Below are 56,613 nucleotides of genomic sequence, written 5' to 3'. Positions count from 1 at the left end.
AGGTCTCCGCGTTAATGACCGCGAGTCCCGCCGCGAACGCGTCCTGCATCGATACAAGCTCGACGGCCTGGGTCGCGAGACCGGCTCGCGCGAGCGCAGCGGCGATCGCGCTGGCGATCTCGTCGTCGGCCGTCACGCTCACCACGCCGAGCCGTAGCGACGACGCATCACGGCATGCCTCGCTCGCCTGAAACGAAGGATCGATGGCGGCCATCACGTCGACGATCGTGCGCATGTCGCGCGCGAACGGTCCGACGCAGTCGAGCGTCGTGAACGCCGGCGCCACGCCCTGTCGCGAGACGCGCGCGAACGTCGGCTTCAGGCCGATCACGCCGCAACAGGCGGCAGGGCCGCGAATCGAGCCGCCGGTGTCAGTGCCGAGCGCGGCGTCCACCCGCTTCTGTCCGACCGCCGACGCGGACCCGCTCGACGAGCCGCCCGGAATGCGCACCGCGTCCTGCGGATTGAGCGGCGTGCCGCTGAAGTCGTTGATGCCCGTCATGCCGAACGCCAGTTCGTGCATGTTGGTCTTGCCGGTGATGCGCCAACCGGCATCGAGCAGACGTTGCACCACGTCGGCGTGACGCGTCGCGGGCGGAGCGTCGGCGAGCGCGCGACTCGCGGCCGTGGTCGCGTAGCCCGCGATGTCGATGCTGTCCTTGATCGCGATCGTCGGCGCGTGGGCGTTCTCGGTTGCGCCGAGATCGAAGCTTTGCAGAAATGCGCTCATGCGGACGCTCCTTGAGCCGGGTTGACTTGCCACGGTGCATCGAAGAGACGCTCGGTGCGGAAATGCCGGATCAGCCACGTCGCGCCACCGTCGTGCGCGGCGGGCACGAAGTCCACTTCGAGGCGCGCGGCGATCAGCTCGGCTTTTCCATCGACATAGCCCGATGCCTGCAACATGATCCAGCGGCCTTTCGCATTCGCGCCGTTCACGTCGATGTGCTCCGAGCTCAGAAAGTGCGTATTGGTCGCGAAATGCGGCGTGGGCGGCAGATAACGCTGCAGCATGGCGACAATCTGCGCGGGCCCTTCGAGACGCCCGAACTTGTGCGCGTATTGCCGGCCGAGGCCTTCCCAGATCGCGTCGGCGGAAAACAGCGCGGCGAGCGCTTCGCCTTCGAGCACGCGCACCGGCACATCGCACAGCGCCATATAGCGGGCGATCGTGTTGCGCACCGCGTTCTGCGCTTCGAGCGCCTGGATGCGCGCGAGCAAGGCGTCGAGGGGCGCGGCGTTTTGTGCTGCCGCTTTCGTGTCGGCTCGCGCATCGGTCATTGCCGCGGTTATCGCATCGGTCATCGCGTCACCCCTGGTTTGCGACCGCGGGCGGCACCGTCAACGCCCGGCCGACGCGCGCTTCGATCTTGCCGTAGCGCCACAGGTTGTAGTCGCCGACCGGCGTCGTGCGATACAGGTTGCAGACGGCCACAGCGGTGTCGAAGTCGGCGACGTCGGCCATGATGTAGAAGGTCCACGGCGCGCCGTCGGCATTGCCGACCACCAGCCGGTCGTCGTCCATCACGCCGAGCACGCGCACGTTGTCCATCGCTTCGATCGCGTTGAGCATCTTGCCGTACGCTTGCCACACTTCGCCGATCTGTTCGCGCGGCAGGTCGAAGAAATTCTGCGAGACGCCGCAGCAGAACAGCACACGCAACGGCAGGTTTCGGGTATCGCTCATCGGGACGTTCCTTGGTTCGGTTCGTGATTCGGTTGATTGAAGAAAGCTCACAGGTAGCCGGGAATCGGCTGCACGCCGACGAATACCGCGCCGGCGCCGTCGTAATTGCCCTCGCCGAGAAAGGCGTGCTGCGTGACGACCATCGCGTCGCGCGCGAGACGTTGCAGCGGATGGTTGCGATAGATCGCGGTCGTGCCGCCGAGTCGATACGCGCGATTCACGACGTCGGCGCCTTCGCGCGCGATCTGCGTGGCCGACAGGCGCAGCAGACTGACCTGATCGGGCGTCACGTCGTTGCCCGCGAGAATCGACTGCCACACGCTGTCGGTCGACTCGTAGAAGAACGCGCGCGCGGAGCGCAGCTGCGCTTCGGCCTTCGCGAGTTCGATGCGGTAATACGCGCGGTCCGCGAGTTGCGGCGCGCCGGTGGTGGTCTTGCGGCCGCCCGCCATATTGTTGGCGACGTCGAGCGCCGCGCGCGCCAGACCGAGGTTGACGACCGCGAGCACCTGCGCCGCGTACGCGATGGTCGGGTAGCGATACAGCGGTTCGTCGACGCTCGGCGCGCCGCCGCGCACGAAGGTCCAGTCTTCGGCGACGAACTGGTTCGACACGCGCAGATCGTGACTGCCGGTGCCCTGCATGCCGACCACGTTCCAGTTCTCGACGATCTCGACCTGCTCAGGCCGGAACACCGCCGTGCGCGGTTTGCCCGGCGCTTCGCCGGCCTTGCCGGTACCAATGCCGACACCGAGCCAGTCCGCGCCCTTGCAACCGCTCGCGAACTTCCACGTGCCGTTGACGCGAAAACCGCCGGGCTCGGGCGTCGCGTTCTGCACCGGAAACAGGCCGCCCGCGAACACCTGGTCGGGACCGTCGGCGTAAATCTGCGCCTGCGTTGCGAGCGGCAACGCGGCGAGATACAGATTGGCCGAGCCGAAACTCGCGACCCACGCCGCCGAGCCGTCGGCGGTCGCGATGCGCTCGATCATCTGCAGAAATTCGCCGGGCGCGCGCGCATCGCCGCCGAAGCACTTCGGCGTCGCCGCCCGATAGATGCGCGCGCGCTTGAGCATCTCGATCACATCGCGCGGCACATGCGACAAACGTTCGAACTCTTCGCGTCGCCGTGCAATTTCGGCGATCACGTCATCGAGTGCGAGTTCTTCGGATTGGGCTACATCGTCCTGTTGCTTGACAGCGGCGGCGAGTGACATGGGCGTCTCCGTATCTTTTGTGACGTTGAATGGTGGGGATAGTGTGTTGCCTGCACACGATGAAGCCAGTCTAGAAACGCCAATAAGCGCGGACAATTGGGAAGAGATGACGCGGCTTAGGGCAATCTCCCGATGCGGGTAAGGAATTCTTTAGCGATGCGCGGCAACGGCGGTGGTATGGTTGACGCTCGACCGGCGCGCGCGTTTTCATCGGCGCTTTCACCAGCTTTTGCACCAGCGTTTGCAGCGGTCTTTGCGCATTGAACGGCTCTCCATGACCACCCTGTCCGAACCCGATTTCCGCGTACTGCTCGATGCGCTCAATCAGTGCGTGCTGCTGCACGACGCCGGGACCAAGGCGATCGTGTGGGCGAACCGCGCGGCGTGCGTCGCGCTCGGCTTCACGCTCGACGAACTGCTGCCGCTGAAGGCGCATCACATGACGCGCAACGACGCGAAATACCGCCGCGAAATCGCCGTCGATGCAATGGATCGTTCTGTTACGCAGGGCCCGCAGGCCTACGAGTGGTGCTATCGATCGCGCACCGGCGTGGACATGCTGTCGGAAGCGATCGCGACGTATGTGCCGTTGCGCGAACGGGCGGTCGTGATGGTGCAGTTTCGCGACATCAGCGAAGAAGAGGCGATGCGTCAGAAGTTGCGCAGCTACGAAACGCGTTTGCGCGAGTACATGCAGGACCTCGGCGAAGGCGTCGCGCTGATCACGCCGCGCGGCAAGATCGCGTATCTGAGCGAGTCCGGACGGCGCGTGCTCGGCGTCGCCGCGCAGGCGCCGCTCGGCGTGCCGCTCGACTACTGCACGCGCGAAGACCGCGACCGTCTCGCCGCGCAACTGCGCGACGCGTCCCGCGAACATGCGGGCGCATCGACCGGCGCGCAACGCTACCGCATCACGCGGCGCGACGGCGCGCAACGCTGGCTGCGCATCACGTGCCGACGCGTTGATATCGACGCCGAACTCAATGGCGTGCTCGCGCACTTTCGCGACATCAGCGAAGAAGTGGCGCTGGAAGAAACGCGCCGCATCGAAGCGCGCATGCTCGAATACGCGGGACGCTACAACGCGATGGGCGAAATGGCGACGGCCATCGCACACGAACTGAGCCAGCCGCTCGCGGCGGTGCGCAATTTCATCGAAGGCGCGATCCAGCGTCTGCAGCAGCCGGATGCGATCGACAGCGCGGTGTGGGGTTTGCGCGCGGCGGACCGGCAGGCGGAGCACGCGGCGCTGATCATCAAAAGCGTGCGCGAATTCGTCGGCAAGCGCGAGCCCGTCGCGGCCGAAGCGGACCTGCGTGACGTGCTCGCGGAAGTCGCGTATTTCATCGAACTGCGGGCGCGCGACGCAGGCGTGACCGTCAGGCTCGAACAGGCGCCGCAACCATTGCCGATCCATTGCGAACGCGTGCTGATCGGTCAGGTGATGCTCAATCTGGCGTTCAATGCAGTGGACGCGCTGAGCGGCGCGACCCAGCCCGAGCGTATCGTCACGCTCGCCACGTCGGCACACAACGGCGCGGCCGAGCTTCACGTGATCGACAACGGCCCCGGCGTCGCCGACGGCGAACTCGACCGCCTGTTCGACGGCTTTTCTTCGTCGAAGGCGGGCGGCAACGGCATCGGGCTGTCGCTGTGCAAGAACATCGTCGCGCGACACGACGGGCGCATCTGGGCGCAGCGCGCGGCAAGCGGCGGCCTCGACTGCCGCTTTGCGTTGCCGTTGCTGCCGCAACGGCCGCAATGATCGAAACGGTCGCGAGGCTGAGCGCATCGCGACGCTAGCGGCCCAGCGCCCGCGCGGTCTTGCCGCCGATGCCGAAGTCCGTGTTCGGGATGTCCTTGATCATCACGCGCGTGGACGGCAACGGCACGTCGAGAACCGTGGCAATCGTTTCGGATAGCTGAGCGATCAACGCTTCCTTCTGCGCATCGGTGCGCCCCGCGATCAGAATCGCGACGATCACCGGCAACGCGGCGGGCGTGAGCTTGCCGCCGAGACCGGCATGCGCCGCGCCCAGCTCCGAGAGCAGAATCCGCACGGACTCGGCGGGCGCGCCGATCGCCCGAACGGTCGCCTCCGTCAAACCCTGAATCAGTTGCGCCTTGCGTTCGTCCGCGTAGCCTTGCGGCAGATAGACTTCGAGTGTCGGCATGATGACCCGTCAGAGCAGAAAGCCGATCGCGCTCAGCGCATCGGTGGAATCGATCAGGCGGATCACCTTCTCGACGAGGCGCGGCTCGCCACTCGCCATGCTGATCTTGTGCGTGAGATTGGCCGCGAAGATCGTCGACATGCCGCGCTTGTACGCGATGATGATCTGCGACGACTGCACCTCGACCATGTCGGCGCTGTCGCTCGCGAGCGTGAAGCGCGACACCGTGCGCACCGTGCGCGCGGCGTCCGACGCGGACGCCGAATAACCCGACATCATGCGCTGCACGCGCAGCTCGCGCATGTGCTGATCGTCGTACGCGTAGTTCAGCGTCGCCGCGAAATCGGTCGTATTGGGGTCGATCGGCACCACGTAGTGGCCGGCCGGGTCCCACAGTTCGAGCCACTCGCGATAGTCGCGCCGGTCGAGCAATTCGGCTTCGCGCCAGATGAATTCGATTGCGCGCGCGAAGGTCTGGTGGGAAAAGAGTGCGTTGCGGTCGTCCATCATGCCTGCTCCATCATTACGCGCCATTGCCGGTAGGCTTCGCGCATGCCGGTTTCATCGGTTGCGTGTGCGGTCTTCTCGCCGTTCGCGGCGGTGGTTTCGCGATTCAAGCCGCGATTGACGAGGATCGGTACGTCCGCTCCCGCATGCGAGCCGCGCTGCACGCGCTCCCACGCTTCGGCGTCGTCGGGACTGCCGAAACCGAACGGGCCCTGGAAGTGCTCATGAATGCGCAGGCGCACGCGGTTCGCTTCGTCGGGGCCGCCGTCCATCGCGAGCGCGACGTGGCGAATTTCCGTTTCTTCGGCGGAAATCGGCCGCAGCACGCGGAAGAACGCCATCGACAATGCCAGATTCGGAAACAGGTTCAGGTTGAAGCCGACGCCCATCAGCGAACGTACGATGCGGCGCACTTCTTCCGGCGTGTGTTTTTGCGCGAGTTGCGCGGTGAGTTCGCTGAAGCGCTCGGGCAGCGGCGCGCCGTCGTCCTTGTCCAGATCGACGATCTCGGGCATCAGCACCGCGAGGCTATGGCCGTTGCCGAGCGAGCGGCAGAATGCGTCGTCGCTGGTCATGAAGCTGGTGATCGCGGCGGCGGTTTCGTCGTCGATCGACTTCATCCACGACTTGTGCACGACCGGGAAGTGATACAGGTCCGTCGTATTCTCGAGCTGGATCTTCCAGTTGCCCTTGAACTTGAACTTGTGCTCGCCGTTGGCCTTGATCGGATAGCCGGCACCCTGCTTCATGAACAGGTCGATCCACGGCTTCGCGCCACCGAGAAAATCTTCGAGCGGTTCGATCGTTTCGTTGAAGCTCGCGAAGATCAAGCCTTGATAGACGCCCACGCGCAGCTTCTTCAGCGGCAGATCGCCTTTCTCGCACACGCCTTCGTAACCGTCGCCGTACGGCAGCGCGCGCAGCGTGCCGTCGAGCGCATAGGACCAGCTGTGATACGGGCACGTGAAGCCCTTCGCGTTGCCCTTGTGCTCCTCGCACACGGTCGCGCCACGATGACGGCAGCGGTTCTGCAGCACGTTGACCGCGCCGCTCCTGTCGCGCACGACGATGACCGGCTGGCGGCCGATCGTCGTCGTGATGAAATCGCCCGGCTTCGGCAGTTCGCTGTCGTGCGCGACCCAGATCCAGGTCTTGTAGAAAATGCGTTCGAGTTCGGCTTCGAACAACTCGGGATCGTAGTAGAGGGATGGCGCGATGCGATCGGCCTCGGCGCGCTTCGCTAAAGCGCTGGTGTCGATGGTTTGATAGTTCGGCGTACTCATCTTGTGGGGTAGGGAAAAGTCGCGTTGTCGAAACGAAGACGCACTCCGACGCATCCAGCCGCGTGTAACACATCAGCGCATCCTCTCGTTGACATCAGTCTCGCTTTGCGATGATCATGCGTCAAATCGATTAAAAACAGGTCGCCGGATAAATCCGGCTGATATCCCGAGAGTGTTCCCATGACTTCCATCGACCACGTCGATCTCAATCTGCTGAGGGTGTTCCAGGCGATCGTCGAAGAGCGCAGCCTGACCCGCGCGGGCGAACGCCTCGCGCTGTCGCAACCGGCGGTCAGCTATTCGCTCGGCCGGCTGCGCACGATGTTCGACGACCCGCTTTTCATCCGCACGCGCGCAGGCATGCAGCCGACGCCGGTCGCGCTCGAACTCGCGGAGATCGTCGGCCATGCGCTCGATACCGTGCGCCAGGCGCTGCGTTACGCGGAGCGCTTCGATCCGTCGACGAGCACGCGCACGTTTCGTCTGTCGCTATCGGATGCCGGCGAAATGGCGTATCTACCGGCGCTGTGCGCGGCGCTGCAGAAGGCCGCACCGCGCGTGAAGCTGGGGGTCGAGCCGTTGCCGGTGGAGGAGATCGAGGAGGCGTTGCGTTCGAGCCGGCTCGACTTCGCGATCGGCAATCTGCCGTCGCTGCTGCCGCGCACGCGGCATAGCCTGCTGTTCGAAGAGTCGTATGTGTGCATGACGCGCAAGCGGCGCGATCTGCCCGCCGGCAACACGCTGAAGCTCGACCGGTTTCTCGCTGCGTCGCACATTCAGGTGCGCTCGCTCGAACACAGCCACCATGCGCTCGACGACGCGCTGCGCGCGCAGGGTGTCGGCCGCAACATCGCGTTCGCGTTGCCGCACTTCGTCGCGGTGCCTGGCGTGCTCGCCGCGACGGACCTGTTCGCGACGCTGCCGGAACGGCTCGCGCACATCCTCAATCGCGGCGACGCGTTCCGTATCTACGGGTTGCCCGTGCCGTTGCCGAAGGCCGCCGTGACGATGCACTGGCACGAACACTTCCACGAAGACGAAGGCATCGCGTGGATGCGCGGGCTCATCACCGAGATTCTCGCGGGCTTCGAGAAGATGTGATCGCGCTGCGGTAGCTCAGCGGCTCGATCATTCCGCGGCTCGGCCTTACAGGTCGAGCACGAGTACCGGCGAGCGCGAGCGCGACACGCAGCAGCAGATCACGCCGTTGCTCGCGCGCTCGGCCTTGCTCAGGCAGTGATCGCGATGCTCCGGCTCGCCGCTCACCACGTCGACCATGCAGGTGCCGCACACGCCCTCGCCGCACGACGTGTCCACTTCGATGCCGATCGACGCGAGCGCCTCGACGATCGACGTGTTCGCGTCGACCCGCACCATCTGACCGCTGCTCGCGAGCTGCACGTCGAAGCTGTCGAGCGACGCGTCGGCGGCAGGCGCCGGCTCGGCCTTGAAGCGTTCGAGATGAATCGCGTCGGCGGGCAAGCGCGTCTGCGCGGTCTCGACCACGAGGTCCATGAACGGCGCCGGTCCGCACGTGTACACGTGCGCATCGTTGCCCGCGTCGCGCAGACACGCATCGAGCGCGGCCGGCAACTGCTCACGCTCGACGCCGAAATGCAGCTTCACGTGCTGCGCGAACGGCTCGCGCGTGAGCAGCGTCATGAACGCCGCGTGCGCTTCGCTGCGGGCGAAATAGTGCAGCGTGAAGCGCGCGTGGCACGCGGCGAGCCGGTACGCCATCGACAGCAACGGCGTGATGCCGATGCCCGCGCCGATCAGGATGTGCTCGCCGGCGCGCTCTTCGAGGCGAAACAGATTGCGCGGCGCGCCGATCGACAGCTCGGTGCCGACGCTCACTTCCTCATGCAGCGAACGCGAGCCGCCGCGCGACTGCTCCTCTTTCTTCACCGCGAAAATCTGCGAGTCCACGCATTCGGGGTCGCCGCACAACGAATACTGACGCGTGATGCCCGCGGGACTCGTCACGTCGATATGCGCGCCCGGTTCGTAGCGCTCGAACGGCAGCCCATCGAGTCGCGAGATGCTGAACGAGCGCACGCCATGCGCCTCCTCGCGCAATGCGTCGACGCGGACTTTCAGGGTGGGAGCTTGCATGATGGCCTTCCGATGGATTGCAGGGGACGATGTGCCGAGATTAGCGCCGCAACCCGAATAAACAAAATAGATTAAAAAGCCTTTCTCACATCAGCTGGATTGATGTTATTGGTCGGCGCGGCGGATGCCGTTTCCAGCACGGCGGATGCGTCGGCGCCCATTCCCGCATGCTGTGCCTCGCGTTCGAGGCTCGTGCGGAAATGCTTGCAACCGACGAACAGCAGCCCCACCGTCAGCGCGGTCGCGATCGCGTTGATGACGGTCATCGAATGACCGACGGCGAGCGGCGAGCCGAACACCTTGTCCGTGACGAGCGCGACCAGCGTCGTGCCGAGGCCCAGGCCGATCAGGTTCGACACGAGCAGGAACAGCGCCGAGATTTGCGCGCGCATCTGGTTCGGCGCGAGCGCCTGCATCGCGGCGGCCGAGGTGGCGAGCGGGAACGACGCGAAGAACATCGCGACGACGAGCCACGCGAGCGACACGCCAAGACTCGCGCTCTGCGCAAACGCGACGGCCGGCACGAACATACAGGCCGCGCCGATGCAGGCCGCGCGCAGCGGCGCATCCGCGTGACCACGACGCAGCAGCAGATCGCTGAGCCAGCCGCCGCAGAAAACGCCCGCGGTGTTGGCGACCAGCAGCACCGTGCCAAGCGTGTAGCCCGCTTCGACCGGCGACAGCCCGAAGTGACGCATGTAGAACGCCGGGCTCCAGCTCATCAGGCAATACAGCGTCATCGCGTAGAACGAGAAGCCGAGGTAGTGGCAGAAGAACGTCTTCCGGTGCGTGCCGACAAAGCGCAGCGAATCCGCCATCGATACGCGCTTCACCTGACCCGCGCCGTCCTGTGCAAGACCCTTTCGCGCGGGGTCGCGCACCGTCAGCCGAAACAGCAGCGCGATCAGCAGCCCCGGCAGGCCGACGATCAGGAACGTGATCTGCCACGCGCGCACATCGCCGATGAGCGGCAGCGTGAACACGCTCGCGTGCTTGAGCAGCGCGATCACATAGCCGCCCACCAGAAACGCGACGCCGCCGCCGATGAACGAGCCGAGCGAATAGACGCCCACCGCGCGCCCCAGACGGGACTTTGGAAACAGGTCCGCGAGCATCGAGTAAGTGCCGGGCGACAGCGCCGCTTCGCCGACACCGACGCTCATGCGCGACAGGAACATCTGCACGAAATTCTGGCTCACGCCGCAGGCGGCCGTCGCGACGCTCCACAGCGCGATGCCGCCGGCGATGATGCGCGGCCGCGAGAAACGATCCGCGAGATACGCGAGCGGCATGCCCATCACCGCATAGAACAGCGAGAACGCGAAGCCGTGCAGCAGGCTGAACTGCGTGTCGCTCAATTGCAGATCGCGCTTGATCGGCTCGATCATCAGCGCGAGCACCTGTCGATCGACGAACGAAAAAATATAGGCGAGCATGCAGATAACGACGACATACCATTCATAGGTATAGCGCCTGTTCGATGTGCGCGTTGCACTCGGCAGGTTCATCGTGTGTCTCCGGTCGATATAGGTGTGAGAAAGCATTCGCGCCGGCTCGCGCCGCGCGAATGCTTCGAGGAAAGTGGAATTGAAGCGGGGTGAAACGGAGTGGCCATGCCGTGGAAGTGGCGTGAGCACGCCAAACCGCGCGCTACTGCCGACGCGTTTCGTGCGTGAACTTCAGCGTCACGACGGTGACGAGACCCAGCAGGATCAGGAACACGGCGACCGGCCAATACGCCTGGTAGTGCGCGAGCAGCGCGGTTGCGATCAGCGGCGACAGACCGCCGGCGAAGATCGACGCGACTTCATGGCCGAGCGCGACGCCCGAATAGCGCACTTCGGTGCTGAACAGTTCGCCGACCAGCGCGGGCAGTGTGCCGATCATCGCGCCATGGCAGACCGCCGTGCCGAGTATCAGCGCGAGCCAGATCAGCGGCGTCGAATGCGTGTTGAGCAGCCAGAAGAACGGAAACGCCATCACCACCAGCGAGACCGCGCCGATCATATACACCGGCTTGCGCCCGAGGCGGTCCGACAGCTTGCCCCACGCGAGCATCGCGCCCATTTCGACAACCATCGCGAGCATCACGCCGGTCAGCATCACCGAATTCGAAATGCCGACGAACTTGCCGTACACGAGCGAGAACGCAAGAAAAATATAGGCGCCGCCGTTTTCCGCGACCCGCAGCCCCATCGCCATCAGGATCTCTTTCGGATGACGCCGGATCGCTTCGAGCACCGGCATGTGCGTGGTCTTGCCCGCCTTGTCGACGTTCTCGAAGTCGCGGCTCTCGGGCAGGTTGTGGCGGATGTACACGCCGAGCGCGAAGATCACGATGCTCGCGAGAAACGGCAGACGCCAACCCCACGAGATGAACTGATCGTGCGGCAACGCCTGCACCGCGAGAAACGCGCCCGCCGACAGCACGAAGCCGCCGCCCACGCCGAGCTGGCTCCACGCCGCGAAATAGCCGCGCTTTTCGGGCGGAGCGTTCTCGCTGATCATCAGCACGCCGCCGCCCCATTCGCCGCCGGACGCAATGCCTTGCAGCAGGCGCAATCCGGCGAGCGCGGCCGGCGCGGCCAGACCGATATGCTCGTAGGTCGGCAACAGGCCGATGCCGAAGGTCGCAAAGCCCATGATCAGCAGCGTCCACACGAGCGACGCACGGCGTCCGTAACGATCGCCGATATGCCCGAACACGACGCCGCCGAGCGGCCGCGCGACGAAGCCGATCGCGAACGCGGCAAACGCACCGATCGTGCCGATCAACGGGTTCGCGTTCGCGGGAAAAAACAGTTGCCCGAGCACGAGCGCGGCGGCGGTGCCATAGACGAAAAAGTCGTACCACTCCATCGCGTTGCCGGCGACCGACGCGATGATGATTTTCCTGAGTGCGCGATCCGACTCTGCCGTGGCGCACGTGGTCGCGATCGGGGATTGAACGGAAGCCATATCTGCTCGCATTGGATAGGTGGGGAATGCGGCCTTTCATGAAGGCTTCGCACGATACGCAGTGTCGAGGCGACAGATAGCCGCGTCAAATTGGCCGAAAAGCAGGGCGGGTATCAGTGGAGTAAATATGCCGACGCGTGGGCGGGTTGGCGTAGCGGCCTGGCCTGGGCGCGGCCGGATGAGCGGCGCGGTGCATTGCGCTGTGTGGCGTGTGGGCCGTGTGGGCCGCTGGCTGGGAAATATCGTATGAATGGTTTCGCGCAGCCCCCGCGCTGCGGCGCGTGTGAATGGTGAGGAATTCCAGGAGATCGCGCTATGGTGAGGATTTACGGGAGGTGGGCGCGGCATGTGGCGAGACGCTGCTGTGACGTGGTCGCTCGGTGTTAGAAGAGGCGTACCTCGACGCGCATCTCCACGTGCGTAGGCGCGGCTTCATCGGTGTGCGTTGCGAGGCGCGGCCATGCTGCGAGGCGGCCTTTTGGTCTAACACGCCGCTCGCCCTTGGTGCGGAAAATACGCTGGTATACGGGGCTAAAGTGCGGCTGTTCGTCAGTTCAAGGTGAGCGCTTCCAGGATGGTGAGGATTTCCAGGAGTTGCCGAAACCGCCGATGCAACTGCGAAAGGTGAGGAGTTCCAGGAGATCACCACGGCGCGCCATGTATCGCGCGCCGTCGCAATCGCTTGCCATCGCTTCTTCGCTTCGAACTACGCCCTAAAGCTCCCGAAAACACTCACCTTTGGTGCAACGACCCAGTCAGTGAAGTTCGTTAGAACTTGAACTTCACCTGAAACCCGATCGTAAACGGCAGGTCATCGGAAGGAATCGGCGGAATCACGATGAAGTTCGCACCGACGCGCTTGTAGTCGACCATCACGATCGGCGCGACCACCGGTCCGATCGTGTGATTGCGCCCGAGCCCCCAGTTGCCGTAGTTGTAGCCCGAGATGATGCCGGCGATCGCCGCGATGCGGATGAAGCCCCAGTGCGCGAACTCCGGCGCCCAGACGCCGCCACCGTAGTACGAAGGCCGGCGCAACGAGTTGCGAAAGCCGCCGGCCGTCAGCGCCCACTGGTTGTTCAACCAGCATTCGACGCCGAGCCCCGGATTGAACTGTTCGAAATGGGTGTCGGGATCGGGGTTGATGTGGTACGAGCCGAGCATCGCGTCGACCCAGATGCCGCCCTCACACCAGTTGCCCGCATGCGCGGCGGAGGCCATCGCCAGGCTTGCGAAAATTACCATCGCGGTACGCCGGATCTTCTTGTTCATCTGCCGAAAATGCATGTCTTCTCCGCCACCGGTCGAGCGCCGGTGTCATTGTCGTTTGTCGTTGTGCGTGCTGCCCGTCGCGCACTGTACCTGAAGCCGCGCGGTCGATGTCGAGGACGCGCTCGGACGGCCGGGCACGCGACATGCCCGGCAGCCGCCAACGCAACGATAACGGAGAACCGATGGCGAAGTGATGAACAATCGGCAAACGCCCGGCGCGCGTCGCTATACGCGGCCGGCGTCGCAGGTCCAAGCCTGTCTTACAGACCGAGTTCGGACAAGCCCGGATGATCGTCGGGACGGCGGCCGAGCGGCCAGCGATACAGCCGGTCGGCTTCGCGGATCGGCAGATCGTTGATGCTCGCGTGACGGCGCGCCATCAGACCGTGCTCGTTGAACTCCCAGTTCTCGTTGCCATACGAGCGGAACCAGTTGTTCGAATCGTCGCGCCACTCGTACGCAAAGCGCACCGCGATGCGATTCTCCGTGAACGCCCACAGCTCCTTGATCAGCCGATAGTCGAGCTCCCGCGCCCACTTGCGGCGCAGAAAGTCGACGATCTCCGCGCGACCATGGACGAATTCGGCGCGGTTGCGCCACAGGCTATCGGTCGTGTACGCGAGCGACACGCGCTCGGCTTCGCGCGTATTCCACGCGTCTTCGGCGGCACGCACTTTCTGGATCGCGGTGTCGCGCGTGAACGGCGGCAGCGGCGGACGGGTTTCGATCGTATCGGCCATCAGGGTTCCCCTGGTCAGGTCGCGGTGCGCCGGGATGGCGGCCGCTTCGGTGTGGGCTGACTCGCGGATTTCGCCGCGGCTTTCGCTACGGATTGGGTCGGCGGCTTTTTCGCGGACGCCATCTGCGCATCGAGCAGGGTCGTCGCGACCGTCTGCGCATCGCGCGCCGCATCGGCCTCGCCGCTGACGAGCGCAACCGCGATCGCTCCGTCGAGCAGCACCAGCCATTGCCGCGCGAGCGGCGCCGCGCGGCGCCTGTCGCTTTCCGCCGCCACCGCGAACGCGTCACACTGCGTACGCACGAAATCGAGCAGACGGGTCTTGTGTTTGCGCGCGACGATCCGGATCGGATCATCGGCGCAGGCGATTTCGCCGGCCGCGTTCAGAAACGCGCAGCCATGGAAGTCCGCCGACGCAAACCATTCGCGCAGCACGTCGAACATGCCGAGCAGGCGTTGGCGCGCGGTCTTGCCGCGCCGCTCGGTGCCGGCGATAAACCAGTTCATCCAGCGTTCGTCGCGCCGTTCGAGCGCGGCCGCGACCAGCGCGTCCTTCGATCCGAAATGCGTGTAGAAGCTTTTGCGCGCGGTGCCGGACTGCCGCACGATCGCATCGACGCCGGTCGCGTGGATGCCGCCGGCGTAGATCAGCGCTTCGGTGGCGTCGAGCAGACGCTCGCGCGCATCGCGCGTCAGCGCGGAATCGGTCGAGGGGGGTTGCGTTTGCCTGGTCATGGACGAAAGGTAGAACGATCATTCTCCTTCGTCAAGTTTTTCTCTGGGTCTGCGCGCTCCGGTTACGCTTACTGCGATCTGCTGCTATCGTCACGAAGATCGTTCGGGCCTCATTCGCACCTTGCTCAACCGGAAGTGTTTCGATGAATTCAAACTCCCTTCGTACCGTGTGGGTACGCGCGCTGCTCGGCGCCACGCTGCTGAGCGCGATGGCCTGCACGCCCGTGCAGGTGCTCACGCATTCGGTCAGTCAGAACGAAGCGCGCGTGCCGGTCGGCCGCTACAACATCGATCCGGATCATACGAGCATCACCTTCGATATCGATCACTTCAAGTATTCGCGCTTCACGATGCGCTTCGATCGCAAACACGGTCAGCTCGACTGGCAAGAGGGAGGGCTGGACCGCAGCACGACCTCGGTCACGATCGACGCCGCGAGCATCGACACCAACGTGCCGTTGCTCGACAAGATGGTGAAGAGCGACAGTCTGCTCGACGTCGAACGTTATCCGGAGATCCGTTTCGCGAGCACGCGCTTCGAGCGCACCGGCGAAGCGCGCGGCACGCTCAGCGGCGAGCTGACGATTCGCGGCATCACGCAGCCGGTCACGCTCGACGTCACGTTCAACGGCTTCGCGCCCGATCCGCTGACGAAAAAAGACACGCTCGGCTTTTCCGCCGACGGTCATTTCAGCCGCGCGAAGTTCGGTCTGGCGACGTGGTATCCGGCCGTCGGCGACGACATTCACGTGCGCATTCAGGCCGAATTCGTGAAAACGCCCGCAGGCGCGTGAGCGCTGCGGGCGTCGAAAGGTGCTGCAGTCATCGTGCGTTAGTTCACGCGGCGGTCCAGTCGAGAATCACCTTGCCGCTCTCGCCCGAGAGCATCGTCGCGAACGCCTGCTGATAATCGTCGACCTTGAAATGATGCGTGAGGATCGGCGACAGATCGAGGCCGCTTTGCAGCATCGCGACCATCTTGTACCAGGTCTCGAACATCTCGCGCCCATAAATGCCCTTGATTTCGAGGCCCTTGAAGATCACCTGGGTCCAGTCGATCGCGGTTTGCGCGGGCGGAATGCCGAGCAACGCGATCTTGCCGCCGTGATTCATCGCCTCCAGCATGCTCGTGAACGCGCTCGGCACGCCGGACATTTCGAGGCCGACGTCGAAGCCCTCGGCCATGTGCAGATCGTGCATCACGTCCTGCAGCGATTCGCGCGAGACGTTCACCGCACGCGTCGCGCCCATCTTGCGCGCGAGCTCGAGGCGGTAGTCGTTGACATCGGTAATCACGACGTTGCGCGCGCCGACGTGCTTCGCGATTGCGACCGCCATGATGCCGATCGGCCCCGCGCCGGTAATCAGCACGTCCTCGCCGACGAGGTTGAACGACAGCGCGGTGTGCGTGGCGTTGCCGAACGGATCGAAGATCGCGGCGAGATCGTCGGAGATTTCGGGCGGAATCTTAAACGCGTTGAAGGCCGGAATCACCAGATATTCGGCGAACGCGCCTTCGCGATTCACGCCGACGCCGACCGTGTTGCGGCACAGATGTCGACGGCCCGCGCGACAGTTGCGGCAGAAGCCGCAGGTGATATGCCCTTCGCCCGACACGCGATCGCCGATCGCAAAGCCGCGCACTTCCTGCCCCATCTCGACGATTTCACCGACGTATTCGTGGCCGACGTGCATCGGCACCGGAATCGTCTTTTGCGCCCAGTCGTCCCACTTCCAGATATGAATGTCGGTGCCGCAAATCGCGGTGCGCGTGATGCGGATCATCACGTCGTTATGGCCGACTTCCGGCTTCTTCACGTCGGTGAGCGTGAGGCCCGGACCGCGTTCGAGTTTTGCCAATGCTTTCATCTGCTTCTCCGTTCGAATCACGCGGCGATCAGGCCTGCGACTGTGACGGGATCACGCCGAGTTCGCGGCCGACGCGCGCGAAGGCGTCGACCGCGCGATCGATCTGCTCAGGCGTGTGCGCGGCGCTCATCTGCGTGCGGATGCGTGCGCGACCGCGCGGCACCACCGGGAACGAAAAGCCGATCACGTAGACGCCTTCCTTCAGCAACGCGTCGGCCATCTTGCCCGCGAGTTGCGCGTCGCCGAGCATCACCGGAATGATCGGATGTTCGCCCGGCACGAGTTCGAAGCCGAGCGCGCTCATCGCGCGGCGGAAATGCGCGCCGTTTTCGCGCACGCGCGCACGCAGTTGCGCGCCTTCGTCGCTGGCGAGCAATTCGAGTACCTTCAGCGACGCGGCCGCAATGCTCGGCGTCAGCGTGTTCGAAAACAGATACGGGCGCGAGCGCTGCCGCAGCAGTTCGATGACTTCCTTGCGCGCCGCGACGTAGCCGCCCGAGGCGCCGCCGAGCGCCTTGCCGAGCGTGCCCGTGATGATGTCGACGCGCGCCAGCACGCCACAATGCTCGGGCGTGCCGCGACCGTGTTCGCCGATGAAGCCGACCGCGTGCGAGTCGTCGACCATCACCAGCGCGCCGTATCGGTCGGCCAGATCGCAGATGCCGGCAAGGTTCGCGATGATGCCGTCCATCGAGAACACGCCGTCGGTCGCGATCAGCTTGAAGCGCGCGCCCGCCGCATCGGCTTCTTTCAGACGCGCTTCGAGATCGGCGAGGTCGTTGTTCTTGTAGCGAAGGCGCTTCGCCTTCGAGAGCCGCACGCCATCGATGATGCTCGCGTGATTCAGCTCGTCGCTGATGATCGCGTCGTTTTCATCGAGCAGCGTTTCGAACAGGCCGCCGTTCGCATCGAAGCAGCTCGAATAGAGAATGCAGTCGTCGGTTTGCAGGAATTCGGCGAGCGCGGCTTCGAGCTGCTTGTGCACGGTTTGCGTGCCGCAGATGAAGCGCACCGATGCCATGCCGAAACCGTCGGTGTCGAGGCCCTGTTTCGCGGCTTCGATCAGGCGCGTGTCGTCGGCGAGACCGAGGTAGTTGTTCGCACAGAAGTTCAGCACGCCGCTGCCGTCGGCAAGACGTACGTCGGCCGACTGCGGACTCGCGATCACACGCTCGCTTTTGTAGAAGCCGTCGGCGCGGATCTGGTCGAGCGTGCCACGCAGATGGGCAAGGTACTGGTCTCGCATGAACGGGACTCCTGAGGATGATGGCGGCCGCCTTCGCATGGGCGCGGGAAGAACGGCCTGTTATAGTCGGCTGTCAGCTTTAGCGGATATTTTCGTTTTTTCGAACTAAAATCCGGTATATCGAACAACTCTAAACGATGGGTCAGAAAATGGCAAGTTCGGGCACACGCCGCGCCGCGGCCGACAGGGCGCCTACGTCGGTGTCGATGTCGACGCCTCCTTCCGCCCCTGCGACCGCGCCTGCGCATACGGCGCCGCCGCGGGTCGGCGAGCAGATTCAGCGGCTGCGTGCCGAGCGGCGCATGACGCTCGACGATCTGTCGCGCGCGGCGGGCGTGTCGAAATCGATGCTATCCGAGATCGAGCGCGACAAGGCCAATCCGACGATCGCGGTCGCGTGGCGCCTGACCAACGCGCTCGGCGTGAGCCTCGATTCGCTGTTCGCACCGCCGAAAGCGCCGGAGGCAATCGCCGTTTCCGGCTCGCACGATATTCCTACGCTAAGCGGTCACGACGCGAAATACCAGTTGCGCGTATGGGGACCGATCGAGCTGGCCGGCAAGTTCGAGTGGTACGAGCTGACGTTGCAGCCAGGCGGGGCGCTGGTGTCGAACGCGCACGAGCCGGGCACGCGCGAGCATCTGACCGTGCTGCACGGATCGATCGAGGTCGAGGCGGCCGGCACGACGAAGCGGCTGAAGCTGGCCGACACCGCCCGCTATGTCGCCGACGAACCGCACGCGATTCGCAACGTGGGCAGGAGCGAGGCGAAAGCGCTGCTGGTGGTGATTCACGGTTAGCCGCGAGTCGGGCGGCGCTCGCTGGAACACCCGCCAGGCGGGGGTTTAAGCGTGCACTAACGGCTCGCTGGAGGCGCTTTACGCCGACTATGCCGTTTGGCCGAGGTTGCGCCTGATACTGTATGTTTGTACAGTATCAGGTGTCGATTGGAGCCGAGAATGAACAACCTGAAAGCCGTCCCTACCGATCAAACCCTTGCCGCGCGGCGCTACCAGAACGCCGCGCGCGATCTCGAACACATCGTGCGCAGCATCGCCGCGCGCTACATCGTCCAGCAGGTGCCGCTGACCTGGCGGCTGTTGCACGCAATCGAAGCCGAGGCACTGGCCGACCTCGGTTTCGCAAGCCGGCACGACGCGATCATGCTGGGTCTGTTCCAGCGGCCGTCCGATCTGCCTTACCCCGAGACCGACGACGGCGTGGACTTCGGCACGTCCAATGCGTTGCCGGCCGTTTTTGCCTTTGCCGTCAGTGCCTACGAGGAAGCCGCGCGGGAAGCGCAACGTCGTGCGGCGCAGCCGCCGGCGGCGGACGCACTGTTCAAGCGCGCGCGGGCGTGGGGTGGTTGAAGTGGCTGGAAGAACTGAAAAGGCTGCCGGACGCGAGCGGGATGCTTTGTCGTGCCGCGGTTTCTGCGTTGTGTTTTTTGCGTTGCCGATCGGCTTTTCGCCGGTTGGCACCTACAATACGCAAAATAAAATGCGCAACTAACGGAAGAAATGCCGATGTCTCCTCCCCATCTGTCCGATCCCGTTCCCCGTCCCGCGCCATCGACCGATCTCTTCGATCAACAGCGCGAAGACTGGCGCCGCGATCCGCAGATCGCCTTCGACGCGTGGCTCGCCAGGCAGCACTTCCGGCGCTCTTCCGCGCTGGTCTACCAGGCGCAGTGGGGCCAGTTTCTCGACTGGCTCGGCACACGAAACCAGAGTCTCGCCACGGTCGACACAGGCGCGATCGCCGAATTCGTCGCCAGTCTCGAGATCCGAAAAACGCAGCGGATGCGCTATTTAAGGCTCATCGAACGCGTGCTCGATCACGTGCGCGAAATCGAATCGGCCTCGACCAATCCGGCCCGCTTCATTGCTCAGGATGGCGAAGCAGCATGGCGCAACGCACGTGACAATGAACCGACCAGTTTTCTCACCCATGCCGAACGCACCGCACTGACGGCCCAGTTGTTCGCGCCGTTGCCGGCGTTATCGACTGCGCAACGCTGGCGGGAGCGGCGCGATCGCGCGTTGATCGCCGTGTTTCTGGGAGGTGGGCTGAAGACGGGCGAAGCCGGAGCACTTACGGTTAGTTGCGTGAATACGGGCTCGCCGTGGGTCACGATCGAGTCGGCCAATCCCATGTTGATGCGACGCACGCGGCTCGCGCCGTTCGCGAGCGCGATTCTCGACGCGTGGCTGGCCGAACGGCGCGTCACGGAACTGGCCGGCAATCTGGTGTTTCCCGCGTCGCCGTCCGGGCGTCCGATGCACAAGGCCACGATGCTGCGCGCGGTCGATGCGCTGGTGGACGCGGCGGGCATTGCCGCGTCGCGCCAATCGCGTGCGAGTCCGCAAACCTTGCGCAACACGTTTGCGGCGGATCTGTTCGAGAGCGGAGTAGAAGCCGAGCAGGTCGGCCAATGGCTCGGGTTCGTGCAGGCGGTGTCGGCGAACCGGCTGTATCGCGCGTGGCAAACGTGGATCGATCAGCAGGATGCCGTGTCGACGCACACACCGGATCCGGCAGCGCCGTCTTTGGCCGCACCCAGACGCGACGGGCGTTTGACGAGAAAATCGGGCGCCGGCGAGTCCTGAAAATCCTCACCTGATCCTCACTTCCTGGCTCCCGAATTTCCTCACCTTTGACGGTTTTATTCGCAACACTCAACCGGCAGCGGGAAATCGTCGTCAGTTATCTCACTGGGTCGAAAGGCGCGTAGGCAGCGCGCTCGGGTCGTCGTTCGACAAAAACCGGCTGACCGCCGCCAGCCTCGATTCGCCGAGGCCCGATGAGTGGTCGCATTCCGGGCATAGCAGTTCGAAACGGTTATCGACCTGCGAGAGTTCCGGTTCTCCCTCCTCACATTTCGGACAGCGCGTGGGCAACGTCACGTGGCCATCCGCGGCGGTGCCGATCATGTCCAGTTCTTCGTTGCTCAGCCGGCCGGCGCTGACCAGCGAGCACAACAGGCTTGCGATCGCCGGGTCGATGCCTTGCTGGGTGCGCAGCGTCGAGACTTCTTTCGTCAAAGCGTCGACTTCGTCCGACTGCTCGCGCAGTTGCGCGTCGAGCCGGTCTGCGCGCGTCTTGGCCGCGGCAATCTGCTGAATGAACTCGAATTCCTTGCGGCTCGCGTCGCGCACACCGGATTGATAGGTCGCGGCCATGCTGCGCAGTGAGTCGAGTTCGACCAGCATCGGCTTCACGCGTCGCTCGGCTTCGGCAACCGCATCCTTGATCTGCTGTGCATAGTGCTCGGTGCTTTGCCGCAGCTCGACGTGCAATGCATCGATCCGGTCACGCAGGCCCGCATTGGTGGTCTGCTCATTTTCGAGACGCTGACGCAGCGCGTCGTTTTCCTGGTCGAGGCGACGGGTCGTCGTCTGTAAACCCTCGAGCTGAACATTGCCGTGGGTGGTCGCGTTCAGTAATTCCGCTTCGAGTGCGCGAAGCCGCTCCCACGCGGCGTCGGCACGGGCTTCGCTGCGTTTGATCGCTTCGTCGGCCGCGTCGCGACGGATATCCGCGTCCCGTACGCGCTGATCGGCAGCGCTTATCTGCGCGCGAATTTCTTCGCGTTCGCTATCGAGCGTCACTTTGGCCTGGACGATGGCTTCCTCAAACAACGCACCGAGCAATTCGCCGGCGCGTTCTTCGAGTGCCTTGGGTATTGCTCCGGCGCCGACCTTAACGCGTGACACGTTGCGAATGCGTTCCCAGAAATGGTCGATGTCTTTTGGGATATCGCTTGCGCTGCCGGTTTGCGTGAGGTCGCGTACAGCAGCCATCGACGGTCGAACACCCAGATCGAAAAACAACCGTTTACAGGCGTGCAACGACAAATCCTGCCGACGCACACCTTGCGAGCGCATCGCTTCAAGCTCGTCACGGATGGCTTGCCGTTCCTGATCCAGATTCATGTTTACCTCGGTGTTGCTCGAATTGGATGGATCATAACAATTTACGTAGCGTTTGCTACTGATTTATTCATAGCAATGGGATTGGCGTAAACAGAGCGGTGTTAACGGTCGAGGAATGATCGTAAACGCGTGCGCGCAGGTTTTTTCCGTGAAACAAAACGAAGAATAGCCAATAAGTCCTTGTCAAGAAAGAGATTTATCTGGTCTACCGACGATCGCGCACTGTTTCACGAGCATTAGGCTGATGGCGAGGGGTGTGAATCACCCGTGTCTCACGGGCTCGCGGGGGGAAAGCTAGAGAGTAATAAAAGTAAACACCTTTGAACCCTTGTTAAAGACGTTAACGACTGACCAAAGCCTTATCTGGCGGGCGTTTCAGCGAGGTAAGGTGAAGCTTTGCGGGAGAGATGGTGAGATTGTGCGGGATGCTGGAGTGATGGGGTTCGGGGAGCTCGGTGAGTAGGTCCGGGACAGAACGTGAGCGGGTTCAGGAAGCACCGTATACGTGGGCCTTTGGCAAAGGTGAGGTTTTGCGGGACTGTGAGACCGCAGATCGCCCGGCAGCACGGACAACCCCTTGTCGGGTAAGGCTTGAGCAAAGGTGAGAGCTTTCGGGAGGCTCGCGAGCGCTGGTTTTTCGGTCCGTTTTGGGCCGGTTAACCTCATGGGTGAGCCAACTCGGGAGAAAACGGCAAATGAAGGTGAGGTTTTACGGGGTCGTCAGGTCATTTTTGCTGCAATTTTGTGCATTCAGCACGTTGAGGTGAGGTTTTACGGGAGTGTCGACCCGTTTCGCCGGGGGAATGGCATGGCACGCTTGCCGGCCGGGCTGAGGTGCAACTGCAAGGGTGATGGGATTCGGGATGCCAGTGACCGATTGGGTTAGCGAATGGGTTCGGTTCGCGATTCCTTCTTAAGGTGAGACTTTTCAGGAGACTCCGCACGCGGCTAAATGCGGCAAGGTGAGAAGATTCGGGAGCGAAATCAGCCTTATCGGCCGGAAAGGCCCGACTGATGGTGGCTGTCATACCGGTGTTTACGTGGCGGTCGAGATCAAAGGTGAGGCTTTTCAGGAATAGGGAAAGGGAGAGGTGAGGCATGCTGCACTGCCAAAAAATGGTTTGAGGTGAGGTTTTTCGGGAGTGGAAGCGTTGGTCAAGGCTCAGGCGTTTTCATTAAGTAGTTGAAATTATTGAATTTTTAAGTCTTCGCTCGTTGAGGTGAGAGTTTTCGGGACCTCATTGGGATGCCGGTGGTCTTGCCTGGTAAACCTCAGAGGTGAGGTTTTTCGGGAGATTGTTTCGATGAAAGTCGGTACTGGCGCGGCTGGAGCGGACGTCAAACCGCATCGTTCGGTAGCGGGAAGGTGAGATTTTTCGGGAAGATATAGGCGGGAAGGCTCAGCCGACGGTCCGATTTTCCTGTTAGCAGCGGGTTGAGGCCGCGTGTTTGGCCAGATGCAGGCGAGGAATGATGTGGAGTTGGTCGGAAGGAGCAGCCGTATACGGCGCGCGCTTTACCGAGGCCCTAGGTGCACTGACGGTGAAGGCAGAATGGGTCGACAAAAGCGCCTCCGGTGGTTTGAAAAGCCTTCCAGGCCGTTGGAAACGTTGAAGAGATATGCGAAGACGTGTTCGTTGATCCGCTATCTCTCTTCCCGTGCAGTCATGCTCGGGGCAGATTTGCCCTTGAGGTGATTGGCGACCGCGGTGCCATCGAGGCGCTTGCGCGGCACCTGACCGATTTCACGTCGAGCGATGAACGAAGCCTTGGGCGATACGTTGTGATGGGTTGTGATGGCGAAGAGCATGTCGCACCGGGCACGACTCGCCTCAGACGCCATCGCCGTGTCATCAGGCTGCGAATTCCTTTCCCGGTTTACGTGAAGCGCCGGAAAAGCCGCAAAATTTTTTAAGGTGAGAAGATTCGGGATCAAGTGCTCCCCGATCGCGCGCGCTGCAAAATGCATCGACTTCGCAGATGCCGCGACCTGCAAGGAGAGCCCAATCCTGGGGGCTGGCGGCTAAGGTGAGGCTTTTCGGGAGAGGCTCGAGGTGAGTCGTGCTTCGTAAACGCGCATCACCGGCAACGGTGAGACCGGTGCTATAGACGCGTATCACCACAGCCGGTATGCTCTCGCGAAATCCCCCTCCTCCCCCCGACGCATGGCCACGAAGCGCGCGAAAAAGACCGATGTTGTCAGCCCGAGCTCGGCTGAATTGCGCAAAGCCGTCGAGGCGATCGCAATCCAGCCCAAGAGCGGCAAGATCACGCTGCTCACGCGCAAGCTGTTCAACGTGCTGCTCGCGGTGGCCCAGCAGGCGGACGAATCGGGCGACACCTATCGGGCGTTGCTGTCCGACATCGTCGCCAATTCCGCATTCGATTCCAACGACACCGCGCTCGTCAAGGAGCACCTGCGCCGCATGGTGTCGGTGCAGGTCGAATGGAGCAGCGGCACGTCGAGCCAGAAGCCCGGCCGCAAATGGGGTATTTCGACGCTGATCGCCGACGCGGAAATTCTCGAAGATCCGACCACGCGTCGCGTGTGGGTCGAGTTTTCGTTTGCGCCGAAGATCAAGAAGAAGCTGCTCGACCCGGTTCAGTATGCGCGTCTGAGTCTGCAGTTCCAGAGCCAGCTGCGCAGTAGCGCGGGCCTCGCGCTCTACGAAATCTGCGTGCGCTATCTGACCAACCCGAGCCATCTGACGATGCGCGAGACGTGGGAATGGTGGCGCCCGATTCTGTCGGGCACGCCGGACACCGAGGCGGGCGACGAAGCGAAGCGCGAGTACAAGTATTTCAAGCGCGATTATCTGCGCCCGGCCATCGCCGAGGTCAACGCGGTGACGAACATCTTCGTCGAGCTGATCGAGCATCGCGAAGGTCGCCGCGTCGCCGAAATCCAGTTTCGCGTGACCGAGCGCAAGCAGCCGATGCTCGCGCTCGACGAGCACCCGAACGTATTCGACAGCACGCTGGTCGACCGGATGGTGAAGATCGGCATCCCGCTCAAGGAAGCGCAGACGCTCTACGCGGATAGCGAGGAAAACCGTATCCGCGCGGCCTTGCAGATGACCGAGCAACGCATGCGCAGCACGTCGCTGCCGCCGGTGCGCAGCGCGCCGGCGTTGTTCAAGGACGCGTTGAAGAAAGGCTATGCGCCGCCGGTCGAAGCGTTGCCGTCGACGGGCAGCGCCGGCAAGGCCGCGGCACCGGCAGATGACCTGAAAGCTCGCCTGCTTGGCGAATACTCGGCCTATCGTCGCAAGCAGGCGTATGAGCTGTACAACGAGCAGGGTGAGTCGGAGCGGGATATCGCGCGGGAGTCGTTCGAGCAGGAAGAGCTGCCGGGACTCGGTTCGCACATGCGCGACGACTGGCGTCGTCGTGGGCTCGAGTCGAAGATCGTCGAAACCGCGTTCTTCGATTGGCTCGCGCACAAGACCTGGGGCGAACCGACCGATGGCGATCTGCTCGCCTTTACGCTGAGTCAGTCGCGCGCGGCGTGATGAGGGTTTGAGGGGCGTGCCCCTCTCTTCTGTCTTCTGCTCGGCCGCTTCGGCCATGAGCGGTTTGTGGATCAGGGGCGGTACGTTTCGATCCACTTCCGTTGCCGCCCCCTTCCGCTTTACTTCAGCGGCTTTACTTCAGCATCTTTTCAATCTGCCGCAGGATGTCGTCGCGCTTCTCGCGCGTGAGACCCTTCAGGCGCAACTCGATCCGATCGTCTCCATACGACTTGAGATCGCCGACCGAAACCCCGCCAAGCTTGATTTCCAGACGCTGCGCGTAGCGCTGCCGTCCCGCCGGTTTGGCGCTTTCCGGGGCGGTTGCGCGGCCCTTGACGATGTCGGCAACCTGCCGCGTGCTCAGATCGTCGGACAGGATCCGGTTGATCAGCCGCAGCGTCGCATCCGCGCCGCGCGCCGTGTGATAGCGGCCCACCTGATACGCCATGTTCGAACCGAAGCGGTCGGGACGCGCGACCATCTCCTGCATGACCGTTTCCGGCAGCTTGGCAATGGACAGCGCGACCGCGATGGTCGATTCATCGAGACCGAGATGTTCGGCGAGCTCTTTCTGGCTCTGGAAATGCCGCTCGTCGAGAAAGCGTCGCCACACGACCGCGTTGTCGAAGACGGTCTGCGAATCGCGCTGGACGTTCAAGTCATAGCCGAGCTTGTAGCTCTGGATGCCGATCGGCAGATCGATGACGATCGCCTTCACCGACTCCTTGTTCGCCTCCTTCAGCGCGCGTACGCGTCGGCCGCCGTCGCTGACGAAGTAGGTGCCGGGATTGTCGTAGTCGGGGATGACGTGAATGGCCTGCTGCTGCCCCTGCTTCGCCAGATTGACCGCGAGCTCCGCAATCGACGACTTCACATAGAAGTAGCGCGGGTTGAACGGACTGGGCTTGATGGTCTTCAGCGCCAGTTCGATTACCTGGCCGGGGCGATAGCCGTGCTCGCGTCGCCACGCGCGATAAGCCGCCGACTCGTTGGCCGAATCGGGCGTCTCGGCTTCCTGCAGGCGTGACGGCATGACGGCCGGAATCGCGCGGGCGGGCGGGGTTGTTTTCGGCTCGTTCTGAACCAGGCCATCGATGGCATTCAGACGGTCGAGCGCAGTGCGCTTTTCGCTGCTGGTCGTATCGGGGCGTGCTTGAAAGCCTTTGGCGAATTGGGACGGTTTCATTCAGGGTCCTTTATGCGCATAAATTCACGGGAGCAAGGCGGCGATCTCGTTCGCGCACGCCCGTACTTCGAGTGCGGCGAGCTTCGCGCCGCGATCGTTCATCTGCAGTACCGTCTGCCCTAACGCCATCGCCTGCTTATAGGCTTCGCGCGTCGGGATCTGGGTCTTGAGCAGCGGGAAGCCGAGTTCTTCCAGCGCGCGCTTCAGTTCGCGCGTCAGCATCCGTTTCTCTTCGGTCTTGTTGAGCAGGAACACGGCGCGCAGGTCCTCGTTCATTACCTGGGCCTGCTGGACCAGTTTGACGAGGCCGATGCTCGACCAGTAATCGGCGGGAGACGACGACGTCGGGATCACGGCGACACTCGCCGCAAGCAGGACGACGCCGGAGACTTTTTCGGTGATGGAGGGCGGGCAGTCGACGACGATGATGTCGTAGTCGGCCACGAATTTCTTGATCTCGCGATGGATCTGGCTACCGGCTTCGGAGAGATTGACGACAGGAAATGGGATGCCGACGTCGCCGTCGGAAGAAGCGCTGGCCCAGTGGATCAACGTGTTTTGACCGTCTGCGTCGACGACCAGGACGCGTTTGCCTTTCTCGTGAAACGCAGCGCCGAGATGCATCGCGATAGTGCTCTTCCCGACCCCGCCTTTCTGCTGTGTTACCGCGATGATTTCTGCCGCCAAATTCCACCTCCTCTTTTTAGATGCAAATGGATTTTACCTGGGCGAATTCGTATTTCAAACGAATTTGTATAAAGGAGATACGAATTAGCCGTTTGGCTGAGGGTTTATGCGCATAAAGATCACATCGAGGCGTGGAGAGCTCTGGTGCGATGCGCGATAACGGATGGACGCGCGAGAGGGTCTGGTACTGCGGCGTCGAGGAAGCCGGATCAGCATCGTGTGAATGTGATCTGATGGCCTTTGCTATTACCTTGGGCTGTCCGGGTGAAATGAGGCGGAAAGACGCGGGAGCTTCCGAAGTTGGATGCCACTGACGATCTTCAAGGATCGGTCTTCCCGTGATTGACGGATGAGCGCGCTGCCCGCAGCGGAACATGGACGGGAAGAGTTTATGCGCATAAAGTCAGCCGCCCGGTTTGGGATGCGGAAGGGAGTTGCCTCAGCTTGAGGCAGTCTTGCTCGGGATAAGAGCGGGTCTTGTGGCAACCAGCCTCCCCTCGTTTCCCTTCCGCGCAAAGGTCGACGATTCGGGCGACTATCGTCGCAAGCCTGGTGCACCGGGTGCTGCCAGGACATACACCGGGGCCAGTACCCAAGGCCTCCCGCCCTTCCCGACCAACACCGGTTTATGCGCATAAACCGGCCTCTCCGACATGTGTTCGGAAGGCGTCGTCGGGCGCTCCGGGCCGTCCAATATCATCCCCTACCCGCTCAACCGCTAAAATCCCCCCCGGCACCCCTTCACAACACAACCCCTTCACGACGCGATATCAGCCGCAATGATCACCATCTATCACAACCCCCGCTGCTCCAAATCACGTGCTGCCTGCGAACTCGTCTCGGGCACCTACAACACCGCAAACGAAGCGACGGAAGTTGTCGAATATCTGAAACAGCCGCCCACGGTTGCCGAACTCGAAAAGCTCAACGCCCAGCTCGGTTGTCCGGTTCGCGACATGATCCGCGACACCGAAGCCGAATACAAAACGCTTAACCTGGCCGATCCGTCGCTTACCGATGCCCAGCTCTATGACGCGGTGGCCAAACATCCGATCCTGCTGCAGCGTCCGATTATCGTGAGAAACGGGCGCGCGGTGATTGGCCGACCGCCGGAGAACGTCGCGGCACTCTTCGCCTGAACTCGCGACGGCGGAAATAACGCAATTCACGTGAACGGATAGGGACTCACGCGGCAGCGCTAGGCCTTAAGCGCTAGCGCCGCATCCCGGGTGACGATTTTCGTCGGGATCAAACGCAGCTCACTGAACGTATCCGCGATACGCTGCTGTTCCGCCAGCACCTGCGCATCAACGGGCTTGTAGATATGCGCGTAATGGCGCAAGCCCGGCTCGATCACGCTCGCGTCGAGTCCCTGAATCGGCGCGAGCTGCGCGGCAGCCTCGCGGTAATGACCACGTACCCACTCCCCTTCCTTGCCGACTTCGTCGATTACGATTGCGAGTACGTCGCCGTTCTGTTGCGCGAATGGTCGGGCACTCAGAAAGAACTGATGGTGACTCACGATGCCTTCGGCATCCGCGAGCAGGCGCGCGTTCGTTTGTCGCTTCGCGGCTTCGAGGAACGGATCCCAGATTGCCCATGCGTCGACCGCGCCGCGTTCGAAGGCCGCGCGCGCGTCGGCGGGCGGCAGGTAGACGGGTTGAATCTCGTTGTATTTCACGCCGTTCTTTTGCAGCGCGGCGACCAGAAACCAGTGAACGTCCGAGCCTTTGTTCAGCGCGATTTTCTTTCCCTTCAGATCGGCCAGCGTCCTGATCGGTGTGTCGGGATGCACGAGGATGCCTTCGGCATGCGGCGTCGGAATTTCATACGCGGTGTAGACGAAGTTCGCGCCGGCGGCCTGAGCGAACACGGGCGGCGCTTCACCGACGTAACCGAAATCGATCGCGCCGACGTTCAGTCCTTCGAGCAATTGTGGGCCGGCCGGAAACTCGGTCCATTTGACCGCGATGCCCAGCGGTGCGAGCCGTTTTTCGAGCGTGCCGTGTGCCTTGAGCAGAACCAGCGTGCTCGCGGCTTTCTGGTAGCCGATGCGAAGTTCCTTCGCGTGCGCATCGGCCGCAAATGCGGTCGTCGTGATGGTAGGCAACGCGGTGGCGGCCAACGAAGCGCCGACGCCGGCAAGAAACGCGCGGCGGGTAAGCAGCGGATGACGGGACATGAGAGTGCTCGTAAAAAATGACGGACGCTAAAGGCCCGATTGGCTCCGACGATAATTCGTCTGTCCGCCTGGACGAACCGATAAATTCGCATAAGCAAATCATGCGAATCCAGCGAAGCATTGTCGTTTCCTGATTCGTTCGTCGCCGGTTCACCGCCGCCCGCTACAATCGCCCGACGAAATAAAGAAAGAGTGCCGCGCCAGCCGCTGGCGGCGGCATCCGGCAATTGCGACTAAAAATGGGAAAAATGAAACCGTGCCTTTAACGACGACTCTCGCCCCGTGGGCTGCCCACGATACTCAACTGATCCTGTCGTGCGTGCTTGGGCTCGCACTGATCATCGTCTTTATTAGCGTGCTGAAGCTCACCCCGTTCCTGTCGATTCTGGTCGGCACGTTCGCCGCGGGGTTCGCGGCCGGGCTGCCGCTCGAAGCCGTCGCGAGCGCCTTCAGCAAAGGTGCGGGCGCCCTGCTCGGCGACGTCGGCATCATCATCGCGCTCGGTGCGATGCTCGGTGCGCTGATGGCCGAATCGGGCGCGGCCGACCGGCTCGTGTCGACGATCCTCGAACACTCGACTCCGCGCACGTTGCCGTGGATGATGGCCGTCGTCGCGCTGCTCATCGGCTTGCCGCTATTTTTTGAAGTCGGCCTCGTGATGATGGTACCGATCATCTTCGTGATGGCGCGCCGCTCGCAGCAGCCGATCCTGCGTATCGCGATCCCCGCGCTCGCCGGCATGACGACGCTGCATGCGTTGTTGCCGCCGCATCCGGGACCGCTGATCGCCGTGAGTGCGCTGCATGCCGATCTGGGGCTGACGCTCGGCCTCGGTCTGATCGTCTCGATTCCCGCAGTGATTCTCGCCGGGCCGTTGTATGGCATCTGGTTGTCCAAACGCATGCACGTCGCCGAGCCCGAAGAAATGGGCAAGCTGTTTAGCGCGGAGCAGAACGGCGCCGAGCCGCCCGGCTTCGCGATTTCGCTGATCACGATTCTGTTGCCGGTCGTGCTGATGCTCGGCCGCACGGTCGCGAAACTGCTGCTGCAGCCCGAAACGTTCCTGTTCAACACGCTGAATTTTCTCGGCGAGCCGCTGGTCGCGCTGGGCCTCACGGTGCTGTTCGCGGTGGTTGCGCTGGGCTGGTCGCGCGGGATGGCGCGTGAGCGCGTCGGCGCTATTCTGCGCAAAAGTTTGCCGCCGATCGCGGCGCTGTTGCTGACGATCGGTGCGGGCGGCGGCCTGAAGCAGACGCTCGTCGTCGCGGGCATCAGCACGACGGTCGGCAAGATCGCGGTGGGCGCGCATATGCCGCTGATTCTGCTTGCGTGGCTGATTGCCGTTGCATTGCGTCAGGCCACCGGCTCGGCGACGGTTGCGACCACCACGACGGCGGGCATCGTGGCGCCGGTCGTGGCCGGTCTCAGTACGACACACAATTCGCTGATGGCGCTGGCGATCGGCGCCGGCTCGGTGTTCTTCTGCCACGTGAACGACGCCGGCTTCTGGATGGTCCGCGAATACTTCGGACTCCAACTGAAGCAGACGGTGCTGGTGTGGTCGGTGTTACAGACGATCGTGTCGGTCGTCGGACTCGCATTGACGCTCGTGTTGTGGGGCGCGCTGACCTGACGGCGACGTACCCGCAAGCCCCGCTTTTCCCGATTCCCGGCGCCACTTAAACTGACCGCCAGACGAGCGAGGCGCACTGTGCGCCTCGCGTCCATCGAAAGCGGAGTCACCGTCATGCTCGAATTGAGACCGACTTGCGAGGGCTGCGGCAAATCCCTGCCGCCGAACGCGCCCGACGCGATGATCTGCACGTACGAATGCACGTTCTGCGAGGTCTGCGCGCTGACCACCCTGCGCAACATCTGCCCGAATTGCGGTGGCAACTTCGCGCATCGGCCGATTCGCACGCGCGCGCAGCTTGCCAAACATCCGGCGCACACCGACGCCCATCCCGTTTCCATCGATGAAGCGTCGCACGCGCGGTTTTTTGAGCGCTATCGGGACGTGCCGCCCGGCGAGCGCTGAGCGGGGCAAAAAAGGCGAACATGCGGCTGGCCTGATCGCGTCATCAACGTCCATTAACCCGTCGCAAGTCAGCCTCAATCAAGTCAGGCAGCCGCGGCGCGGCGCTGCTTCACCGCTCTCCACCCTGCGCAACTGCTCCACGCACCAGCACGCGCCCATTTTTGCAAAAAATGATATCGAAAGCCGGCAAACTGGCGCGCGGCGCAACCTCCGAACAGCAGATAAACGCTCGTCATTCTGCTACGAATCTGCCATCCACATCGAATTCTCATTTTTTCAATTATTGAAAAAATATCTTTTCGTCTTCGCTGTTTGTGGCGATCAAGTCCCTCGTTATTCTTCACGCCATCGATCGCATCCGATCGCGAACCACACGCTAACGAGGACTCACCATGAAACGCATTTTCTCCGCTCTGATCGCTTCCGTCGCGCTGTTCGCAGCCGCTTCCGGCGTGGCTCACGCGGCCGCTCCGGCTTCGACCTGCAACGGCCCGGCGTCGTACTGCAACGTGTTCTTCGGCAACTAAGCGTCGAAGCATACCGAAGCAAGCAAAAGGGCACTCCACGGAGTGCCCTTTTCGTTTTTCGCATGTTTTTCGCATTCAAAACGACCGTGGAGAGCGCGTAAATATGCGAATTGCATCTGCTATCCACAGCCCTTTTCTATCGGTCCGGCGCTTTGCCGCCGCCGTCGATCCCCGCCCCGGTGCGCCAGACCTGCTTGCCTTTCTCGGACAACTCGCCGCAGCTATGCGTGCGATCGGCCTCGACGCCGTCGACGGCCATTTCGCCGCCCGCCGGCTCCTGCGCTCGCTGCTTTGCCTTCTTGCGCGCGGCCACGGCTTCGTCGTGGGACTTTCCTGCGTAATCGAGACTCATGATCCAGTCCTCCAGAGGTGATTGTGGAGATTTGCCTCAAATCGTTCTGGTCCGAAAGCAGGCTTGATTGACAAGGCAAAAGTTCCACTTATCCACAAGGTTATTCAGTGAATCTGTGGATAACTTTTCGCGCGACGGGGTTATCCACCGGGCTAGCGCCAAACCCCATCCGAACCGGCACAATCCGCCAATTTGCCGCCGCGGCGTCGCCATTTCGCGCGGCTTTTGCCTATGATGGACAGCTCGTACCCTTTTGCGCGTCGAGCGCCTTACCTAGGAAGCGACCATGGCCTATCACATTGCAGTTGTCGTCGGCAGTCTGCGGCGGGACTCGTTCAATCGTCAGCTGGCTCAGGCGGTGATTTCCCTTGCTCCATCCGATTTCACTTTCGAATTCATCGATATCGGCTCCTTGCCGCTATACAGCCAGGACTACGATGCCGACTACCCGGAAGCCGGCAAGCAGCTCAAACAGCGGGTCGAAGCGGCCAACGGCCTGCTGTTCGTGACGCCCGAATACAACCGCTCGATGCCCGGCGTGCTGAAGAACGCGCTCGACTGGGGTTCGCGTCCGTGGGGCACGAACTCGTGGGGCAACAAGCCGGGCGCGGTGATCGGCACGTCGCTCGGCGCGACCGGCACCGCGCTCGCGCAGCAGCATCTGCGCAACGTGCTGGCCTACCTCGACGTCGCGACGATGGGGCAGCCCGAGGTCTTCATCAAACACGATGCGGCCGTCATCAACGAAAAAGGCGAGATCCTGAACGAGGGCACGCGCAAGTTCCTGCAGGGCTTCGTCGATCGTTATGTCGCGTGGGTCAAGCGGCACACGGCGGCGTAACGTAGAGCAGCCGTAGCGAAGCAGCTTTCACTTCAGCCTGACGCTGTGAGCGCGCGCCGTCTCGAATGGCACGCGCTCACAGCGCGCCAATCCGCCGCCGGTGTCGGCGCTGACACCGGCGGGCGTCTACACGTGGTGATGCCCCGTCGCCCGTTCCCAGCCGTGACGCACCGCGAGCTTGAAGCGCTCCCACGTGCTATCTGGCGAGGTGGTTTCCCAATGACGCTGCGCCTCGGGCTCGATCTCTTCCCACGGACGATCCTGAAACCGCGCGTCGTGAGCGATTTCGGCACCATAGCGATAGGCCGGCACATAGTCTTCATAGCGAACGTCGGCGGCTGAGTACTGCTCGTCGTAGTGCGCGTGAAAATCTTCTTCGTACTCCAGATATTCGGCCGGCATCTGGCCGCCGAGGCCGGCAGTCGGCTGTCCGCCTTCGGGGACGAGTTCCGACGGCTGCATCACCGCGCCGGAGCCCGGCACCGAGCCAGCGGCGATGGCGCTGCGCGCCGCATCGTCGGCGAGCGGAGCCGGGGCCGGCTTGGTGAATGGATCGATGAGCGGATCAGTAAGCGGCCGTTCGTTTTGCGACGGTGGCATGAACGATTCGGCCTCCGTATGAGCGGGCTCGGACGGCAAGCCGGCCAGCGGATCGACCGGGGGAACGTTGGCCGGTCGCGTGGCGCTGGGCGTCGAGGTTGACGCGTCCATCGACGCACCCGTCACCGAGGCGGCGCCAGTCGCACCGGCAATGCCCGTCGACTCGGCCATACTAGCCGCACCCATCGCGCCGCTAGCGCTCGCGACACCAGCCGCACCCGTATCCACCCCCGTCCCCCGCGCAACCACACCCTCGGACGTCACGCTCGACGTACGCGGCGTGCCCGGCATCACCGCGCCGATCCCGAGCTCGTCGAGTACTGAATGCTCGCGCGCGCTCGCTGTCTGCGCGTCGCCCCACTCGGGCAGATGGTCGCCGATATCGGTTGCGCCGAGCCGCACGAGCGTATTGCGCGCCAGTTCCGCGTGCGATTCGCTGACGGCGTGCACGCACACGAGCACCGCGCCGCGCCGCATCGCTTCGGCGTAGCGCGTGGTGTCCGCGGAACGGGGGCCGCTCGAGAACAGGCTCGACAGAAAACGTTCGATGTTCGCGAGCACGCCCGCATTGGCGACCTCGCCGGTGGCCGAGCCGACCGACGGTGCGGCGCTCGCCTGCAACTCGATCTTGTCGCGCGCAAAGCCGGTTTGCACGAGCGTGTCGCGAGCGCTTTCGGCCTGCATGTAGGTGTCGAATAAACCAATCACGGTATGTTGCATGGTTGTCTCCCGACGTGTTCTGGCGGTACGGACCGTGTCGGACGCGCGCGGTCCTCCTTGCCTGGTCTGTCGGATGCCGCAACCTTCATGCCGGACGGTGGCCGTGCGCGTGGGGTCGGCCGCCAAGGCGCGCCGGGGCCGTTGTGATGCGTGTGGGATGCGTGTGGAAATGCGCACGACGTGGCGCGTTCATGCAAAAAAGCGCGACGAGTGGCCGCCGCGCTTTTACAAGGTCTGGTAAATGACGCCTGCGAGGCGTCGCCCGATGCACGGCGCCGCAAGCGCATCACGTGCGCGGTACGTCACGCATCCGGCGCTATGTATCCGCCGCGTGCGTCTGCGGATCGGCGCCTGTCTGCGCGAGATTGTGCTGGATCGTTTCGAGCAGTTTTTCCAGCAGCCCGATATCGAACGGCTTCGACAGCACGCGCACGTTCACGTGCCGCGCGCGGTCGAGCTCTTCCGCGTAGCCGGTCACGAGAATCACCGGCAACTGGGTGTCGAACGCGAGCACCGCTTCGGCGAGGTCGATACCGTTCAGCTTGCCCGGCATATGGATGTCCGACAGCACCAGGTCGTACGGCAGCGCCTCGCCGGTGCTCGCGCGTTTCGCGCGGGCGTCGTCGAGCAGGCGCAGCGCCATGTCGGCGTTGAACACGCAGGTGACCTGGTGGCCCATCATCTGCAGCAGCGCTTCGGTGCCGGCCGCGACCTCCGCGTTGTCTTCGACGAGCAGCACGCGCAGCCCTTGCGGCGCGTCGCTTTCAGGCGCGAGCGCCTCGGCCGGACCGGCGGTTTGCGGCTCGCTCGTCGCGCGCGGCAGATACAGCCGCACGGACGTGCCCGCGCCGATCGCGCTGTCGATCGCCGCGAGGCCGCCCGAGCTCTCGCAGAACGCGAACACCTGCGGCAGACCGAGGCCCGTGCCCGCGCCCTTCGGTTTGGTCGTGAAAAGCGGCTCGAACGCGCGCGCGAGCACCTCGGGCGCCATGCCGGCGCCAGTGTCTTCGAGCGACACCTGCACGAAGTCGCCGGTCAATGGAAAGCCGTCTTCGTGACGGAACACCACGTTGCTCGCGCGCACGGTGAAGCGCCCGCCGTTGGCCATCGCGTCGCGCGCGTTGACCGCGATGTTGATGAGCGCGAGCTCCAGCTCCGCGACGTCGACACGCACCGGCCACGTGTTCACGCCGCTGTCGATCACGAGCGACACCTTCGCGCCCAGCGACGCGTGCAGCAGTTCGCGGCTCGATGGCAGCCAGTGCTCGAGCGACAGCGTCTCGGTGCGCAGCGGCTGCTTGCGCGCGACGCCGAGCAACTGGCGCGTGAGCGACTGGCCGCTCTTCAACGCGCGCTCCATCGCCGACAGTTCGCGCTCCAGTCCGCCGACGCCGCGTCGCCGCACTATCTGCACGTTGGCCGACAGGATCATCAGCAGATTGTTGAAGTCGTGCGCGACGCTGCCGACCAGCGTGCCGAGCGCTTCCATCTTGCGCGACTGGCGGTACGCGGATTCGATCGAACGGCGCATCGATGCTTCGGCCTGCCAGCGCTCCCACGCTTCCTCTTCCGCGCCGAGCCGGCGCAGCGACAGCCAGATCACGCACCACAGCGCGATCGACGGCGTGAACATCGACAGGATCAGCACGCTCAGATGCCGATACCAGGCAGTCCAGATCGCCGAGGTGCGGTAGCCGCACAGCACGTAGACCGGGTACGAGCCGACGTGGCGGAACGCGACGATCAGATTGTCGCCGGTGAAATTCGAGCGCATCCGCACGACGCCCGCGCGGCGTCCCTCGGCGACCGCCGCGGCGAACGGCGAGTCGGCCGCGATCGCCGCCGGTTCGTGCGGTCCGCGGGGGTAATGCGCGAGCACCGCGCCGTCGGTGCGCACGAGGCTCATGATCATCGGCGTGCTGTCGTTGCCGCCGAGCAGCTCGCGATAGAACGCGTCGAAATAGCTGGGCCGCAGCGCGATCGAGACGACGCCCGCGAACGAACCGTCGACGGCCTTGCGCGCGATGCCCATGTTGAATACCTGCTCGCCGGCGACGTGCCCGGTCATCACCTTCGACACGTGTTCGAGGTCGTTGCCGTCGCGAATGCCGACGAAATCGTCGCGCGTGCCGATCGACAACTGCGGCGACGGATAGTAGCGGCTGCTCGCGAGCAGCGCGCCGTCGTGGCCGAAGATCGAGACCGCGGCGACCTGCGGATAGCCGCCGCCCATCGTGCGCAGCTTGTCGTGAATCGTCGCTTCGCGCGCACGCACGCCGTTGTCGTCGAGGCCCGCGGTCAGGTCGACGATGCGCGAGTCCAGCGTCTCGTTCATGTCGAACACTTTCAGCGCGTGTTCTTCGGCGACGCGCACCGTGCGCAGCGTCATGTTGGTCGCGTCGGCCTCGCGTGCGCGCAGGTCGGTGAACGCCATTGCCGCGACGTAGGCGAACGGCAGCACGATCGCCGCGACCAGCAGCGCGATCAACGTGATGCGCCGCACCTGGAAGTTCTGCTCCGGCACGGCGGGGAACGACGCGTCGTCGTGCTCGTCGGCGGCGCGGCGGGAAAGGTGGCCCGCGCGTGCGGAGTCGGCCCGGTCTGGAATCATTGTCGTTAAAGCCAAAAGTCGTTCGGAACAGGCAGCCCCGTAGCGTGCCGGGATGGGCACCTTGCCGCCGTCAGAAGAAGCATAGACGCCGCGCGGCGAAAGTTGCCGCAAAGCGTGGCAAGCCCGCGCGCGCCGCGCCGTATGCGCTTGCCGGGCGGCGGAAAAACAGCGACGAATCGGCAAGCGCAAACGTACACAAAAGTATAAATATAAAAAAACCGCCGCTGCATCGATGGAATTGTTTTTCAAATCCACGTTGCATCGAAAAATCTCTTTAGCGAACGCGGTTTTGGCGAGTTGCCTTTGCACCGGTTTGCTTCGACAATCGTCGCCACGATAAAAAGGCCGTCGCCACGTCTGTGCGCCGGACCGTCAACGGTCCGCCAAACGCGTCCTGCCGCATTCGCCCTCCTCTCGCCAACGTAACCGCATTGTTGCCAGGCATCACTGTACCTGGTCGCGAATCGACCGGCCGCGCGCCGTGCCGAACCGCGATCCGTGACGGGACGAATCCCACGAGACGAATCCCGCGAGACGAACCGCGCGAGACGAACCGCGCACCGAACGAGCCGATTCCGCTTTCCGACCAGCCCACCTGCCCGACTTCCCACATGCCCATGCTGCCCATTGTGATCGCCGACGATTCGCTGCTGGCCCGCAAGCTGCTCACGAAGGCGCTGCCGCCGGACTGGGAGGTCGAATTGTCGTATGCGACGAATGGACGCGAGGCGCTCGTGCTGTATCGCGCGGGCAAGGCGGCGGTGATGTTTCTCGATCTGACGATGCCGGACCTGACCGGCTACGACGTGCTCGAAGCCTTGCAGCACGAGGACGCGAACTGCCTGGTGATCGTGGTGTCGGCCGACGTGCAGCCGCTCGCGCAGGCGCGCGTGCGCGCACTCGGCGCGCTCGCCTTCATCGCCAAACCCGTGACGCCCGAGACGGTCCTGTCCATCCTCAAGGAGTACGGCTTGTATGTCTGAGCCCGCCTTCACCGAAGACCAGCGCGACGCGCTGCAGGAGATCGCCAACCTCGCGATGGGCCGGGCGGCGACGCGCCTCGCGCGGCTGCTTGATTCGTTCATCGAACTATCGGTGCCGCGCGTGCGGATGGTGGCGGTCGGCGAGGCGGCGTGCGCGCTGCGCGAGATGACCGGCATCGACGAGACGCTCAGCGCGGTGCGCCAGGGTTTTCGCTCGGACATCAAGGGCGAGGCGCTGGTGATCTGCCGCAGCGACGGCATCGCGCAACTGTGCGCGCTGGTGAACGATCCGTATGCGCGTTCGAGCTACGAGACGATCGGCGAGCACGAGCTGATGCTCGACGTCGCGAATCTGCTGTGCGGCGCGTGCGTGTCGTCGATCCTCGAACAGCTCGGCCGCACGCCGGTGTTTTCCGCGCCGGGCCTGCTCGGCGAAGCGCTGACGTTCGACGAGGTGTTTCAGCCCGGCATGCTGCAATGGCACCGCGCGTTGTTGCTCGAAGTGAATTTCGCGCTCGAAAACCACAGCTTTCGCGCGCACCTCGTGATGCTGATGGCCGAAGAGTCCATCCGCCATATGAACGATGCGCTCGACGCGCTGCTGTCCAGTCTATGAACGTATCCGTGCAATCGTTGAGCGAGCTCGTGGTCGAGCGGGTCGGCTTCGGCATTTTCGTGCTCGACCGCGACCTGAACGTGCTGATGTGGAACCGCTTCATGCAGGACCATAGCGGTCTCGCCGCGCAGCAGGTGGTCGGCCGGTCGATCTTCGCGCATTTTCCGGAGTTGCCGCGCGTGTGGCTGTCGCGCAAGATCGAGAGCGTGTTTCAGCTCGGCAGCTTCGCGTTCAGCTCGTGGGAGCAGCGCCCGTACCTGTTTCGCTTCGAGCATGACCGCCCGATCACCGGCGGCGTCGATTTCATGCAGCAGGACTGCACGTTCATGCCGCTGATGCGCGAGCGCGAAGTGGTGGCCGTGTGCGTGACGATTTCCGACGTCACGCACGTGAGCATCGTGCAGCGCGAACGCGAGGAAGCGCTGCTGAAGCTGCAGGAATATGCGAATCGCGATGGCCTCACTGGCATCGCGAACCGGCGCTTTTTCGAGGCGCGGCTGGGCGACGAATTCACGCGCTGGCAGCGCTACGGCGGCGATCTGTCGATACTGCTGTTCGATCTCGACCACTTCAAGAAGATCAACGACGAATTCGGGCACGGCGTCGGCGATACGGTGCTGCGCGTGATGGCGCAGCGCGTGGCCGGCGTGGTGCGCGCGCAGGACACGTTCGGGCGCTTCGGCGGCGAGGAGTTCGCGCTGCTCCTGCCGTGCACGCCGCTCGATGACGCGATGCACGTCGCGGACAAGATCCGTCGCGTGATCGAGGAAACGCCGGTCGAGCTGCCCGGCGCCAGCGTGTCGGTGACCGCGAGCCTCGGCGGCGCGGCGGCGCGCGAAGGCGTGCCGGCCTACGACGTGCTGATCAACGAGGCCGATGCGGCGCTCTATAGCGCGAAGCGGCAGGGACGCAACCGGTCGGTGGCGTTCGTGCTGGCGGAGGCTTGAGCGCGGCGGCGCCGGTTCACGGTTTCAGCGCGACACCGTAGCGGGCACCGCCAACCCGTCCGTGCTGTCCCGACTTTCGCGCGAATCTACGCCGCGCGTGACGCCGCGTCCTGCGCATCCGTCCCCCTGATCGCCGGCGAAACTGCGGCTATCGGCAAAGATTGTTATACTTTTCGCCGTTTCCGGCCGCCCAGCCGGATGTTTCGCGCGAGTCCGCGCGCGCGGGCCCACTGTCCTGCGGGTCGGCATAAAAACTTCTTTGAACGCCTTTCAGCGGGCGCCTCCAGCGGAGATCGTCTTGGCTGTTTCCAATCTTGTCGTGGACGATACTGAAATCGACGCCGCTGCCGCCACGTCCGGCAGCTCCTTTTATCTCGCGATGCGCATCCTGCCGGCGGCGCAGCGCGATGCGATGTACCAGGTCTACGCGTTTTGCCGCGCCGTCGACGACATCGCCGACAGCGACCTGCCGCGCGCCGAGCGTGTGGCCGCGCTCGAGCAATGGCGCACCGACATCGACGCCTGCTATGCCGGCCAGCCGCGCGCGTCGCTGCGCGCGCTGACGCGGCACATTCACACGTTTCACCTGCAACGCGAGGATTTCCACGCGATGATCGACGGCATGGCGATGGACGCCGCTGCCGACATCTGCGCGCCCGACGAAGCCACGCTCGACCTCTATTGCGACCGCGTCGCGAGCGCGGCGGGCCGGCTATCGGTGAGGATATTCGGGATGCGCGAGGAGCCCGGCCGGCTGCTCGCACATCATCTCGGCCGCGCGCTGCAACTGACCAACATTCTGCGCGACATCGACGAAGACGCGGAAATCAACCGCTGCTATCTGCCGCACGAGCTGCTCGCGCGCGAAGGCATCGCGGTCACGAATCCGCTGCAGATCGCCGACGACCCGTCGCTGCCGCGCGTGTGCGCGACGCTCGCCGAGCGCGCGAAGCAGCACTTCGCCGAGTCCGACGCGATCATGGATCGCGAGCCGCGGGCGCAGGTGCGCGCGCCGCGCATCATGTCGGGCGTTTATCGCGTGCTGCTCGACCGCACGCTCGATCGCGGCTTCGACATTCCGCGCACGAAGGTCAGCAAGCCGAAGCTGCGCCTGCTGTGGATCGTCGCGCGCTACGCGCTTTTCTGAGCCGATGCCGAGGTTCGTCCACGTGGTCGGCGCGGGCGCGGCCGGCCTCGCCGCCGCCGTGCAGTTGCAGCGGCGCGGTGCGCGAGTCGTGCTACACGAGGCGCAGGACCACGCGGGCGGCCGCTGCCGTTCGTACTACGACGCGAAGCTCGGCGCGACGCTCGACAGCGGCAATCACATCGTGATGTCGGGCAATACCGCGACGCTGAATTACGCGCGCGCGATCGGCGCCGCCGACGAACTGGTCGGCCCCACGCAGCCCGACTATCCATTCGTCGACCTGGCCACGCGGGCACGCTGGAGCGTGCGGCTGTCGCCGGGTCGTTTGCCGTGGTGGATTTTCGACGCGCAGGCGCGGGTGCCGAACACGCAGCCAGCGGATTATCTGTCGCTCGTGCCGCTGCTGTTCGCGAAGCCGGGCCGCAGCGTCGCGCAGACGATGCGCTGCCATGGCCCGCTGTGGGATCGCTTGCTGCGGCCGCTGCTGCATGCGTTGCTGCAGATGGAACCGCGCGACGCGTCGGCCGAACTGACCGGCGCGGTGGTGCGCGAGATGCTGCTCGCGGGCGGTCTCGCGTGCCGGCCGCTGGTCGCGCGTAACGGTCTGGGCAGCGCGTTCGTCGATCCGGCGCTGCGTCTGCTGCAACACGGCGGCACGACGATCCGGCTCGGCTCGCGGCTGCGCGGCATCGATTTCGCTGCGGAGCCGACACGCGTGCAGACGCTGCATTTCACCGACGAAAGTATCGCGCTCGGCGCCAACGAGGCCGCGATTCTCGCGCTGCCGCCCGACGCCGCGGCGTCGCTGGTGCCAGGGCTGCGCGCGCCGAACCGCTTTACGACCGCGCTCAACGTGCACTTCGCGGTCGAGCCGCCGTTCGGTTTGCCGCCGGTCACCGCGCTGCTGAACGGGACGGCCGGATGGCTGCTCGCGTTCGACAATCGCCTGTCCGTGACGCTGAACGATGCCGAGAGCCTGCTCAATACGCCGCCCGAGGCGCTCGCCGTGACCGTCTGGGCCGAGGTCGCGCGGGCCGTCAAGCTGCCACCCGAGCCGCTGCCGTCGTGGCAGGTCGTCGGCGACGCGCGCGCGACGTTCGCTCCGTTGCCCGCGCAGGAAACGCTGCGTCCGGGTACGCGCACGCGCTGGAACAATCTGATGCTCGCGGGAGACTGGACGGCCACCGGCCTGCCCGCCACGCTCGAAGGTGCGATCCGCTCCGGCCAGAAGGCCGCGGATACGCTGCTGAATCAACCGATGGAACGCCGATGAACGACTTATCCGAAAACCAGCCGCTCGACGCGGTGCTGCCCGAAGCCGCCGACGCGGCGCTCGAATCGGCGTCTGCGCCGGCCGCAACGGCCACGCTGGCCGACGCGCCCGCCGCAGCAGCCGCCGACGTGCCGGCCGCCGCGACCTCGCTTGACGCCGCGATCACCCGCGCGACCGACGCGATCCTCGCCGCGCAGCAGCCCGACGGCCACTGGGTCTACGAACTCGAAGCCGACGCGACGATTCCCGCCGAATACGTGCTGCTGGTTCACTACCTCGGCGAGACGCCGAATCTCGAACTCGAGCAGAAGGTCGCCCGCTATCTGCGCCGCATCCAGTTGCCCAACGGTGGTTGGCCGCTCTTCACCGACGGCGCGCTCGACATCAGCGCGAGCGTGAAGGCGTACTTCGCGCTGAAGATGATTGGCGACCCGGCCGACGCCGAGCACATGGTCCGCGCGCGCGAAGCGATCCTCGCGCACGGCGGCGCGGAGAACGTGAACGTGTTCACGCGGATTCTGCTCGCGCTGTTCGGCGTGGTGTCGTGGCGAGCGGTGCCGATGATGCCGGTCGAGATCATGCTGCTGCCGATGTGGTTCCCGTTCCATCTGTCGAAGGTGTCGTACTGGGCGCGTACCGTGATCGTGCCGCTGCTGGTGCTCAACGCGAAGCGGCCGCTCGCGCGCAACCCGCGCAAGGTCCGCATCGACGAGCTGTTCCGCGGCGCGCCGGTCAACACCGGCATGAACGCGCGCGCGCCGCATCAGCACGCGGGCTGGTTCGGCTTTTTCCGCGGCGTGGATGCTGTGCTGCGCACGGTCGACGGCCTGTTCCCGCAGGCGACGCGCGAGCGCGCGATTCGCGCGGCGGTCGCGTTCGTCGATGAACGCCTGAACGGCGAAGACGGCCTCGGCGCGATCTTCCCGGCGATGGCCAACTCGGTGATGATGTACGACGTGCTCGGCTATCCGGCCGATCATCCGAATCGCGCGATCGCGCGCAAGTCGCTCGACAAGCTGCTCGTTATCAAGGATGACGAAGCATATTGCCAGCCGTGTCTGTCGCCGGTGTGGGATACCTCGCTCGCCGCGCACGCGCTGCTCGAAACCGGCGAGGCGCGCGCCGAGCAGGCGGCCGAACGCGGCCTGCAATGGCTGCTGCCGCTGCAGATTCTCGACGTGCGCGGCGACTGGATTTCGCGTCGGCCGAACGTGCGTCCCGGCGGCTGGGCGTTCCAGTACAACAACGCGCATTACCCGGACGTCGACGATACGGCGGTGGTTGCGATGGCGATGCAGCGCTCGGCGGCGCTCACGCAATCGAGTGCGTATCGCGAGTCGATCGCACGCGCGCGCGAGTGGGTGGTCGGCATGCAAAGCAGCGACGGCGGCTGGGGTGCGTTCGAGCCGGAAAACACCCAGTACTACCTGAACAACATCCCGTTCTCGGATCACGGCGCGCTGCTCGATCCGCCGACCGCCGATGTCTCCGGCCGCTGTCTGTCGATGCTCGCGCAACTCGGCGAAATGCCGCAAGGCAGCGAGCCGGCGCAGCGCGCGTTCGCGTACATGCTGCAGGAGCAGGAGTCGGACGGTAGCTGGTACGGCCGCTGGGGCCTGAACTACATCTACGGCACGTGGACGGCGCTGAGTTCGCTGAACGCGGCCGGCATGCCGCACGACGACCCGCGCATGAAGCGCGCGGTGCAATGGCTGCTGTCGATCCAGAACGACGACGGCGGCTGGGGCGAGGGCGGCGAGAGCTACAAGCTCGACTATCGCGGCTACGAGCGCGCGCCGAGCACCGCGTCGCAGACCGCATGGGCGCTGCTCGGGCTGATGGCGGCGGGTGAGGTCAATCACGAGGCGGTTGCGCGCGGCATCGACTATCTGCAGCGCGAACAGCGCGAGCACGGTCTGTGGGACGAGACGCGCTTCACCGCGACCGGCTTCCCGCGCGTGTTCTATCTGCGTTACCACGGCTATCGCAAGTTCTTCCCGCTGTGGGCGCTCGCGCGCTTCCGTCATCTGAAGCGCGAGGGGCTTACGCGCGTCACGGTCGGGATGTAACGGATGTCCGTATCGACAACGCCGGGCGGCAGCGGCGGCGCGCGCCCCTTGCCGGTGCTCGTCGTCACGGGGATGGCGTTCGAGGCGCGCATCGCGCGTGGCGACGGCAGCGATGGTGTCGAGGTCGTGTACGCGGCGCGCGCCGATCTGCTCGAACGCGCGCTGAGCGCGGCGCTCGCGCGGGGCGTCGCGGGGATCATCAGCTTCGGCACGGCGGGCGGACTCGCGCCGGGGCTGGAGCCGGGCGCGCTGATCGTCGCGGATGCCGTGCATGGACCGTTCGGGCGGATCGCCACGGATGCGCAATGGACGGAGCGGATCGCCGCGTCGTTGAGTGCCGGCGGGCTCGGTGCGCGTCTGCAACGCGGCGCGACGGCGGCGGTCGCCGCACCGCTCGTCACCGCCGCCGACAAACGTGCGCTGCACGACTCAAACGGTGCGCTCGCGGTGGACATGGAATCGCATTTTGCCGGCGCGGCCGCCGCGGCGTATGGCGTGCCGTTCGCGGTGTGCCGCGCGGTCGTCGATCCGGCCTGGCGAACGTTGCCGCCGGCTGCCACGGCCGGCCTGCGCGACGACGGCACGACGGCGCTCGGCCCGATCCTGCGGGAATTGCTGCGCCAGCCGTCGCAGCTTGGCGGGCTCCTCAAGCTCGCCGCCGATGCCCGCGCCGCGCGCACTACGCTCGTCGATGCTCGCCGGGCAATGGGCGAGGGCGGCGTACTGCGGATTACGGCCGCCGTCTGACCACGCATGCCGCAACGCACGCGAGCGGCGGTATCGCTGCGAGCGTTGCCGCCGATGAGCCAGGACTATCGCCGCGATAAATTCATCAAGCATTGAAAAATAAGGGAAAACCCTTATGTTTGGTACAATCGTTAGTGTTAACCCTAGGTCGAGTGCGCGAGATGCCGCGGCCAGGAGCCTCAGACACGGAGTACCAAATGAATTTCCACACCAGAAAGTGGGTCAAGCCCGAAGACCTGAACCCCAACGGAACGCTGTTCGGCGGCAGCCTGCTGCGCTGGATTGACGAAGAAGCGGCGATCTACGCAATCTCCCAGCTGGACAACCAGCGGGTCGTCACCAAGTTCATGTCCGAGATCAACTTCGTCAGCTCGGCGCGTCAGGGCGACATCATCGAGCTCGGCATGACGGCCACGCATTTTGGCCGCACGTCGATCACGCTGCGCTGCGAAGTGCGCAACAAGATCACGCGCAAGAGCATCCTGACGGTCGAAAAGATGGTGTTCGTCAATCTCGACGAAAACGGCGAGCCGGCGCCGCATGGTCGCACGCGCATCCGTTACGCGGACGAGCAGTTCGCCCACTATCGCGCGAATTCACGGCCGGTGCCGCAGCCCGTGGCTGTCGCGCCCGTTGACGAAGAACGGGCGGCGGCGCGCAGTGAGGTGGAGAGCCTGCACTGAGCGGAGTGATGCTGTTGTCGGAGCGGGTTGAATTGGCGGTTTCAATTGCGGAATTCGCCGGTTGTCGACGGTAGCGCGTCATGACCGCGAAGACCGTGAAGCATGTGTGAACTGCGCCGCGGCTTTGACGAGGTTTGCAGTGCCCATAAAAACGGGGCGCCCATTGCGGGCGCCCCGTTGTGCTTTGAGCGCTTTCGATTTCCATCCAGAATCGACTTTATTTTGCGACGTCGATAAAAGTCTTGGTTTCGACAATTGCACGGCTTTTATCCGGGAGCCGAATACCGGGCCAACCGGCCTGCCTACAAAATCTACCGGCACAACTGACGATGAAAAACTCCTTTTACTCGTAAGTGCCGTAATCGCTTTTACGCTGGGCCTGGTAGGCGCGCAGCCCGCAGCGGCCGCAGCCGATACGCCCGAAGCGACGGTCAAGGCGTTTTACACGTGGTACATCCAGAAAGAGGATGCGCGGGACGCCCACTACTTTCAGCTAACGGATAACGCCATTTACAGCTACGTGTCGAGAAAAACGGTCGATGTGCTAAGAGACGATTACAGGCATAACCGCCTGCCAGGGGACATCGATTACTTCACGCGTGGTCAGGACCTCGATCGGATTGAAGCCACAAGACAGACAAAACCTCGTGGTGTTCGTCGCGAGGGAAAACGGGCATTGGCGGCTAACCAAGGTGGAGGATGTCCATAACGGCTACCTCGGCTATCACCAGTACGACCCGGCAGACTAGTCTTCGCCGGGCTCCTGTTCGACGCGAGCCCCGCGAAGTCCGAGGGGCTCTCTTTGTCTGTATTGCGGGCGTACGCGCCGCTGAGTTTGAGCGGCAACGTTGCGGCTGCCGCGCAGTGGGTGTGCCTGGCGCCCGGCGTTCCAGCCGCTACCGTTATTGCGGTACTGTCAGCGGCGCCGAGGCCCCCGACGGCGCTTCCACAGATGGCGAAGGCGGCACGGCAGGCGACGCCGGCGCCGCGCCTGCATCGCCCGGAGCGCTGTAGTTCGGCAAGTCCGACGGCGCGGCGTTGGTTGCGCCGCCCGCACCCGATGCGCCATTCGGCGCGGCGCCGGTGTCGCCCGGATCCGCGTAGTCCGGCAAGCCATTCGGTGCACCCTTGGCCGCGCCAGCCGCGTCAGCCGCTCCCGAGGCACCATTCGGCGCCTCGCCCGCATCGCCCGGGTCCGCATAGTTCGGCAGCCCCGCCGCCGGTGCGCCAGCCGCGGGCGCAGCCGAGCCGGTATCGCCGTGCTCGTCATGATCGTCATGATCGTCGTAATTCGGCAGCGGCGCCGGGTTATTGCCCGAGCCGCGCAGACGCGACAGGCGCTGCTGCGTATACGCATCGCGTACGAACGAGTACTTGTCGAGCGCGGCCTGTTGCAGCAGGTCTGTCGCGCCGAGCAGGTCCGAACGCGTACTGACGAATTGCAGCACGTAAAGCGGATTGCGGGTCGCGGGCTCGATGTAGTTGAGCGGATTGAACTTGACGTCGACGACGAGCCCCATGCTGTCGCGCACCGTGCTCGGCCCGAACAGCGGCAGCACCAGATACGGACCCGACGGCACGCCCCAATGTCCGAGCGTCAGACCGAAATCCTGGTGATGCTTCGGCAGCCCGGCCGGGGTCGCAAAGTCGAGCAGACCGCCGATGCCGAACACCGAGTTCATCGCGAAGCGCATGATGTCTTCGGTGGCATCGGTAATCTTCAGTTGCAGCAGCGCGTTCGCGGCGTTGCTGAGGTCGCCGAGGTTCGAGAAGAAGTTGCTGACGGCCGTGCGCAGCGGTTGCGGCGTGACTTTCTGATAGCCCTTGGCGACCGGTACCGCGACGTAGCGGTCGACGCCGTCGTTGAAATTGAAGATAACCCGGTTCACCGGCTCGAACGGATCGCCCGGCTTGCGGTCGGGACCGGTGGCGCAGCCGGAGATCAGACCCGCGGCGGTGAACGCCAGCGCGGTGTTACGCAGCTTCATGCTTAGATTCCTTTTTGCTTCCCGCGACGTTGGCGGGGCTTGCCCATCAGCACCGGCTGGAACACCACCGCGCCGATCAGCGTGCAGAACAGCGACAGCGCGAGCAGTTTGCCCATGCTCGAGGTGCCCGGATGATGCGACAGCCAGAGGCTACCAAACGCGGTGGCGGTCGTCGCCGCGCTGAACAGCACGGCGTGGGTCAGGCTCGATTGCAACAGGCCTGTCTGGCCGTTGCGCCACGCCATCACGAAGTAGATCTTGAAGGCGACGCCGACGCCGAGCATCAGCGGTAGCGCGATGATATTCGCAAAGTTCAGCGGCATGCCGAACACCACGCACAACTCGAGCGTGACGAGCGCGGAGACCAGCAGCGGCACCAGCGTGCGCAGCACGTCGCCGACGCGGCGCAGCGCGATCCACAGCAGCACCGCGATCGACAGCAGCGCGTAGACGGCCGCCTGCAGGAATGCCTTGATGATGGTGTCGGCCGAATGGAGGATCGAAATCGGCCCGCCGATCGCGCCTGGCTCCGCCTTCTTCACCGCATGCGCGAAGCGGGCGAGCATCGCATCGTCGTTCGGATCGACGCCGGGCGCCACCTTCGGCGCGATGTCGACGAGTGCATGGCCGCCCTTGCCGATCCATGTTGACGTGATGTCCTTCGGCAGGTTGTCGCGCGTGATTTCGGTGGGCTGCAGCAGGTTTTCCAACTGTTTCAGCGCGAAGCGCAACGTGTCGGACATTGCGACTTCGGCGCGGTCGCGTGTGGCGGCGTCGGCGGCGGCGAGCTTTTGCAGGGTCGCCGACAGATGCTCCGCCTCGGCGGCGCCCGGTCCGGGATGGTCTTCGGCGGCGAGCGAAAGCTGGTTCGCCGCGCGCTTGAGCGCGGCGACGCGCACGTCGTCGGTGGCCGGCTGCGCGGTTTGCTGCTGCAGCGCCGGCAGCAACTGTTGCGCGGCGCTTGCGACCAGCATCATCTTCTGCTGCTGATCGGTCGGCACGAAGGTGCTGAGCGTGGTCACGCGGCCCACCTCGGGCAGCTTGCGCAGCCGTTCGGCCATCGCGTCGGCGTCGGCGAGCGAGGGCGCGAGCGCATGCACGTTGTTGACCGCCGCTTCCGGCGAATCCTTCAGCGACAGCAGCGTCGCCATCGATTCCGTATGGGGGTCCTTCAGATGCAGCGGATTGAAGTCGAAACGCAGATGCGCGAGCAGCGGCGTCGCGCCGAGCACGACGATCAGCGTACCGATCAGCACCGGCCGGCGATGATGGTCGAGGAAGTCGTCGACGGGCGCGAGCTGCTTGAAGCCGGGCGAGGCTTCTTCGCCGGGCGGATTGAACAGCTTCAGCAGCGCCGGCAGCAGCGTCATGTTGGTGAAGTACGCGACGAACATGCCGACGCCGGCAATCTGGCCGAGCTCCGACACGCCGCGATACGCGGTCGGCAGGAACGAGAAGAAGCTCAGCGCGACCGCGACCGCCGCGAGCGTGAGCGGCACGCCGATGCTGTGCGCGGTGTGCATCAGCGCGGCCGACAGGCGGTCGTCGCGATTGCGCTCCTCGCGATACTTGACGCCGAACTGCACGCCGAAGTCGACGCCGAGCCCGACGAACAGCACCATGAACGCGACCGAAATCATGTTGAGCGCGCCGACCATCATCAGACCGAGCGCGGCCGTGATCGCGAGACCGACGAACAGCGTGATGAACACGGCCACGATCATGCGGCCTGAGCGCAGCGCGAGCCACAGGATGATCAGCACGACGATGAAGGTGGCGATGCCGTTGAGCGCCGCGCCGTCCTGCACCGACGCGAACTCCTCGTCGGCGAGCGGCTGCTCGCCGGTCAGGCGGATCGTCGCGCCGTAGCGCGAGTCGAGATGCAGTGACGTGGCGGTCGCGCGGATCGCCCGCGACGCGCTCGCGCCCGGCTCCAGCGCGTCGTAATTGACGACCGGCTGCACGACGACGAACGAACGCGCCGGATCGGTGGCGGCGCTTTTGTCGACCAGCGCGCGCCACGAGAATGCGGCCGGCTGGCCGGCCAGCACGCGATCGAGCGTGGTCGCGCTTTGCGACAGCAGGTGGCTCATGTCGGAGAGCTTCACCTGGCCGAGCTGCAGCGGCAGCAACAGGCTCGTGGTCAGCGTGCCGGCGAGGCCGGTCAGGCTCGGATCGTGCGCGAGCGCATTGACGAGCGGGCGCGACTGCACGAGCTGCGAGGTGGTGGACATCACCTCGTCGGTGGACGGAAACAGCAGGCCGTTGTGTTCGAAGAACGGGCCACCGGCGGGCTGCGAGACCGATCTGAACTCCTTCGGATCGGCACGCAGCGCGGCGGTCAGCGCGTTCGCGGCGGCGTCGGCGAATTCGGGCGCGCGCGCCTCGACCACCACCAGCACGGTGTCGCCGCGCTCGGGGAAGGCGGCGTCGATCGCGTTCTCCAGCGCCGACCACTGCTTGTCGGTTTCGATGAGACGGCTGATGTCCGTGTTGATCTTGAAGTTATGCGCGACGTAGACGCCGCTCAGAACGGCGAGCACGAGCGACAGCACGATGATCCTGAGCGGATGACGTATCGAGTACGCGACGAGACGGACGATAGATGACTTCAGCATGTAGGCGGACGTGGCCTTATCACGGGTGTTGTTTTTGACGAAGGTGCATAAGTATACAGAGGCCGGGCAGGGGAGCCCGACTTCGCCAGCAAGTCCGGCTCCCGACCGGCCGGCCGGGATGGGAACGCAATCCCGGCTATACTGGTCTATCCCTCATTAGCCATGGGGCTGCGGCCCGCCGGCGTACTTCTTTCAGGTCACGACAAGCGTATGAAACGATATCTGTCTGCTTTTCTGGCTGCGGCCGTGGTGTCCACGGCGGCGTTTGCGCAAAGTGCGCCCGACACGGTGGTAAAAAATGCAGTCGAGGGCACGGTGACGGCAATGAAGGCCGACCCGCAAGCACGCGGCGGCGACATGACGAAGATCACCCACGTCGTCGAGACGCATTTCCTGCCTGCCACCGACTTCCAGCGCACCACGCGCATCGCGGTCGGCAAGCCGTGGGCAACCGCGACGCCGGAGCAGCAGAAGCAGCTGTACGAGCAGTTTACGCTGCTGCTTACGCGCACCTATGCCGCGTCGCTGTCGCAACTGCGCGACCAGGACGTGAAGTTCAAGTTTATGCCGGTGAGCGTGCCCGGCGGCGCAACCGACATCGTCGTGCAATCTCATGTGCTGAGCAATGGCGGCGACGACGCGATCGACTATCGGCTCACCAAGGGCCCGTCCGGCTGGAAAATTTACGACATCAACATGATGGGCGCCTGGCTGATCCAGGTGTATCAGACGCAGTTCGCCGATCAGATCAACAAAGGCGGTATCGACGGCTTGATCAAGTTCCTGACTGCGCATAATGCGCGCGGCGCGTAACGCGGTCGACAGATTTTCGCGGCGATAAAAGAAAAAGCGCGGTGGCCTGTGAGGCTACCGCGCTTTTTTATGCGCGAAGAATTGTCGCGTGCAATGTCCAGCGGGGAGGGCGGTCGAGCTGCGCTAGCGGTTGGTTGCCGCGCAATGGCCAGCGCAGCAGGCCTTAAACCTCGCGCGCGGCGAGCGGCTGCATCAGCTTCGACGGCAGCTTGAATTCGACTTTCTCTTCGCGGCCGGCCATTGTCGTGACGTCGACCGGTCCGAGTGCGCGCAGCGCGTCGATCACGTTTTCGACCATCTCTTCAGGCGCCGATGCGCCGGCCGTGATGCCGACCGTCTGCACGTTGGCGAACCACTCCGGCTTCACTTCCGAGCCGTCGGCGACGAGGTAGCTCGCCACGCCGCTTTCGCTGCCGATCTCGCGCAACCGGTTCGAATTCGAGCTGTTGGTCGCGCCGACCACCAGCAGCACCTGAACGTCTTTCGACAGTTCACGCACCGCCGCCTGGCGGTTTTGCGTTGCGTAACAGATGTCGCGCGTATCCGGGCCGACGATGTCGCTGAAGCGGCGCAGCAGCGCGTCGATGATGCCGCGCGTGTCGTCGACCGACAGCGTGGTCTGCGTGACGTAGGCGAGCGGTGTGTCGAGCGGCAGATCGAGCGTCGCGACTTCGGCTTCGCTTTGCACCAGCAGCACCTTGCCGGGAATCTGGCCGATCGTGCCTTCCACTTCGGGGTGGCCCGCGTGGCCGATCAGGATCAGCGTGCGGCCCGCGGCGACGTATTGACGGCCCTGCACATGAACCTTGGTGACGAGCGGGCAGGTCGCATCGAGCACGTCGAGACCGCGCGCTTGCGCATCGCGTTCGACGGTTTGCGCGACGCCATGCGCGCTGAATATCGCGACGGCGCCTTGCGGCACTTCATCGAGTTCTTCGACGAAACGCGCGCCTTTTTGACGCAGATTGTCGACGACGTGACGGTTGTGGACGATTTCGTGGCGGACGTACACGGGCGCGCCGTGTTGCTGTAACGCACGATCGACGATTTCGATTGCGCGGACAACGCCCGCACAAAAGCCGCGGGGCTGAGCAAGGATGACTCGCATAAGTTGGCGAACTCCGACAGACGCGGGTTTCGAAGAAGTCAAAACTGACTGCTTTATCGCCGCGCTCATCTTTGATTAGTTGACGTCTTGAGCCCCGGCGACAGGCCGGTACAGCAAAACCAAACGCGCATTCTAACGCTATCGGGGCCGCTTTGCTTTTTGGCGCGGCCTTCGTGTCGGGCGCCGGCCGCACCATGCGGTGGACGCCACGACGGTGTCACCGGCAGGGCCGATACTGCAGTGCAGCGGCGGAACCCTTAAACTACCGGTCCTTGCGGCGCGCATAAATAACGCGCCGTATTACAGATTGGTTTCGAGGCTCGCTGGATGGACGACGATCAGCACGAAAATTTTCCGATCGCGAGCGTGTTGCTGCCGAAGGCGCTGCGCGCGCCAGTCGGCATTATCTATCAGGTAGTGCGCACCGCGGCCGATATCGCCCACGAGGGCGACTGGAGTGCCGCCGAACGCCATGCGCGACTCGCCGATTTCCGCGCTGGACTCGACGCGCTCGCGCAACGACGCACGGCGCCCGTGCATGCGCTGCTGTTCGGCAAGCTGGCCGGCGTCGTCACGCAATACGACCTGCCGCTCGCGCCGTTCTATGATCTGCTCGACGGCTGCGCGCAGGATATCGACACGCTCCGTTACGAGGATCGCGCGGCGCTGCTCGATTATTGCCGTCGCTCCGCGCATCCGGTCGGGCATCTGATACTGCATCTGATCGGCGCGGCCACGCCGCACAATCTCGCCGACGCCGAGGCGATCTGCACCGCGTCGCAACTGATCAGCTTCTGGCTCGAAGTCGCCGACGACTGGAAACGCCAGCACATCTATTTGCCGCAGGCCGATTTGCGACGCTTCGGCGTGACCGAGGCGCAGATCGCGGGCGGTGTGGTCGACGATGCATGGCGCGCGCTGATGACGCACGAAGTCGCGTTCGTGCGCGCCACGCTCTTGCGCGGCGCGCCGCTCGCGCTGCGCATTCCGGGCCGACTCGGCATCGAGTTGAGTGGCGCCGTGCATGCGGGGCTGCGATTTCTCGAGCGCATCGAGCGCGCGGATTACGATGTGTTCCGTGCGCGCCCGGTGCTCAATCCGTTCGACTGGTGCGTGGTGGCGGCGCGCACCGTGGCGATGCAACTGTCCAGACGCGTCGGTGTGGCGGCGCGCTCAATCGAGGGTAAGGCTTAATGGCGGCGGTCCTGTTCGTTCTTTCGTGTGTTTCCCTGCTGATCTGGTGCGTGCTGCTGTTTGCGCGCGGCGGTTTCTGGCGCGCGCGGCCCGCTGCGCCGCTGAGCGTCGCGCCGCGCGTCGCATGGCCGGCGGTCGCGGCCGTGGTGCCGGCGCGCAATGAAGTCGACGTGATCGCCGAAGCGGTGACGTCGCTGCTCAAGCAGGACTATCGCGGCGCGTTCCACGTGATCGTCGTCGATGATCACAGCACCGATGGCACCGCCGACGCCGCGCGCGCGGCCGCGTTACAGCTGCAATGCCCGGAGCGCCTGACGGTGCTCACCGCGAAGCCGTTGCCGCCGGGTTGGTCCGGCAAGGTGTGGGCGCAGTCGCAGGGCATCGAGGCGGTGAGCACGCTTGGTCTGCCCGCCGAGTTCCTGCTGCTGACCGATGCCGATATCGGCCATCCCGCCGATGCGCTCACGCAACTGGTCGCGCGTGCGGACGCCGAAAAGCGCGACCTGGTCTCGCTGATGGTGAGGCTGCGCTGCGATTCGTTCTGGGAAAAGGCGCTGATTCCGGCGTTCGTGTTCTTCTTCGCGAAGCTGTACCCGTTCGCGTGGGTCAACAATCCGCGCAACCGCACGGCCGCCGCCGCGGGCGGCTGCATGCTGGTGCGGCGCGCGGCGCTCGAGGAAGCGGGCGGCATCGAATCGATCCGCGCCGAGCTGATCGACGATTGCAGTCTCGCCGCGCGCATCAAGCATCGCGGCACCGGCCGTCATCCGATCCGTCTCGACGTGGCCGCGAAGAGCGTGTCGCTGCGACCGTACGATAGCTGGCGCGAGATCTGGAACATGATCGCGCGCACCGCGTTCACGCAGTTGCGCTACTCGCCGCTGCTGCTCGCGGGCACGCTTGTCGGGATGGCGATCATCTATCTGTTGCCGCCGATTGCCGCGCTCGTGCTCGGGCCGCTCGGCTGGCCGGCCTGGTTCGCGTGGGCGGCGATGTGCTGCGCGTATGCGCCGATGCTGGTCTACTACCGACGCTCGCCGGTGTGGGCGCCGTTCCTGCCGCTCGTCGCGCTGTTCTATGTGGGCGCGACGTTCGCGTCGGCGGTGCGCTATTGGCGCGGCAAGGGCGGTCAGTGGAAGGCGCGCGTGCAGGCGCCGGTGCAGGATCGTTGAATCTCGCGCGAGTCATGGGGTCATGGCGAGGCGGATGCGATCGATGATCGATCGGCGGATACAAAAAAAGCGGCCTCGGCCGCTTTTTTCGCATCTGGCGTTTCGTAGCGCGCGCTGTGACGCCGCGCGCCCGACGTCACGCGTTGCTGAGCATCATGTACATCTGGATCACTATGTCTGGCGAGAAAGTGAACGGCACCCAGCCGTGGCCGGTGTGACGCATCACCAGCAGACGGTCGCCGCTCGACTGCTTCTGCACCGCCATCATCGGATTCCTGGTCGAGACGAACTGCCAGCCCGGCGGGATGCCTTGCGGCTGTTCCGGCGTCATCGACGCACGTGCGTTCGACAGTTCCTCGATCAGCCGGCTGATCTGCTCCGGACGCAGCGCGACCATCTGATTGCCGATGGTCATCGTGATTTCGTCGCGCTCGGGGCGGTTGATTTCGAGCGTCGGCTGGATCTGCGGAGCGGACGGATCGACATCGGCCTCGGGTGCCGTGGTCGCTTCGTCGACTGCCTGCACATCGGCGTGCGCGGATTCGACCGGTGCGACTGCAACGTGCTCCGCGTGCTCGTCTATCGCGACCTGCTGTGCGACGACAGCGTCGGCATCATGCGCGGTATCGGCCGTTTCGGCATGCGCCGCATCGGCAGCGACTGCGGATTCAGCAATCGATGCCGTGTCCGCCGCATTCGACGCAGCGGCGTGAGCGGGTGTCTCGGGAATGTTTTCGGCCTGCCTGGCCACGACAGCCTGAATGAGCTGATCGACGCCCATTTCCAGCGCGCCGAGCTGTTCGTGAAGATTCATGCGAGGTTTCTCTGGTAAGACCCGCGATTTTACCTGCTGAGTGGGGGCTTGGACCCATCGTCGGCGCGGGACTTGTAACAAAATGCGTGTAGTGAGCGCCGCAGGGACCCGATGGCCGCGCTCAGCCGTTCAGATACCCCGCCTGGCGGAACCATTCGAGCGCGTCGGCCAGCCCCTCGCGATACGGCCGCGCGCGATACCCAAGCTCGCGCTCCGCCTTCGCCGACGAAAAATACATCTTGTTCTTCGACATCTTCAGGCCGTCGACGGTCACGAACGGTTCGCGCTTCGTGAATTTAGCGACCGCTTCCGCGCCCATCGCGAGCGGATACAGCGGCCAGCGCGGCAGGCTGATCGTTGGCGCCTTGCGGCCGGTGAGCGCGGCGATGTCGGCGAGCATCTGCTGCAGCGGCAGATTTTCGCCGCCGAGAATATAGCGCTCGCCGATCTTGCCGCGTTCGAGCGCGAGGAAGTGGCCGGCGGCGACGTCGTCGACGTGCACGAGGTTCAGGCCCGTATCGACGAAGGCCGGAATCTTGCCGAGCGCGGCCTCGACGATGATGCGTCCGGTCGGCGTCGGCTTCACGTCGCGCGGGCCGATCGGCGTCGACGGATTGACGATCACCGCGGGCAGACCGTCTTCGGCGATCATCCGCTCGACCGCGCGCTCGGCGAGCACCTTGCTGCGCTTGTACACGCCGATCGCCTGATCGGCCTTGAGCGGCGAGGTTTCGTCGGCGGACTGGCCCGAGCTCGTCACCTTCAATGTGGCGACGCTGCTGGTGTACACGATCCGCTCGACGCCTTCCTTCAGCGCCGCGCGCATCGTCGCCTCGGTGCCCTCGAGATTCGCGCGTTCGATCTCGCCGGGGTCCGGCGCCCACAGCCGGTAATCGGCGGCCACGTGCAGCAGATAGCGCACGCCGCGCAGCGCGTTGCGCATCGACGCTTCGTCGCGCATGTCGCCGACGACGATTTCCGCGTCGAGCGATTCGACGTTCTTGCGCGGACTCGTCGCGCGTACCAGCACGCGCACGTTGAAGCCCTTGCTCTGCGCGATGCGCGCCACCGACGAGCCGACGAAGCCGGACGCGCCGGTCACGAGTACGAGATCGCGATTCTGTTCGGTCATTGTGTTTCCATTTCCTGCGTGACGGACCACGGATTGTACGTGGCGCGCGCGAATACGCGTGGTAGTCGGGCACGCTCGCCGCGACGCGACTAGAATGCCGGCTTGAAAGACCATGAGGCATCGACAGGAGGTAACGGCATGGCCCCGGATCTGGATGAGCGGATCGAAACTTACTACGTGCGGGTGTGCGGCATCGTGCAGGGCGTCGGCTTTCGCCTCGCCACAGTGCGCCAGGCGCACGCGCTGGGAATCAAGGGATACGTCGCGAATCTCGACGACGGTTCGGTTGAAGCGCTATTGCAGGGACCGGCGAATC

At 64.4% G+C, this 56,613-nt stretch carries 53 protein-coding genes and 2 pseudogenes (2 of these 55 only partly in view); 25 read left to right on the top strand and 30 right to left on the bottom strand.

Annotation, left to right across the window (positions count from 1 at the left end; genetic code table 11):
* The 4 genes in view from HHL14_RS11475 to HHL14_RS11460 are tightly spaced (at most 47 nt apart) and all read right to left on the bottom strand, a layout consistent with a single transcriptional unit that may run on beyond the window.
* Positions 1–730: the 5' portion of an amidase gene (locus HHL14_RS11475; RefSeq protein ID WP_169497726.1), read on the bottom strand. It extends 413 nt beyond the left edge of the window; 730 of the gene's 1,143 nt are visible here — the first part of the coding sequence; its start codon is at positions 728–730; its stop codon lies beyond the left edge, outside the window.
* Positions 727–1,281, bottom strand: coding sequence for a nuclear transport factor 2 family protein (locus tag HHL14_RS11470; protein ID WP_169497927.1), 555 nt, complete (start codon positions 1,279–1,281; stop codon positions 727–729). Before HHL14_RS11470 ends, HHL14_RS11475 begins: the two co-directional genes overlap by 4 nt.
* 28 nt (positions 1,282–1,309) lie before the next feature.
* Positions 1,310–1,687: a hypothetical protein gene (locus HHL14_RS11465; protein WP_169497725.1), complete on the bottom strand. Its 378-nt coding sequence runs from the start codon at positions 1,685–1,687 to the stop codon at positions 1,310–1,312.
* A gap of 47 nt (positions 1,688–1,734) precedes the next feature.
* A complete protein-coding gene (locus HHL14_RS11460) occupies positions 1,735–2,904 on the bottom strand; it encodes an acyl-CoA dehydrogenase family protein (protein ID WP_169497724.1) in 1,170 nt (389 codons plus the stop codon).
* Positions 2,905–3,178: 274 nt separating this feature from the next.
* On the opposite strand from HHL14_RS11460, the gene HHL14_RS11455 reads away from it, so the two are divergent.
* A complete protein-coding gene (locus HHL14_RS11455; protein WP_169497723.1) occupies positions 3,179–4,669 on the top strand; it encodes a PAS domain-containing sensor histidine kinase in 1,491 nt (496 codons plus the stop codon).
* Between the two features lie 34 nt (positions 4,670–4,703).
* Here HHL14_RS11455 and HHL14_RS11450 read toward each other — a convergent pair whose 3' ends face one another.
* From HHL14_RS11450 to HHL14_RS11440, 3 genes are read right to left on the bottom strand one after another with little or no spacing between them, the layout of a single operon-like run.
* Positions 4,704–5,078, bottom strand: a complete 375-nt coding sequence (locus HHL14_RS11450) for a tautomerase family protein (RefSeq protein ID WP_169497722.1) — start codon at positions 5,076–5,078, stop codon at positions 4,704–4,706.
* 9 nt (positions 5,079–5,087) lie between these two features.
* Positions 5,088–5,588 (bottom strand): aromatic-ring-hydroxylating dioxygenase subunit beta, encoded by a 501-nt coding sequence (locus HHL14_RS11445; RefSeq protein WP_169497721.1) that lies wholly within the window; start codon positions 5,586–5,588, stop codon positions 5,088–5,090.
* Positions 5,585–6,868, bottom strand: coding sequence for an aromatic ring-hydroxylating oxygenase subunit alpha (locus HHL14_RS11440; protein ID WP_169497720.1), 1,284 nt, complete (start codon positions 6,866–6,868; stop codon positions 5,585–5,587). The genes HHL14_RS11445 and HHL14_RS11440 overlap by 4 nt, the downstream gene beginning before the upstream one ends.
* 180 nt (positions 6,869–7,048) lie before the next feature.
* Here HHL14_RS11440 and HHL14_RS11435 point away from each other — a divergent pair, with 180 nt between their 5' ends.
* On the top strand, positions 7,049–7,969 hold the full coding sequence (locus HHL14_RS11435) for a LysR family transcriptional regulator (protein WP_169497719.1): 921 nt from the start codon (positions 7,049–7,051) through the stop codon (positions 7,967–7,969).
* Positions 7,970–8,014: 45 nt separating this feature from the next.
* Here the strand turns inward: HHL14_RS11435 and HHL14_RS11430 are convergent, their stop codons facing one another.
* From HHL14_RS11430 to HHL14_RS11405, 6 genes are all read right to left on the bottom strand, one after another.
* Complete coding sequence (locus HHL14_RS11430) at positions 8,015–8,983, bottom strand: PDR/VanB family oxidoreductase (protein ID WP_169497718.1); 969 nt, start codon at positions 8,981–8,983, stop codon at positions 8,015–8,017.
* 71 nt (positions 8,984–9,054) lie between these two features.
* Positions 9,055–10,491, bottom strand: coding sequence for a spinster family MFS transporter (locus HHL14_RS11425; RefSeq protein WP_169497717.1), 1,437 nt, complete (start codon positions 10,489–10,491; stop codon positions 9,055–9,057).
* Positions 10,492–10,633: 142 nt separating this feature from the next.
* Positions 10,634–11,941, bottom strand: coding sequence for an MFS transporter (locus HHL14_RS11420; RefSeq protein ID WP_169497716.1), 1,308 nt, complete (start codon positions 11,939–11,941; stop codon positions 10,634–10,636).
* Between the two features lie 768 nt (positions 11,942–12,709).
* Positions 12,710–13,228, bottom strand: a complete 519-nt coding sequence (locus HHL14_RS11415) for a hypothetical protein (RefSeq protein ID WP_169497715.1) — start codon at positions 13,226–13,228, stop codon at positions 12,710–12,712.
* A 245-nt stretch (positions 13,229–13,473) separates the two neighbouring features.
* Positions 13,474–13,953 carry a nuclear transport factor 2 family protein gene (locus tag HHL14_RS11410; protein ID WP_169497714.1) on the bottom strand — a complete coding sequence of 160 codons (480 nt, stop codon included), beginning with the start codon at positions 13,951–13,953 and terminating at the stop codon, positions 13,474–13,476.
* 14 nt (positions 13,954–13,967) lie between these two features.
* Positions 13,968–14,687, bottom strand: coding sequence for a TetR/AcrR family transcriptional regulator (locus tag HHL14_RS11405; RefSeq protein ID WP_169497713.1), 720 nt, complete (start codon positions 14,685–14,687; stop codon positions 13,968–13,970).
* A 143-nt stretch (positions 14,688–14,830) separates the two neighbouring features.
* On the opposite strand from HHL14_RS11405, the gene HHL14_RS11400 reads away from it, so the two are divergent.
* Positions 14,831–15,481 carry a YceI family protein gene (locus HHL14_RS11400; protein WP_169497712.1) on the top strand — a complete coding sequence of 217 codons (651 nt, stop codon included), beginning with the start codon at positions 14,831–14,833 and terminating at the stop codon, positions 15,479–15,481.
* 43 nt (positions 15,482–15,524) lie between these two features.
* Here HHL14_RS11400 and tdh read toward each other — a convergent pair whose 3' ends face one another.
* Both tdh and HHL14_RS11390 read right to left on the bottom strand, forming a co-directional pair.
* Positions 15,525–16,556 (bottom strand): L-threonine 3-dehydrogenase, encoded by a 1,032-nt coding sequence (gene tdh, locus HHL14_RS11395; RefSeq protein ID WP_169497711.1) that lies wholly within the window; start codon positions 16,554–16,556, stop codon positions 15,525–15,527.
* A 28-nt stretch (positions 16,557–16,584) separates the two neighbouring features.
* Positions 16,585–17,802, bottom strand: coding sequence for a glycine C-acetyltransferase (locus HHL14_RS11390; protein ID WP_169497710.1), 1,218 nt, complete (start codon positions 17,800–17,802; stop codon positions 16,585–16,587).
* A 149-nt stretch (positions 17,803–17,951) separates the two neighbouring features.
* On the opposite strand from HHL14_RS11390, the gene HHL14_RS11385 reads away from it, so the two are divergent.
* From HHL14_RS11385 to HHL14_RS11375, 3 genes are all read left to right on the top strand, one after another.
* The gene (locus tag HHL14_RS11385) at positions 17,952–18,602 is read left to right on the top strand and encodes a helix-turn-helix domain-containing protein (protein ID WP_206002284.1); all 651 of its coding nucleotides are present in this window, start codon (positions 17,952–17,954) and stop codon (positions 18,600–18,602) included.
* A 159-nt stretch (positions 18,603–18,761) separates the two neighbouring features.
* Complete coding sequence (locus tag HHL14_RS11380; RefSeq protein WP_169497708.1) at positions 18,762–19,172, top strand: DUF2471 family protein; 411 nt, start codon at positions 18,762–18,764, stop codon at positions 19,170–19,172.
* A gap of 156 nt (positions 19,173–19,328) precedes the next feature.
* Positions 19,329–20,411, top strand: a complete 1,083-nt coding sequence (locus HHL14_RS11375) for a tyrosine-type recombinase/integrase (protein WP_169497707.1) — start codon at positions 19,329–19,331, stop codon at positions 20,409–20,411.
* 102 nt (positions 20,412–20,513) lie between these two features.
* On the opposite strand, the gene HHL14_RS11370 is transcribed toward HHL14_RS11375, so the two are convergent.
* Positions 20,514–21,737 (bottom strand): DNA-binding protein, encoded by a 1,224-nt coding sequence (locus tag HHL14_RS11370; protein ID WP_169497706.1) that lies wholly within the window; start codon positions 21,735–21,737, stop codon positions 20,514–20,516.
* A 1,645-nt stretch (positions 21,738–23,382) separates the two neighbouring features.
* Entirely contained in the window at positions 23,383–23,733 is a 351-nt protein-coding gene (locus tag HHL14_RS11365; RefSeq protein ID WP_169497705.1) for a hypothetical protein, read from the bottom strand.
* Between the two features lie 169 nt (positions 23,734–23,902).
* Here HHL14_RS11365 and HHL14_RS11360 point away from each other — a divergent pair, with 169 nt between their 5' ends.
* Positions 23,903–25,249, top strand: a complete 1,347-nt coding sequence (locus tag HHL14_RS11360; protein ID WP_169497704.1) for a replication initiation protein — start codon at positions 23,903–23,905, stop codon at positions 25,247–25,249.
* A gap of 133 nt (positions 25,250–25,382) precedes the next feature.
* Here the strand turns inward: HHL14_RS11360 and HHL14_RS11355 are convergent.
* From HHL14_RS11355 to parA, 3 genes and pseudogenes are all read right to left on the bottom strand, one after another.
* Positions 25,383–26,255, bottom strand: a pseudogene (locus HHL14_RS11355) (ParB/RepB/Spo0J family partition protein); the annotation flags it as partial.
* A 66-nt stretch (positions 26,256–26,321) separates the two neighbouring features.
* Positions 26,322–26,435: pseudogene (locus HHL14_RS33940) on the bottom strand (ParB/RepB/Spo0J family partition protein); the annotation flags it as partial.
* A gap of 24 nt (positions 26,436–26,459) precedes the next feature.
* The gene (gene parA / locus HHL14_RS11350) at positions 26,460–27,122 is read right to left on the bottom strand and encodes a ParA family partition ATPase (protein WP_075298521.1); all 663 of its coding nucleotides are present in this window, start codon (positions 27,120–27,122) and stop codon (positions 26,460–26,462) included.
* A gap of 779 nt (positions 27,123–27,901) precedes the next feature.
* Between parA and arsC the strand changes: the two genes are divergently transcribed.
* A complete protein-coding gene (arsC, locus tag HHL14_RS11345; protein ID WP_169497702.1) occupies positions 27,902–28,261 on the top strand; it encodes an arsenate reductase (glutaredoxin) in 360 nt (119 codons plus the stop codon).
* Positions 28,262–28,320: 59 nt separating this feature from the next.
* On the opposite strand, the gene HHL14_RS11340 is transcribed toward arsC, so the two are convergent.
* Entirely contained in the window at positions 28,321–29,304 is a 984-nt protein-coding gene (locus HHL14_RS11340) for a sulfonate ABC transporter substrate-binding protein (RefSeq protein WP_169497701.1), read from the bottom strand.
* Between the two features lie 256 nt (positions 29,305–29,560).
* Here HHL14_RS11340 and HHL14_RS11335 point away from each other — a divergent pair, with 256 nt between their 5' ends.
* From HHL14_RS11335 to HHL14_RS33565, 3 genes are all read left to right on the top strand, one after another.
* Entirely contained in the window at positions 29,561–30,937 is a 1,377-nt protein-coding gene (locus HHL14_RS11335; protein ID WP_169497700.1) for a GntT/GntP/DsdX family permease, read from the top strand.
* Between the two features lie 114 nt (positions 30,938–31,051).
* Entirely contained in the window at positions 31,052–31,342 is a 291-nt protein-coding gene (locus HHL14_RS11330) for a DUF1272 domain-containing protein (protein ID WP_169497699.1), read from the top strand.
* Positions 31,343–31,734: 392 nt separating this feature from the next.
* On the top strand, positions 31,735–31,869 hold the full coding sequence (locus HHL14_RS33565) for a hypothetical protein (protein WP_268966605.1): 135 nt from the start codon (positions 31,735–31,737) through the stop codon (positions 31,867–31,869).
* Positions 31,870–32,005: 136 nt separating this feature from the next.
* On the opposite strand, the gene HHL14_RS11325 is transcribed toward HHL14_RS33565, so the two are convergent.
* On the bottom strand, positions 32,006–32,221 hold the full coding sequence (locus HHL14_RS11325; RefSeq protein ID WP_169497698.1) for a hypothetical protein: 216 nt from the start codon (positions 32,219–32,221) through the stop codon (positions 32,006–32,008).
* A 286-nt stretch (positions 32,222–32,507) separates the two neighbouring features.
* Between HHL14_RS11325 and HHL14_RS11320 the strand changes: the two genes are divergently transcribed.
* Positions 32,508–33,062 carry an NADPH-dependent FMN reductase gene (locus HHL14_RS11320; RefSeq protein WP_169497697.1) on the top strand — a complete coding sequence of 185 codons (555 nt, stop codon included), beginning with the start codon at positions 32,508–32,510 and terminating at the stop codon, positions 33,060–33,062.
* Between the two features lie 126 nt (positions 33,063–33,188).
* Here the strand turns inward: HHL14_RS11320 and HHL14_RS11315 are convergent, their stop codons facing one another.
* From HHL14_RS11315 to HHL14_RS11305, 3 genes are all read right to left on the bottom strand, one after another.
* Positions 33,189–34,382 (bottom strand): hypothetical protein, encoded by a 1,194-nt coding sequence (locus HHL14_RS11315; protein ID WP_169497696.1) that lies wholly within the window; start codon positions 34,380–34,382, stop codon positions 33,189–33,191.
* 316 nt (positions 34,383–34,698) lie between these two features.
* Positions 34,699–36,993 carry a hybrid sensor histidine kinase/response regulator gene (locus HHL14_RS11310; protein ID WP_169497695.1) on the bottom strand — a complete coding sequence of 765 codons (2,295 nt, stop codon included), beginning with the start codon at positions 36,991–36,993 and terminating at the stop codon, positions 34,699–34,701.
* Between the two features lie 70 nt (positions 36,994–37,063).
* A complete protein-coding gene (locus tag HHL14_RS11305; protein WP_169497694.1) occupies positions 37,064–37,255 on the bottom strand; it encodes a hypothetical protein in 192 nt (63 codons plus the stop codon).
* Between the two features lie 355 nt (positions 37,256–37,610).
* Here HHL14_RS11305 and HHL14_RS11300 point away from each other — a divergent pair, with 355 nt between their 5' ends.
* From HHL14_RS11300 to HHL14_RS33165, 9 genes are all read left to right on the top strand, one after another.
* Entirely contained in the window at positions 37,611–37,976 is a 366-nt protein-coding gene (locus HHL14_RS11300; RefSeq protein WP_407945281.1) for a response regulator, read from the top strand.
* Entirely contained in the window at positions 37,969–38,592 is a 624-nt protein-coding gene (locus tag HHL14_RS11295; protein ID WP_169497692.1) for a chemotaxis protein CheC, read from the top strand. Before HHL14_RS11300 ends, HHL14_RS11295 begins: the two co-directional genes overlap by 8 nt.
* Positions 38,589–39,539, top strand: a complete 951-nt coding sequence (locus HHL14_RS11290; protein ID WP_169497691.1) for a sensor domain-containing diguanylate cyclase — start codon at positions 38,589–38,591, stop codon at positions 39,537–39,539. Before HHL14_RS11295 ends, HHL14_RS11290 begins: the two co-directional genes overlap by 4 nt.
* A 298-nt stretch (positions 39,540–39,837) precedes the next feature.
* Positions 39,838–40,686, top strand: a complete 849-nt coding sequence (gene hpnD / locus HHL14_RS11285; protein WP_169497690.1) for a presqualene diphosphate synthase HpnD — start codon at positions 39,838–39,840, stop codon at positions 40,684–40,686.
* A 4-nt stretch (positions 40,687–40,690) separates the two neighbouring features.
* Positions 40,691–41,959, top strand: coding sequence for a hydroxysqualene dehydroxylase HpnE (gene hpnE, locus HHL14_RS11280; protein ID WP_169497689.1), 1,269 nt, complete (start codon positions 40,691–40,693; stop codon positions 41,957–41,959).
* The gene (gene shc, locus HHL14_RS11275; protein ID WP_169497688.1) at positions 41,956–44,028 is read left to right on the top strand and encodes a squalene--hopene cyclase; all 2,073 of its coding nucleotides are present in this window, start codon (positions 41,956–41,958) and stop codon (positions 44,026–44,028) included. Before hpnE ends, shc begins: the two co-directional genes overlap by 4 nt.
* Positions 44,029–44,031: 3 nt before the next feature.
* The gene (locus tag HHL14_RS11270; RefSeq protein ID WP_169497687.1) at positions 44,032–44,775 is read left to right on the top strand and encodes a phosphorylase; all 744 of its coding nucleotides are present in this window, start codon (positions 44,032–44,034) and stop codon (positions 44,773–44,775) included.
* A 197-nt stretch (positions 44,776–44,972) separates the two neighbouring features.
* Complete coding sequence (locus tag HHL14_RS11265; protein WP_169497686.1) at positions 44,973–45,458, top strand: acyl-CoA thioesterase; 486 nt, start codon at positions 44,973–44,975, stop codon at positions 45,456–45,458.
* Positions 45,459–45,642: 184 nt separating this feature from the next.
* On the top strand, positions 45,643–46,167 hold the full coding sequence (locus HHL14_RS33165) for a hypothetical protein (protein WP_230412998.1): 525 nt from the start codon (positions 45,643–45,645) through the stop codon (positions 46,165–46,167).
* A 193-nt stretch (positions 46,168–46,360) separates the two neighbouring features.
* On the opposite strand, the gene HHL14_RS11255 is transcribed toward HHL14_RS33165, so the two are convergent.
* Positions 46,361–47,446, bottom strand: coding sequence for an MlaA family lipoprotein (locus tag HHL14_RS11255; RefSeq protein WP_169497685.1), 1,086 nt, complete (start codon positions 47,444–47,446; stop codon positions 46,361–46,363).
* A gap of 2 nt (positions 47,447–47,448) precedes the next feature.
* On the bottom strand, positions 47,449–50,064 hold the full coding sequence (gene hpnN / locus HHL14_RS11250; protein WP_169497684.1) for a hopanoid transporter HpnN: 2,616 nt from the start codon (positions 50,062–50,064) through the stop codon (positions 47,449–47,451).
* Positions 50,065–50,274: 210 nt separating this feature from the next.
* Here hpnN and HHL14_RS11245 point away from each other — a divergent pair, with 210 nt between their 5' ends.
* Entirely contained in the window at positions 50,275–50,877 is a 603-nt protein-coding gene (locus HHL14_RS11245; RefSeq protein ID WP_169497683.1) for an MlaC/ttg2D family ABC transporter substrate-binding protein, read from the top strand.
* Between the two features lie 163 nt (positions 50,878–51,040).
* On the opposite strand, the gene ispH is transcribed toward HHL14_RS11245, so the two are convergent.
* The gene (gene ispH / locus HHL14_RS11240; RefSeq protein WP_169497682.1) at positions 51,041–51,985 is read right to left on the bottom strand and encodes a 4-hydroxy-3-methylbut-2-enyl diphosphate reductase; all 945 of its coding nucleotides are present in this window, start codon (positions 51,983–51,985) and stop codon (positions 51,041–51,043) included.
* A gap of 327 nt (positions 51,986–52,312) precedes the next feature.
* On the opposite strand from ispH, the gene hpnC reads away from it, so the two are divergent.
* Complete coding sequence (hpnC, locus tag HHL14_RS11235; RefSeq protein ID WP_169497681.1) at positions 52,313–53,179, top strand: squalene synthase HpnC; 867 nt, start codon at positions 52,313–52,315, stop codon at positions 53,177–53,179.
* Positions 53,179–54,351 (top strand): glycosyltransferase, encoded by a 1,173-nt coding sequence (locus HHL14_RS11230; RefSeq protein WP_169497680.1) that lies wholly within the window; start codon positions 53,179–53,181, stop codon positions 54,349–54,351. Before hpnC ends, HHL14_RS11230 begins: the two co-directional genes overlap by 1 nt.
* A 136-nt stretch (positions 54,352–54,487) precedes the next feature.
* Here the strand turns inward: HHL14_RS11230 and HHL14_RS11225 are convergent, their stop codons facing one another.
* Positions 54,488–55,165: a hypothetical protein gene (locus HHL14_RS11225; protein WP_169497679.1), complete on the bottom strand. Its 678-nt coding sequence runs from the start codon at positions 55,163–55,165 to the stop codon at positions 54,488–54,490.
* Positions 55,166–55,286: 121 nt separating this feature from the next.
* Positions 55,287–56,297, bottom strand: coding sequence for a hopanoid-associated sugar epimerase (gene hpnA, locus HHL14_RS11220; RefSeq protein ID WP_169497678.1), 1,011 nt, complete (start codon positions 56,295–56,297; stop codon positions 55,287–55,289).
* Positions 56,298–56,435: 138 nt separating this feature from the next.
* On the opposite strand from hpnA, the gene HHL14_RS11215 reads away from it, so the two are divergent.
* Positions 56,436–56,613: the 5' portion of an acylphosphatase gene (locus HHL14_RS11215; RefSeq protein ID WP_169497677.1), read on the top strand. The gene runs 116 nt beyond the window's last position; the window shows 178 of its 294 coding nt (coding positions 1–178); it begins with the start codon at positions 56,436–56,438; its stop codon lies off the right edge, out of view.

It is taken from the genome of Paraburkholderia antibiotica, assembly GCF_012927125.1.
GTDB lineage: Bacteria > Pseudomonadota > Gammaproteobacteria > Burkholderiales > Burkholderiaceae > Paraburkholderia > Paraburkholderia antibiotica.
The sequence above is the reverse complement of the archived record's forward strand: the minus strand, read 5'-3'. Positions and strand labels throughout refer to the sequence as shown.

Bases quoted from the DNA above. Each gene is read 5' to 3' on its own strand.
- HHL14_RS11470 (WP_169497927.1), bottom strand. From the start codon at position 1,281: ATGACCGATGCGCGAGCCGACACGAAAGCGGCAGCACAAAACGCCGCG.
- HHL14_RS11465 (WP_169497725.1), bottom strand. From the start codon at position 1,687: ATGAGCGATACCCGAAACCTGCCGTTGCGTGTGCTGTTCTGCTGCGGC.
- HHL14_RS11460 (WP_169497724.1), bottom strand. From the start codon at position 2,904: ATGTCACTCGCCGCCGCTGTCAAGCAACAGGACGATGTAGCCCAATCC.
- HHL14_RS11455 (WP_169497723.1), top strand. From the start codon at position 3,179: ATGACCACCCTGTCCGAACCCGATTTCCGCGTACTGCTCGATGCGCTC.
- HHL14_RS11450 (WP_169497722.1), bottom strand. From the start codon at position 5,078: ATGCCGACACTCGAAGTCTATCTGCCGCAAGGCTACGCGGACGAACGC.
- HHL14_RS11445 (WP_169497721.1), bottom strand. From the start codon at position 5,588: ATGATGGACGACCGCAACGCACTCTTTTCCCACCAGACCTTCGCGCGC.
- HHL14_RS11440 (WP_169497720.1), bottom strand. From the start codon at position 6,868: ATGAGTACGCCGAACTATCAAACCATCGACACCAGCGCTTTAGCGAAG.
- HHL14_RS11435 (WP_169497719.1), top strand. From the start codon at position 7,049: ATGACTTCCATCGACCACGTCGATCTCAATCTGCTGAGGGTGTTCCAG.
- HHL14_RS11430 (WP_169497718.1), bottom strand. From the start codon at position 8,983: ATGCAAGCTCCCACCCTGAAAGTCCGCGTCGACGCATTGCGCGAGGAG.
- HHL14_RS11425 (WP_169497717.1), bottom strand. From the start codon at position 10,491: ATGAACCTGCCGAGTGCAACGCGCACATCGAACAGGCGCTATACCTAT.
- HHL14_RS11420 (WP_169497716.1), bottom strand. From the start codon at position 11,941: ATGGCTTCCGTTCAATCCCCGATCGCGACCACGTGCGCCACGGCAGAG.
- HHL14_RS11415 (WP_169497715.1), bottom strand. From the start codon at position 13,228: ATGCATTTTCGGCAGATGAACAAGAAGATCCGGCGTACCGCGATGGTA.
- HHL14_RS11410 (WP_169497714.1), bottom strand. From the start codon at position 13,953: ATGGCCGATACGATCGAAACCCGTCCGCCGCTGCCGCCGTTCACGCGC.
- HHL14_RS11405 (WP_169497713.1), bottom strand. From the start codon at position 14,687: ATGACCAGGCAAACGCAACCCCCCTCGACCGATTCCGCGCTGACGCGC.
- HHL14_RS11400 (WP_169497712.1), top strand. From the start codon at position 14,831: ATGAATTCAAACTCCCTTCGTACCGTGTGGGTACGCGCGCTGCTCGGC.
- tdh (WP_169497711.1), bottom strand. From the start codon at position 16,556: ATGAAAGCATTGGCAAAACTCGAACGCGGTCCGGGCCTCACGCTCACC.
- HHL14_RS11390 (WP_169497710.1), bottom strand. From the start codon at position 17,802: ATGCGAGACCAGTACCTTGCCCATCTGCGTGGCACGCTCGACCAGATC.
- HHL14_RS11385 (WP_206002284.1), top strand. From the start codon at position 17,952: ATGGCAAGTTCGGGCACACGCCGCGCCGCGGCCGACAGGGCGCCTACG.
- HHL14_RS11380 (WP_169497708.1), top strand. From the start codon at position 18,762: ATGAACAACCTGAAAGCCGTCCCTACCGATCAAACCCTTGCCGCGCGG.
- HHL14_RS11375 (WP_169497707.1), top strand. From the start codon at position 19,329: ATGTCTCCTCCCCATCTGTCCGATCCCGTTCCCCGTCCCGCGCCATCG.
- HHL14_RS11370 (WP_169497706.1), bottom strand. From the start codon at position 21,737: ATGAATCTGGATCAGGAACGGCAAGCCATCCGTGACGAGCTTGAAGCG.
- HHL14_RS11360 (WP_169497704.1), top strand. From the start codon at position 23,903: ATGGCCACGAAGCGCGCGAAAAAGACCGATGTTGTCAGCCCGAGCTCG.
- arsC (WP_169497702.1), top strand. From the start codon at position 27,902: ATGATCACCATCTATCACAACCCCCGCTGCTCCAAATCACGTGCTGCC.
- HHL14_RS11340 (WP_169497701.1), bottom strand. From the start codon at position 29,304: ATGTCCCGTCATCCGCTGCTTACCCGCCGCGCGTTTCTTGCCGGCGTC.
- HHL14_RS11330 (WP_169497699.1), top strand. From the start codon at position 31,052: ATGCTCGAATTGAGACCGACTTGCGAGGGCTGCGGCAAATCCCTGCCG.
- HHL14_RS33565 (WP_268966605.1), top strand. From the start codon at position 31,735: ATGAAACGCATTTTCTCCGCTCTGATCGCTTCCGTCGCGCTGTTCGCA.
- HHL14_RS11325 (WP_169497698.1), bottom strand. From the start codon at position 32,221: ATGAGTCTCGATTACGCAGGAAAGTCCCACGACGAAGCCGTGGCCGCG.
- HHL14_RS11320 (WP_169497697.1), top strand. From the start codon at position 32,508: ATGGCCTATCACATTGCAGTTGTCGTCGGCAGTCTGCGGCGGGACTCG.
- HHL14_RS11315 (WP_169497696.1), bottom strand. From the start codon at position 34,382: ATGCAACATACCGTGATTGGTTTATTCGACACCTACATGCAGGCCGAA.
- HHL14_RS11310 (WP_169497695.1), bottom strand. From the start codon at position 36,993: ATGATTCCAGACCGGGCCGACTCCGCACGCGCGGGCCACCTTTCCCGC.
- HHL14_RS11305 (WP_169497694.1), bottom strand. From the start codon at position 37,255: ATGCAACGTGGATTTGAAAAACAATTCCATCGATGCAGCGGCGGTTTT.
- HHL14_RS11300 (WP_407945281.1), top strand. From the start codon at position 37,611: ATGCTGCCCATTGTGATCGCCGACGATTCGCTGCTGGCCCGCAAGCTG.
- HHL14_RS11295 (WP_169497692.1), top strand. From the start codon at position 37,969: ATGTCTGAGCCCGCCTTCACCGAAGACCAGCGCGACGCGCTGCAGGAG.
- HHL14_RS11290 (WP_169497691.1), top strand. From the start codon at position 38,589: ATGAACGTATCCGTGCAATCGTTGAGCGAGCTCGTGGTCGAGCGGGTC.
- hpnE (WP_169497689.1), top strand. From the start codon at position 40,691: ATGCCGAGGTTCGTCCACGTGGTCGGCGCGGGCGCGGCCGGCCTCGCC.
- shc (WP_169497688.1), top strand. From the start codon at position 41,956: ATGAACGACTTATCCGAAAACCAGCCGCTCGACGCGGTGCTGCCCGAA.
- HHL14_RS11270 (WP_169497687.1), top strand. From the start codon at position 44,032: ATGTCCGTATCGACAACGCCGGGCGGCAGCGGCGGCGCGCGCCCCTTG.
- HHL14_RS11265 (WP_169497686.1), top strand. From the start codon at position 44,973: ATGAATTTCCACACCAGAAAGTGGGTCAAGCCCGAAGACCTGAACCCC.
- HHL14_RS11255 (WP_169497685.1), bottom strand. From the start codon at position 47,446: ATGAAGCTGCGTAACACCGCGCTGGCGTTCACCGCCGCGGGTCTGATC.
- hpnN (WP_169497684.1), bottom strand. From the start codon at position 50,064: ATGCTGAAGTCATCTATCGTCCGTCTCGTCGCGTACTCGATACGTCAT.
- HHL14_RS11245 (WP_169497683.1), top strand. From the start codon at position 50,275: ATGAAACGATATCTGTCTGCTTTTCTGGCTGCGGCCGTGGTGTCCACG.
- ispH (WP_169497682.1), bottom strand. From the start codon at position 51,985: ATGCGAGTCATCCTTGCTCAGCCCCGCGGCTTTTGTGCGGGCGTTGTC.
- hpnC (WP_169497681.1), top strand. From the start codon at position 52,313: ATGGACGACGATCAGCACGAAAATTTTCCGATCGCGAGCGTGTTGCTG.
- HHL14_RS11230 (WP_169497680.1), top strand. From the start codon at position 53,179: ATGGCGGCGGTCCTGTTCGTTCTTTCGTGTGTTTCCCTGCTGATCTGG.
- HHL14_RS11225 (WP_169497679.1), bottom strand. From the start codon at position 55,165: ATGAATCTTCACGAACAGCTCGGCGCGCTGGAAATGGGCGTCGATCAG.
- hpnA (WP_169497678.1), bottom strand. From the start codon at position 56,297: ATGACCGAACAGAATCGCGATCTCGTACTCGTGACCGGCGCGTCCGGC.